We start from the raw sequence: 56,412 nt of genomic DNA, 5'->3' as shown, positions 1-56,412 counted from the left end.
CGGGATCGTCGAGGACCTCGGCGGGTTCCAGCGGTGGTCCGGGCTCGACCGTGCCCCCGATGCCGTCGACGTCATGGACGTCATCGACGTCGTCGAAGGCATCGATCTCCTCGATGCCGTCGTCCGCGTCGTCGTCGAAGACCGCGCTGACGTCGAAGCGGCACACCACCGGGTGGGCGTCCGCCCGGTCGAACGGTGCCTCCAGCCACTCCCCCGCCTCGGCCGGTTCGTCCGAGGCGATCACCCACAGCGTCGAGTCGCCCTCCTCCAGACCGAACTCCTTGTGCCGGGAGGCGATCTCGTCGGGCTCGAACTCGCCGAAGAGGACGCCGAGCGCCCCGTGCACGGTCCCGGACACGCCGTCGAAGCCCTCCGTGACGACCCCGGCCTCCTCGACGGCCTCGACCCGCTGGGCCTGCGCCAGCAGCCGCTGCGGCTCCACCACCGAGTAGTCCCGGCGGATCAGCACGCTCAGCGCGTGGGGCTCCTCCGGTCCGGTGTACGGCGGAGGCGCCTCGTCGGAGCCGGGGATCTCGAAGGGGGTGACCTCGTCGTAGCGGTCGTAGAGGAGCTCGTCGTACTCCTCGGCGGCCGCCGCCAGCTCGTTGAACGCCTCGTAGACGGCCGGGTCGTCCTCACCCGACCTGCGCTCGACCGCCGCCAGGTGGCGGTCGAGCGCGGTCTTGACCGCCTCGGCGGCGGCGCGTACCTCGGCAGCGGTGGGCTGCGCAGCATCAGACATAGTGCAGACGCTATCCGTACACGGCCTCCGCACGCACAATAGATGCGATGCCGGAATACGAATTTGTCGACGTGTATGTGCCGCGCGGGGTCTCCCGCAAGGAAGCGACACGCCTGCTGACGGACCATGCGGAGTACGGACACTGGGAGTTGGACCGCCTCAGCCTGCACACCGACGGCAGCCGCAGGGTGCGGTTGCGCCGACGGATCATCCGTCAGGTGCGTGCCACGTGGTGATGCGGGACGGCTGAAACGGAGCGGGCCCCGCGCGTGCGGGGCCCGTCCGTGCGACCTGCCCGGAATGTGAGTCTCCTCACCCGGACGGGGCTTTTTCCGTGCAGGGACCTCTTCGTCCCGGGGACGTCCGCTCAGGCCGAGGCGCGCGCCCTGCGGTAGAGCACGGTGCCCGCGAGCAGCGCGCCCGCGCTCACCGGCAGCGCGAGGCCGAGCGGCACATCGCCGCCGGTCTGCGCGAGGTGGCCGGAACCGTCCGGCCGGTCGGCGGTCCGCGTGCCGGGGTGGTTCGCGTACGAGCCGTCCGTGGCGCCGCCCCCGCCTCCGTCGCCCCCGCTGCCGCCGCCGTCGTTCCCGCCCGGCTTGCCCGGGTCGCCCGGGGCGCCCGGCCGGTCCTGGTCACCGGGCCCGCCCGGGGTGTCCGGTCGGCCGGGGGAGTCCGGGGTGCCCGGGGTGTCCGGGTTCCCGTGGCCGGGCGGCGTCACCCCGTCCGCGCCGCCGGAGTGCCCGCAGGCGTTGTCCGCGGCCGTGTTGCCGACACCACCGGCGGAGACACTGTTGCCGCAGACGTCGACCGGGACGTCCACCGGGATCTGCACGTGGTTGCCGGAGCCCACGCCGGGCGAGCCCTCGGTGTGCCCCCCGGCCTGCGCTCCGTCGTCCGGGCCGTACTGCCCGGAGTCACCGCCCTCGTCGGCGCACTCGTTGCCGGCCGCCGGGTTGAGCGCCCCGACCACGTTCACCGTGTTGCCGCAGACGTTGACCGGCGCGTGCACCGGAGCCTGCACCGAGTTCCCGGAGAGTACGCCCGGGGAGCCCGAAGTGGTGCCGTGCGCCCCCGAATCGGCGTGTGCGTAACCGCCGGTGACGGCGAGGACCCCGGTCGCCGCCGCCACCGTCATCAGGCCTTTGCGGGTGACCTGTCGCATAGCTTTTCCCTGCCTCGTGAACCGTGTCGCTTCAGGAATGCGCACGCGCGGGACGCGGGTGCGCGGAATTCGGAACGTCCGCGGCCCCGGAGCGCATGGCACGCGCTCCGGGGCCGCGGACACAGACCCTCATGGCTCCGGGCCTTCGTGGGGTACCGGCCCTCATGAGCTCTCACGAGGTGGACAAGGTGTCAGGCGTTGACGCAGGCGTTGCCGAAGGCGGGGTTCAGCACGCCGATCACGTCCACCGTGTTGCCGCAGACGTTCACCGGCACGTGGACGGGCACCTGGATGACGTTGCCCGAGACCACACCGGGAGAGGCCGCGGCAGCACCCTGCGCACCGGCGTCGGCAGCCGCGACACCCGCACCGGCGAGAACGAGGCCACCCGTGGCGGCGACAGTGGCGACGATCTTCTTGATCATAATTTCCTCCTAGTTGGAAAAGGTGATCCAATCCGCGGATCACATCACCAGTAACGAGGAGGGAGTAATAGGGCTACGAGCTTATGAGCGCATTCACTCTTCTCAGTCAGCCCCGTACACGCTGGCGATTATCACGCAAGCCCATCACGCACGCCGTGCGCTCAGGAGGCGTCGATGAAGCGGTCCAGCACCCGCACGCCGAACTTCAGGGCGTCCACCGGGACCCGCTCGTCGACGCCGTGGAACATCCCGGCGAAGTCCAGCTCCGGCGGCAGCTTCAGCGGGGCGAAGCCGAAGCAGCGGATGCCGAGGTCGTCGAAGGACTTGGCGTCGGTGCCGGCGGAGAGCATGTACGGGACGGCCCGCGCGATCGGGTCCTCGGCGGCCAGGGCGGTCTGCATGGCGTCCACGAGGGCCCCGTCGAAGGTGGTCTCCAGGGCCTTGTCCGCGTGCACGTCCTCGCGCCGCACGTTCGGGCCGAGGATCCGGTCCAGGTCGGCGAGGAACTCCTCCTCGTACCCCGGCAGGTACCGGCCGTCGACGTGCGCGGTGGCCTGTCCCGGGATCACGTTCACCTTGTAGCCCGCGCCCAGCTGGGTCGGGTTGGCGGTGTTCTGGAGCGAGGCGCCGATGAGCTTGGCGATGCCGCCGAGCTTGGCCAGCGTCGCGTCCATGTCCTCCGGGTCCAGCTCGGTGCCGAGGGCGTCGCCGAGCTCGTCCAGGAAGTGCCGCAGCGTCTTCGTCACCCGCACGGGGAACTTGTGCCGCCCGAGCCGCCCGACCGCCTCGGACAGTTCGGTGATCGCGTTGTCCCGGTGGATCATCGAACCGTGCCCGGCGGTGCCGTCCACGGTCAGCTTCATCCAGTGCATGCCCTTCTGGGCGGTCTCCACCAGGTACAGCCGCAGGTTCTCGTTGACCGTGAAGGAGAATCCGCCGACCTCGCCGATCGCCTCCGTCACCCCTTCGAAGAGGCCGGGGTGCTTGTCGACGAGGTGCCTGGCGCCGAACGTGCCGCCCGCCTCCTCGTCGGCCAGGAAGGCCAGCACGAGGTCCCGGGGGGGCTTGCGGCCGCTGCGCACCCGGTCGCGGACGACCGCGAGGGTCATCGCGTCCATGTCCTTCATGTCGACCGCGCCGCGGCCCCACACGCAGCCGTCGGCGATCTCGCCGGAGAACGGGTGGTGCGTCCAGTCCCCGGCGTTCGCCGGCACGACGTCCGTGTGGCCGTGGATGAGCAGGCCGGGCCGCGAGCGGTCCTCGCCCTCGATCCTGACCACCGTGGAGGCGCGGCCCCGGTGCGACTCGAAGACCTGCGGCTCCAGCCCCACCTCGGCGAGCTTCTCCGCGACGTACTCGGCGGCCTGGCGCTCGCCCGGACCCGAGTGGTCGCCGTAGTTGCTCGTGTCGATCCGGATCAGCTCGCGGCAGAGGTCGACGACCTCGTCCTCACCCTTGATGCTCCTGGTCGTGTCCTGCTCGCTCACGCTGCTTCCTCCCACGGTCACTGCTGGTGGTCCCTTCCATCCTCCCTCCCCGGCCCCCGCGGCCCAAGGCCGGACCGCGCCCGTCACACGTCGTTCACGCCTCGTGTCCGGCACCCGGCCCGTGATCGGGTGACCTGGAAAGCCTGGTAATGTTTCCTTCGTCGCCGCGAGGGGAACCCCGCGCGACAGACACCTTGTCCGGGTGGCGGAATGGCAGACGCGCTAGCTTGAGGTGCTAGTGCCCTTTATCGGGCGTGGGGGTTCAAGTCCCCCCTCGGACACAAGGAACGGGTGAGGGCCGCGACCACTGGTCGCGGCCCTCATTCATGTATCCGCGATGCCTGCCGAATCCACCCGCCGAATGGTGCCGCGGGCGGATCCGGGGTAGATGTGGGGTAGATCTCGTCAGGGTGACGTATCCCGATGTCAGCGCGCCGCGGACCGCTGTTCCAGCGTCTCCGTACGCACTGCCCGCCCGGCCGGGACGCGGGTCCACGGCCGGTGTCGTACTAAAATTCCATGCTTGTTCGGAGCTGACCGGAACATCCCCAGGCACACCTGCGGGCCCGCAGGCTCCCCCGGCCCGGCCGGGAACGACACGTGAGGACCCGATGGCAGCCCTCCAGCAAGGCCCCTCGCTCGAATTGTCCGACGACGACGTACGGGCCGGGTTCGGCGACCGGGCACGTTTCTCCGCCTCCTCCGCACCTTCGCCGCGCACGCTCGTCGACATCCTCGACGCCTCCGTGCGGGCGTATCCCGACGAGCCCGCGCTGGACGACGGCCGCCGGGCCCTGACCTACCGTGACCTCGCCGTCGAGGTCGAGGCGTTGCGGCAGCGGCTCGGTGACGCCGGGGTCGGACTCGGCGACCGCGTCGGCGTACGCGTGCCGTCGGGCACCAACGAGCTGTACGTCGCCGTGCTCGCCGTGCTGGCCGCGGGGGCCGCCTACGTGCCGGTGGACGCCGAGGACCCGGACGAGCGGGCCGAGCTGGTCTTCGGCGAGGCGGACGTGCGCGCCGTCGTCGGGGCCGGGCACGAGCTGACCGTGGAAGGGCGGAGCGAGGTGCCCGCCTCGCGGCCCGGGACCGGGCACGACGCGTGGGTCATCTTCACCTCCGGTTCGACGGGCAGGCCCAAGGGCGTGGCCGTCACGCACCGCAGCGCCGCCGCCTTCGTGGACGCCGAGGCCAGGCTGTTCCTCACCGAGGACCCCATCGGGCCGGGCGACCGGGTCATGGCCGGCCTGTCCGTGGCGTTCGACGCCTCCTGCGAGGAGATGTGGCTGGCCTGGCGGTACGGGGCCTGCCTGGTACCGGTGCCGCGCTCCCAGGTGCGCAGCGGCGCCGACCTGGGGCCCTGGCTGGTCGAGCAGGAGATCACCGTCGTCTCCACCGTGCCGACGCTGGCCGCCCTGTGGGAGCCGGAGGCCCTCAACGAGGTACGGCTGCTGATCTTCGGCGGCGAGGCATGCCCGCCCGAGCTGGCGCAGCGCCTGGTCACCGAGGGGCGCGAGGTGTGGAACACCTACGGGCCCACCGAGGCCACCGTCGTGGCCTGCGCCTCGCTGCTGACCGGCGAGGAGCCGGTCCGGATCGGGCTGCCGCTCGACGGCTGGGAACTGGCCGTCGTCGACGAGGCCGGCCGGCCCGTGGCGATGGGCGGCAGCGGGCAGCTCGTCATCGGCGGGGTCGGGCTCGCCCGCTACCTCGACGCGGAGAAGGACGCCGAGAAGTACGCCCCGCTGGAGTCGCTCGGCTGGGAGCGCGCCTACCGCAGCGGCGACCTGGTCAGGGCCGAGCCGGAAGGGCTGGTCTTCCTGGGGCGGGCCGACGAGCAGATCAAGCTCGGCGGCCGCCGGATCGAGCTGGGCGAGGTGGACACCGCGCTCCAGGGCCTGCCCGGGGTGGCGGGCGCCGCGGCCGCCGTACGCACCGCGCGCGGCGGGAACCAGCTGCTCGTCGGCTATGTGGTGCTCCAGGACGGCTGGGACCAGGCGGCGGCCGTCGAGAAGCTGCGGGCGGAACTGCCCGCGGCCCTCGTGCCGCTGCTCGCGCCCGTGTCCGACCTGCCGACCCGCACGTCCGGCAAGGTCGACCGCGACGCGCTGCCCTGGCCGCTGGAGAACCTGGACACCGGCGGCCCGGCCGAGCGGCTCTACGGGACCGAGGCGTGGCTCGCCGAGCAGTGGGGCGAGGTGCTCGGCATCCCGGTGAGCTCCGCCCGGGACGACTTCTTCGCGATCGGCGGCGGCAGCCTCGCCGCCGCCCTGCTCACCACCAGGCTGCGCACCCGCTATCCGAGCGCCGCCGTGCTCGACATCTACCAGCAGCCGGTCCTGCGCAAGCTGGCCCGGCACCTGGAGGGGTCGGCGCAGGGCGACGGCGCCCGGCGGGTGATCGCGCCGGTGCCGCGCCGGGCCCGGCTGATCCAGCTGCTCGTGCTCGTCCCGCTGTTCACGCTGCTCGGGCTGCGCTGGACGGTGGCCCTGGCCGCGCTCGGCAACGCACTGCACCGGTTCGGGGCGTACCCGTGGGCGCCGGCCACCTCCTGGTGGCTGGTCGGCCCGGCGGCCGTCCTGCTCTTCAGCCCGCCCGGAAAGCTGGCGATCGGCGCCGGCGGCGCGCGGCTGCTCCTGCGGAACGTGGCGCCCGGCCGGTATCCGCGGGGCGGGAGCGTGCACCTGCGGCTGTGGACGGCCGAGCGGCTCGCCGAGTTCAGCGGGGCGACCTCGCTGACCGGGACCTGGCTGGAGCGGTACGCGCGGGCGCTGGGCGCCAAGGTCGGGCCGGACGTCGACCTGCACTCGCTGCCGCCGGTGACCGGCCTGCTCAAGCTGGGCCGCGGCGCCGCCGTGGAGTCCGAGGTGGACCTGTCGGGGCACTGGCTGGACGGCGACCGGCTGGAGATCGGCCCGGTCAAGGTCGGCGCGCACGCCGTCGTCGGCACCCGGAGCATCCTCTTCCCCGGCGCCCGCGTGGGCAAGCGGGCCGAGGTGGCCCCCGGTTCGGCCGTGTCCGGGCACGTCCCGACGGGTCAGCGGTGGGCGGGCGCGCCCGCGGTCAAGCTGGGCAGGGCCAAGCGGGACTGGCCCAAGGAGCGCCCGCGGAAGGGCACGTACTGGGGTGTGATGTACGGGGCGAGCGGATTGGCGCTGACGCTGCTGCCGCTGGTCGCGGCGCTGACGGCGCTGCTCGTGGCGAGCGTCTTCGTCTCCCCGGACGCCGGGCTCGCCGACGCCCTGCGGGGCGCGGCCGTGGCGCTGGTGCCGGCGACGCTCGCCTTCGGTCTGGCGTACGCGCTGCTCCTGCTGGTCGCCGTGCGGCTGCTCAGCCTCGGGCTGCGCCCCGGTACGCACCCGACGCACAGCAGGACCGGCTGGCAGGCATGGACGGTCACCCAGCTGATGGACCGCTCCCGCGAGACGCTGTTCCCGCTGTACGCGGGGCTGGTCACCCCGGTGTGGCTGCGGCTGCTCGGGATGCGGATCGGGCGGGGCGCCGAGGTGTCGACGGTGCTGGCGCTGCCGAGCCTGACCACGGTCGGCGAGGGCGCGTTCCTGGCCGACGACACGCTGACCGCGCCGTACGAGCTGGGGGGCGGCTGGATGCGGATCGGCCGGGCGGAGATCGGGCGCCGGGCCTTCCTGGGGAACTCCGGGATGACCGCGCCGGGCCGCTCGGTGCCGGACGGCGGTCTGGTCGGGGTGCTCTCCGCGACGCCGAAGAAGGCCAAGAAGGGCAGTTCCTACCTGGGGCTGCCGCCGGTCAGGCTGCCGCGCCCGGCGCAGGGCGGCGACCAGAGCCGTACCTACGAGCCTCCCGCGCGGATGCTGTGGGCGCGCGGGCTCGTCGAGCTGTGCCGGATCGTGCCCGTCTTCTGCTCGGCGGCGCTCGCCGTGCTGACGGTGGCGGCGCTGAGCGCGCTCGGGATGTGGGCGTGGACGCTCGCCGGGGTGGTGCTGCTGGCCGCGGGGGCGGCCGCGGGGCTGCTGTCGGTGGCCGCGAAGTGGCTGCTCGTGGGACGCCACCGGACCGGTGAGCACCCGCTGTGGAGCGGTTTCGTGTGGCGCAACGAGCTGGCGGACACCTTCATCGAGGTGGTCGCCGTGCCGTGGCTGGCCGGGTCCGTGCCGGGCACGGCCGTGCTGAACCTGTGGCTGCGCGGCCTCGGCGCCCGGATCGGCCGGGGCGTGTGGGTGGAGAGCTACTGGCTGCCCGAGTCGGACCTGGTGACGCTGGAGGACGCGGCGACGGTCAACCGCGGCTGCGTGCTCCAGACCCACCTCTTCCACGACCGGATCTTGCGGACGGATACTGTGGTCCTCCGTGAGGGCGCCACCCTGGGCCCGGGCGGAATCGTTCTTCCCGGCAGCACCGTCGGGGCGCGCAGCACACTGGGACCCGCCTCCCTCGTCATGGCGGCGGAGTCCGTTCCCGACGACACCCGCTGGCTGGGCAACCCGATCGAGGCGTGGCGTTCCTAGGCGCGGCCCCGTACGGCGTCCGGGGAAGGGAACAGTCGGTACGCCGTACGGGCACAGCGCAGGGGAGCGGACATTTCAGTGGTTCAGCAGACAGCGGGAGCGGATCCGTACTTCCCGGCGAACGGGGATCCCCGTTACCGGGTCCACCGGTACGAGATCGCCCTGGACTACCGCCCGGGTCCCAACCGGCTGTCCGGCACCGCGCGTCTGAACGCCATAGCGGGCCGGTCGCCGCTCGCCGAGTTCCAGCTGAACCTCGCCGACTTCCGGATCGCCCGGGTACGGGTCGACGGGCGGGCGGCGCACTACACGCACCGGGGCGGCAGGCTGCGGATCCGCCCCGCGAAGCCGGTCCGGGCCGGGGCCGCGTTCACCGCGGAGGTCCACTGGTCGGGCAACCCGGCGCCGGTACGGAGTCCGTGGGGCGGGCTCGGCTGGGAGGAGCTGGAGGACGGGGCGCTGGTGGCGAGCCAGCCGGTGGGCGCGCCCTCCTGGTACCCGTGCAACGACCGGCCCGCCGACAAGGCCTCGTACCAGCTCTCCGTCACCACGCCGTCGGCGTACTCGGTGGTCGCGGGCGGGCGCCTGCTGGCGCGCACGCCGAAGGCGTCCACGACGACGTGGGTGTACGAGCAGGCGGCGCCCACGTCGAGTTATCTGGTCGGGCTGGCCATCGGCAAGTACCAGACCGTGCTGCTCGGCGACCCGGGGCCGGGCGGTGTGCCGCAGACGGGGCACATCCCGGCGCGGCTGCTGGCGGACTTCTCGCGGGACTTCGCGCGGCAGCCCGCGATGATGGCGCTGTTCGAGGAGCTGTTCGGCCCGTATCCGTTCGGTGAGTACGCGGTGGTCGTCACCGAGGAGGACCTCGACGTCCCCGTGGAGGCGCAGGGGCTCTCGCTGTTCGGCGCCAACCACGTGGACGGGGCGCGGGGGTGGGAGCGGCTGGTGGCGCACGAGCTGGCGCACCAGTGGTTCGGCAACAGCGTGAGCATCGCCGACTGGCGGCACATCTGGCTGAACGAGGGCTTCGCCAAGTACGCGGAGTGGCTGTGGTCGGAGCGCTCCGGCGGACCCACGGCGCAGACCCTCGCGGGCGTCGCCCACCGGGGGCTGGCCGGGCAGCCGCAGGATCTGCGGCTGGCCGACCCGGGCCGCAAGCTGATGTTCGACGACCGGCTGTACGAGCGGGGCGGGCTGGTGCTGCACGCGGTGCGGTGCGCCCTGGGGGACGAGGCGTTCTTCCGGATGCTGCGGGGGTGGGTCTCGGTGCACCGGGGCGGGGTGGTGACGACGGCGGCGTTCGCCGCGCACGCGGCGCGGTTCGCGGCGGAGCCGCTGGACGAGCTGTTCTCGGCGTGGGTGCACGAGGGGGCGCTGCCGCCGCTGCCGTCGCCGGGGGTGGCGATACCGGCGCGGCCGCCGTATCCGCCCCGCGGGGCGTAGGGCTCCGTCCGGGGGGGTGCGGGAGGGGCCCGGGAGTGCGGGAGGATGGGGGCATGTCCCGACGTGGTTCGCGCTCCCGCGGGGAGCGTTCTTCCGTGGCCTCCGGTTCCCGTACCGCTCCCTGCCCCTGCGGGAGCGGGGAGGCGTACGAGGGGTGCTGCGGGCGGCTGCACCGGGGGGAGCATCCGGCGGCCACCGCCGAGGCGCTGATGCGGTCGCGCTACTGCGCCTTCGTGAAGGGTGACGAGGGGTACCTGCTGCGGACCTGGCATCCGCGCACGCGGCCGACCCGGCTGGAGCTCGATCCGGCCGTGCGGTGGACGGGGCTGGAGATCCTCGCCACGACCGGGGGGACGGCCTTCCACACCACGGGCACGGTGACCTTCCGCGCGTCCTACGCCGGAGGCGCGCTACGGGAACACAGCCGCTTCGAACGAGCCGACGGGGCATGGCTGTACGTCGACGGGGACATCACCCCTTGACGCCTTCCGGGGACGCGGACTTTCAGGGGCGCGGGGAACGGCGCAGTCTTTTGTCTTTCAGGGGCGCGGGGAACGGCGCGATCAGCCACGACGCACCCGCAGCCGAACGACAGCCGCGCAGCGCAACGCGGCGCGCAGCGCCAGGACTTCTCAGCCCTCCGGGCTGAGGATGTCCAACTCCTCCAGCGCACCGAGCACGATCTCCCGCGTCAGCCCCTCCGCCCGCGCCGCGTCCCCGCCCCGTACCGCCTCCGCGACCTGCACATGCAGGGTGACCGCGGCCGGATCGGGGTCCTCGAACATGACCTGATGGTGCGTACGCCCCGCCAGCACCTCCGCGACCACGTCCCCGAGCCGCGCGAACATCTCGTTGCCGGACGCGTTCAGGACGATCCGGTGGAAGGCGACGTCGTGGACGAGGTACCCCTCCAGCTGCCGCCCGCGCGAGTTGGCCACCATGCCGAGCGCGCACTCCGTGAGCCGGGCGCACTGCTCGGCGGTGGCGTTCCTGGCGGCCAGCCCCGCGGCGACGGGCTCGACGGCGCAGCGCAGCACGGTCAGCGAGCGCAGCTGGCGCGGCCGGTCGGCGCCCGCCAGCCGCCACCGGATGACCTGCGGATCGTAGACGTTCCACTCGTTCGCGGGGCGCACGGTCACGCCGACCCGGCGGCGGGACTCGACGAGGTGCATCGACTCCAGGACCCGGACGGCCTCGCGCATCACCGAGCGTGACACCTCGAAACGCTGCGCCAGCTCGTCGGTGCGCAGGACGCTGCCCGGGGGGTACTCGCCCGCGGTGATCGAAGGACCGAGGCGCTCCAGTACATGGCCGTGCAGCCCCCGGCCCGGTGTGCTCATGGGGTTCAGGGTACGAGGAGGAGAGACGGATCAAAAAGTCAGACTTATACGTCACAGACTCTTGAATTCGTCTGACCTATAGGTTTCAGTGTCGTGACGGATGCGGCACCGGAACCGCTCATCCGATGTCGAAGAAGACAGCGAGGCAGCAATGACTACTCCCGACGTCATCGTGGTCATGGGCGTGGCAGGCACGGGCAAGACCACCATCGGTCCCCTGCTGGCGGACCGGCTCGGCGTTCCCTACGCCGAGGCCGACGACTTCCATCCGGAGGCCAACATCGCCAAGATGGCGGCCGGCACCCCGCTCACCGACGAGGACCGCCGCCCCTGGCTGGACGCCATCGGCGCCTGGGCGCACGGCCGGGCCGGCCTCGGCGGCGTGGTCAGCTGCTCCGCGCTGAAGCGCGCCTACCGCGACCGGATCAGGTCGGCCGCTCCCGACGTGGTCTTCGTCCACCTCACCGGTGACCGGGAACTCATCGCGGACCGGATGGCACAGCGCAAGGGCCACTTCATGCCCACGGCGCTCCTCGACTCCCAGTTCGCCACCCTCCAGCCGCTCCAGGCGGACGAGACGGGTGTCGCCGTGGACGTCACCGGCAGCCCCGAGGAGATCACCGAACGGGCCGTGACCACGCTGCGCGACCTGTCCCGGTAGCCCTCTCCCCCTCCCCTCTCCCCTTCCTTCCTTCAAGCCCCCCTCCCCTCCCGCAAGGAAAAGCACCGTGACCGGACTCAGCGTCGAGATACTGGCAGCGGACCCCGTCGAACCGATCACCTCGGCGGGCCACGCCCAGCTGGGCATCGCCGTTCTGGCGGGCATCGCCGTCATCGTCCTGCTCATCACCAAGTTCAAGCTCCACGCCTTCCTCGCGCTGACCATCGGCTCGCTGGCGCTCGGCGCCTTCGCCGGGGCCCCGCTCGACAAGGCGATCGCCAGTTTCTCGGCCGGTCTCGGTTCGACCGTCGCCGGAGTGGGCGTACTGATCGCCCTCGGCGCGATCCTCGGCAAGCTGCTGGCGGACTCCGGGGGCGCCGACCAGATCGTCGACACGATCCTGGAGAAGGCCGGCGGCCGCTCGATGCCCTGGGCCATGGTGCTGATCGCCTCGGTGATCGGGCTGCCGCTCTTCTTCGAGGTCGGCATCGTGCTGCTCATCCCGGTCGTCCTGATGGTGGCCAAGCGCGGCAACTACTCGCTGATGCGCATCGGCGTCCCGGCGCTCGCGGGCCTGTCCGTGATGCACGGGCTGATCCCGCCGCACCCCGGCCCGCTGGTCGCGATCGACGCGGTCAAGGCGAACCTCGGCGTCACCCTCGCCCTCGGCATCCTCGTCGCCATCCCGACGGTGATCATCGCGGGGCCGCTCTTCTCGAAGTACGCGGCCCGCTGGGTGGACGTCCCGGCCCCGGAGAAGATGATCCCGCAGCGTGCCTCCGAGGACCTGGAGAAGCGTCCCGGCTTCGGCGTCACCATCGCCACCGTGCTGCTGCCGGTGGTGCTGATGCTGGCCAAGGCGCTGGTCGACATCGTCGTCGACGATCCCGGGAACACGGTGCAGCGCGTCTTCGACGTGATCGGCTCGCCCCTGATCGCGCTGCTCGCGGCCGTGCTCGTGGCCCTCTTCACCCTCGGCCGGGCGGCCGGTTTCACCAAGGACCGCCTCTCCTCGACCGTGGAGAAGTCCCTCGCCCCGATCGCCGGCATCCTGCTGATCGTCGGCGCGGGCGGCGGTTTCAAGCAGACGCTGATCGACTCCGGCGTGGGCGCGATGATCCTGGACATCTCCGAGGACTGGTCGATCCCGGCCCTGCTGCTCGCCTGGCTGATCGCGGTGGCGATCCGGCTCGCAACCGGTTCCGCGACCGTCGCCACCATCTCGGCGGCCGGTCTCGTGGCCCCGCTCGCGGCCGACATGTCGACCGCGCACGCCTCACTGCTCGTGCTGGCGATCGGCGCCGGTTCGCTGTTCTTCAGCCATGTGAACGACGCCGGGTTCTGGCTGGTCAAGGAGTACTTCGGCCTGAGCGTCGGCCAGACCCTCAAGACCTGGTCGGTCATGGAGACCATCATCTCGGTGGTCGCGGGCGGCCTGGTCCTGCTGCTGTCGCTGATCATCTAGCGGGCCGCGGACCGCGGACCTCCCAGGAACCGCACGAACTTCCCATGAGTCTCTCTCCACGCACACTGATCACCGCACACCGATCATCGTTCGAAGCGGAAGAGAGAGCAATCTTGGAAAGCTCAGCATCCCCCCGCGGCCGCCGGGCCGTACTCGCCCTCGGCACCGGGGCCGTGGCGGCGCTGACCACAGCCGCCGCGGCCCCGTCGGCGGCGACGACCCCGCCGAAGACGCGGGCACACGCGCCCGCGGCCAAGGCCGAGTCCGGTGTGGTCGGGGCCCTCGCCGCACTGGAGCGCGCCCACTCCGCCCGCCTCGGTGTCTACGCCCGCAACACGGTCACCGGCGAGACCGTGCGCTACCGCGCCGGCGAGGCGTTCCCGATGTGCTCGGTGTTCAAGACCCTCGCCGCCGCCGCGGTCCTGCGGGACCTCGACCGGCGCGGCGAGTTCCTGGGGCTGCGGATCCGGTACACCGAGGAGGACGTGGCGGAGGCGGGCGGCGCCCCCGTCACGGGCCTTGAGGAGAACCTCGCCCACGGCATGACCGTCGCCGGGCTGTGCCACGCAGCCATCGCCCACAGCGACAACACCGCGGCGAACCTCCTGCTCCGCGAGCTGGGCGGCCCGGCCGCCGTCACGCGCTTCTGCCGTTCCCTGGGGGACACCACGACCCGTCTCGACCGGTGGGAGCCCGATCTGAACTCCGCCGAGCCCTGGCGTACGACGGACCTCACCACCCCGGCCGCGATCGGGCGGACGTACGCGAAGCTCGTCCTCGGCGGCGCGCTCGTGCCGCGGGACAGGCGGCAGCTGACCGAGTGGCTGCTGGCCAACACCACGAGCACGAACCGTTTCCGCGCGGGTCTGCCCGCGGACTGGGCGCTCGGTGACAAGACGGGCACGGGCGCGTACGGCACCACCAACGACGTGGGCATCGCCTGGACGCCGGACGGGTCACCCGTCGTCCTGGCCGTCCTGTCCACCACGTCCGACCCCGGGGCCCCGAAGGACGACGCGCTGGTCGCCGGGTCCGCCGAACTGCTGGCGGCGGCGCTGGGCCGGTAGCGTGCCACGGCCGGCCGGGCCCGGTCGCGGTCCCCGCGGCGCGGGCCGGCCTCCTGCCGTCGGTGCACGGCCTCCCGCCCTCAGTGCACGGCCTTCGCCGCGGCGCGGCCCGCGGTGCGCCCGGAGAACAGGCAGCCGCCGAGGAACGTGCCCTCCAGCGACCGGTACCCGTGCACCCCGCCACCGCCGAACCCGGCCGCCTCACCCGCCGCGTACACCCCGGAGAGCGGGTCGCCGCCCTCGGTCAGCACCCGCGAGGAGAGGTCGGTCTCCAGACCCCCGAGCGTCTTGCGGGTGAGGATGTTGAGGCGGACGGCGATGAGCGGCCCGGCCTTGGGGTCGAGGACGCGGTGCGGGGCGGCCGTGCGGATCAGCTTGTCGCCGAGGTAGGCGCGGGTGCCGCGGACCGCCATGACCTGGAGGTCCTTGGTGAAGGGGTTGGCGATCTCCCGGTCGCGCGCGACGATCTCGCGGCGCAGACCGGCCTCGTCGACGAGCGGTTCCCCGGTGAGCTCGTTCATACCGCGGACGAGCGCGCCCAGCTCCTTCTCGACGACGAAGTCGACGCCGTTGTCCATGAACGCCCGTACCGGCCCCGGCACGTCGGCGCGGGCCCGCTGGAGGACGCCCTTGACGGACTTGCCGGTGAGGTCGGGGTTCTGCTCGGATCCCGAGAGCGCGAACTCCTTGCCGATGATCCGCCGGTTGAGCACGAACCACGTGTGGTCGTACCCGGTCCGCATGATGTGCTCCAGGGTGCCGAGCGTGTCGAAGCCGGGGAACAGCGGTACGGGCAGCCGGTTGCCGCGGGCGTCCAGCCAGAGCGAGGACGGGCCGGGCAGGATGCGGATGCCGTGCTTGTCCCAGATGGGGTTCCAGTTCTGGATGCCCTCGGTGTAGTGCCACATGCGGTCGCGGTTGATCAGGTGCCCGCCGGCGGCCCCGGCGATGCCGAGCATCTCGCCGTCCACGTGCGCGGGCACGCCGGAGATCATCCGCTCGGGCGGGGTGCCGAGGCGCTCGGGCCAGTGGGCGCGCACGAGGTCGTGGTTGCCGCCGATGCCGCCCGAGGTGACGACCACCGCCTGCGCCCGCAGCTCGAAGGCGCCGGTGACCGTGCGGCTGCTGGCCTGCCCGCGTTCGATGCCCGACGGTTCCAGCACCTCGCCGCTCACCGTGTCGACGGTGCCCGCGCTGCGCGAGAGTCCCGTGACGCGGTGCCGGAACCTCAGCTGCACGAGGCCCCGCGCGACACCCTCGCGGACCCGCCGCTCGAAGGGGGCGACGAGGCCCGGACCCGTACCCCACGTGATGTGGAAGCGCGGTACGGAGTTGCCGTGGCCGCCCGCGTCGTAGCCGCCGCGCTCGGCCCAGCCGACCACGGGGAACCAGCGGACGCCCTGCCGGTGCAGCCAGCTCCGCTTCTCGCCGGCCGCGAAGTCCACGTACGCCTCCGCCCACTTGCGGGGCCAGTGGTCCTCCGGGCGGTCGAAGGCCGCGGTGCCCATCCAGTCCTGGAGGGCCAGCGCGTGGCTGTCCTTGACACGCATCCGGCGCTGCTCGGGCGAGTCCACGAAGAAGAGGCCGCCGAACGACCAGTGCGCCTGGCCGCCGATCGACTGCTCCGGCTCCTGGTCGAGGAGGATCACCTTGCGCCCCGCGTCGACGAGTTCCGCGGTCGCCGCGAGTCCGGCCAGACCCGCTCCGATCACGATCACGTCCGCGTCGTACGCCATGCGCAGCTCCTCCTCGGCCTTGTTACTGATCGGTCAGATCCTTGGGCACCGGAGTACCCCAGTCAACCGCTCCGCTCCGGTTGCCGAAGTCGCCGGGGTCCTGCGGGGCGTGGTCCTGTGAGGCGCGGCCCTGCGGGGCGTGCTGCTTTGATGGGCGGATGAGTTCCGCTGACGAGATTCTCGATGTCGTCGACGAGCACGACCAGGTGGTGGGCCGGGCCCGGCGCGGTGACGTGTACGCACGCGGACTGCGGCACCGGTGCGTGTTCGTCCAGGTCAGGGATGCGGCCGGACGCCTGTTCGTGCACCGGCGCACCTCGGTCAAGCTGGTGTTCCCCTCCCTGTACGACATGTTCGTCGGCGGGGTGGTGGGCGCGGGCGAGAGCTACGACGACGCCGCGCTGCGGGAGGCCGAGGAGGAGCTGGGGGTCCGCGGGCTGCCCCGGCCGGAGTTCCTCCTCAAGTTCCTGTACGACGACGGGGCCGGGAAGAGCTGGTGGTCGGCGGTGTACGAGGTGCGGTGCGAGCTGCCGGTCTCCCCCCAGGCGGAGGAGGTCGACCGGTACGCCTTCCTGCCGGAGGACGAGGTGCGGGAACGGCTCACGGAGTGGGAGTGGGTGCCGGACGGCCTGGCGGCGTACACACGGCTGCGGGCCTTCCGGGAGGCGGGCTGAGGGTGGTGGTGCCGGGTGGTGCCGCGGTGCCGGTGCGGGCGAAGGGCTGGTCACGCGGTTTCCCGCACCCTTGACGGGGCTGCGGCCCCGGTAGGGTCGCCTGCGTGATCGAATTTGCGCGGAACGTCCGGCTGTGGTTCGTGCCCGAGCGGATCAGGGAGGACGGGGGCACCCCCGACTACCGCTTCTCGCTGGCGAACGAGCGGACGTTCCTGGCGTGGCTGCGGACCTCGCTCGCACTGATCGGCGGCGGCTTCGCCGTGGACCAGTTCCTGCCCGATCTTCGGTGGGCGTGGCGGGTCGGTCTCGCGCTGGGGCTGCTGGCCGCCGGAGTGCTGTGCGCGCTGCGGTCGGTGAACCACTGGATCCGCTGCGAGCGCGCGATGCGCAGGGGCGAGGACCTGCCGGTGTCCCGCTTCCCGGCGCTGCTGGGCATCGGGGTGGCCCTGGTGGCCGTCGCGATGGTCGTGGCCGTGCTGGTGGGGTGGGAGGCGTGACGGGGGTGTCCGCGCCGGAGCGGGGGGCCCGGGACCCCGGGCTGCAGCCGGAGCGCACGCGGCTGGCGTGGCGGCGTACGACCCTGACGGCGACCGTGGTCGCCGTGCTCGCGGGGAAGTCGGCGCTGCGCGACGGGCCCGGCGCGGCGGCGTTCGCGGGGTGTGTGCTGTGCTGTGGGCTGTGGCTGGGCTTCCTCGGCGTGGCGCACCGCCGGATCCGCGCGCTGTCCGGGGGCGTACCCCCGGAGACGTTCACCCCGCGGCATGCGGGCACGGCCGCGCTCTGCACGATCGCGCTGGCGGTGTGCGCGACGGCGCTCGTCCTCTGAGCACCTCCGTCCGGTCCGTCCGGCGGCCGCCGGACGGACCCGGCGGCCGGTCCCATCGGACGATCCTGCCGGGCGGTCCCGCCGGGCCGCTTCCGGCGGGCGGTTTCCCGTGGGCGGCCGAGACGCCAGTCACGTTTCGTTCGTCCACTGGACGGCATACCGACCGGTCGGCATCATATGGTGAGTCCTGATTCCCGCCTACGGAGGCAACACGATGAGTCCAGACCACCCGCCGGGTCTCGACCTCGGCCGGCTGCGCGGCCTGCTCGACAGCGAGCGGCCCGGGCTGGTCGACGGCCCGCTGACCGGCCGGCTGATCGAGGGCGGACGGTCGAACCTCACGTACGCGGTGACGGACGGCACCTCCCGGTGGGTCGTACGCAGGCCGCCGCTCGGGCACGTGCTCGCCACCGCGCACGACATGAAGCGCGAGCACCGGGTGATCAGCGCACTGCACCCGACCGCCGTGCCCGTACCGCGCACGCTGCTGCTCTGCGAGGACGCGGAGGTGCTGGGCGCGCCCTTCTACGTCATGGACTTCGTGGAGGGCACCCCCTACCGGACCGCCGAGCAGCTGGCCCCCCTCGGTCCCGAGCGCACGCGCGGCGCGGTCCTCGGCCTGGTCGACACCCTGGTGGAGCTGCACGCGGTGGACCCCGCCGAGGTGGGTCTCGCCGACTTCGGCCGGCCCGACGGCTTCCTCGACCGGCAGCTGCGGCGCTGGGGCAAGCAGCTGGACGCCTCCCGCAACCGCGAGCTGGCCGGTATCGACGAACTGCACGCCGCGCTGGGGCGCGAGCTGCCGCGCTCCCCCGCCGCCACCGTCGTGCACGGCGACTACCGTCTCGACAACGTGCTGATCGGCGCGGACGACCGCATCACGGCCGTCCTCGACTGGGAGATGTCCACGCTCGGCGACCCGCTCACCGACCTGGGCCTGCTGGTGATGTACAGCATGCCGCTGGGACTGCCCGACTCCCCCGTCTCGACGACCGCGACGGCCGCCGGACATCCGGAACCGGCCGAGCTGATCGAGCGGTACGCCGCGCGCTCGGGGCGCGACGTGTCGGCCGTCGCCTGGTACACGGCGTTCGCGTGGTTCAAGCTCGCCGTGATCCTGGAGGGCATCCACTACCGCTACACGCTCGGCCAGACCGTCGGCGCGGGCTTCGACCGCATCGGCGACCTGGTCCCCGTGTTCATCGAGCACGGCCTGACCACCCTCCAGGAAGGCTGACGGACCATGGACTTCGCATTCGACGCGCGCACCGAGGAACTGCGGGCCAGGCTGCTCGCGTTCATGGACGAGTACGTCCATCCGGCGGAGGCGGTCGCCCACGAGCAGCGCGAGCGGCTGGCCTCGCCCTGGGACACCCCGGCCGTGGTCGAGGAGCTGAAGGCCGAGGCGCGCCGCCAGGGGCTGTGGAACCTCTTCCTGCCGGACTCCGAGTACGGGGCCGGGCTGACGAACCTCCAGTACGCGCCCCTCGCCGAGATCACCGGCCGCTCCCCGCAGCTGGCGCCCACCGCGCTGAACTGCGCGGCGCCCGACACCGGCAACATGGAGGTGCTGAGCCAGTTCGGCGACGAGCAGCAGCGCAAGCAGTGGCTGGAGCCGCTGCTCGCCGGTGAGATCCGCTCGGCGTTCGCGATGACGGAGCCCGAGGTGGCCTCGTCGGACGCGACCAACATCACCACGCTGATCGAGCGGTCACCCGGCGGCGCGGGCGGCACCGGCGGTACGGACGAGTACGTCATCACCGGCCGCAAGTGGTACATCTCCGGGGCGATGAACCCCGACTGCAAGATCTTCATCGTGATGGGCAAGACGGACCCCGACGGGGCCGACATCCGCCGCCAGCAGTCCATGGTGCTGGTGCCGCGCGACACCCCGGGCGTCGAGGTCAGGCGCGCGATGCAGGTGTACGGCTACGAGGACCACTACCACGGGGGCCACGCGGAGGTCGTCTTCCACGGCGCGCGCGTCCCGGTCACGAACCTCGTCGGCGAGGAGGGCGGCGGCTTCGCCATCGCGCAGGCCCGGCTCGGTCCCGGCCGCATCCACCACTGCATGCGGCTGATCGGCATGGCCGAGCGGGCCATCGAGCTGATGTGCCGGCGGGCGGTCTCGCGCGAGGCGTTCGGGAAGCCGCTGGCCCAGCAGGGGGTCGTCCACAACTGGATCGCCGACGCGCGGGTCGCCGTCGAGCAGCTGCGCCTGCTGGTCCTGAAGACGGCCTGGATGATGGACACCGTCGGCAACAAGGGCGCGCACACGGAGATCCAGGCGATCAAGATCGCGACGCCCCGTGCGGTGGTCGACATCATCGACAAGGCGGTCCAGCTGCACGGCGCGGGGGGCGTCAGCCAGGACTTCCCGCTGGCCGAGCTGTGGGCAGGGGCCCGCACACTGAAACTGGCCGACGGACCGGACGAGGTGCACCAGCGGTCACTGGCACGGGCGGAGCTGAAGAGGTACGTCTGACCCGCCTACCGGTTTGCGCCGGTTCACCGGTGGTGCGCCGCCGGCGGGGACACCGGCGACCCGGCCCCCGGCTCTCCCGCCGCCGACGGACGGGCCGACGGGCCGACGGGCCGACGGGATCAGCCTCTCCGGGAGAGGCCGGGCACCGGGAGGCCCGGGGGCGACCCCGGCCACGGCCTACGGCCGGAGCGCCCGCAGCAGCAGGTCCGCCAGGTGGTCGGCGACCTCCTGCTGGGTGAGCGGGCCGTCCGGCCGGTACCACGTCGACAGGTGGTGCACCGAGCCGAAGTGGTAGTCGACGACGAGGTCCGCGGGCGTCTCCCTGGAGAAGACACCGGCTTCCTGGCCCTCCTCGATCAGCGCCCGGAACCGCTCGTGGTACCGCCGCCGCTCGGCCCGTACCTGCTTGTTCTTCTCGGGGCTCAGATGGTGCATCGAGCGGAAGAAGATCGACGCGTCGTCCAGATTGTCGATCGTCGTCACGACGACGTCGGCGGCGGCCCCCCGCAGCCGCTCCTCCACCGGCGCCTCGGCGTCGGCGAAGGCGTCGAGGCGCTCCTGCTGCACCCGCAGCACGCGCGCGTACACCTCGTGGAGCAGATCGTCCTTGGACCCGAAGTAGTGGTACAGCGCGCCCTTGGTGACACCGGCCGCCTCGACGATCTCCTGGACCGAGGTGCGGTCGTAGCCGCGCTCGGCGAAGAGCCGGGTGGCGGCGGCCAGCAGCCGCTGCGGAACGGGCGTGCCGTCCCCGTCCGTCGTCCTGGGCACTGCCGCCACCCGCCTTCCGGTGTTCTCGGTGTTCTCGGTTTTTTCGGTGGTCTCGGTTTTTTCGGTGGTCTCGGTGCTGTTCATGTCGTTCGTGATGCGTGCTGTGCGGTTCCGGTTGCTCTCCGCCCGTCCCGGTCCTGATACGGCCCGGGCCGCGGCTCCCGACGGAGAATCCTCCCATCCCCGGGAACGACCGGTGCGCGCCGGGCCCCGCCCGGGAGCACGGCCCGCAGCCCGGCCGCGTACGGGGAGGCGGTCACCGGCCGTCCGTCTCCCACTTCTGCTGGATGTGGTTCATGTTCGTCAGCCAGTGATCGGGGTCGGCGGCCCGCGCCCGGTAGTACCCGGCGACCTCGGGGTGCGGGAGGATCAGGAAGCGGTCCTCCTCGATCCCCGCGAAGAGGGCGTCCGCGACGGCCTCGGGCTCGATCGCGGTGGGCCGCAGGACGAGGTCCCCGGCGCTCCCGCTGCCCGTGAGCATGTCGGTGCGGACGCCCTGCGGGCAGATCGCGTGGACCTTCAGACCGCGGTGGCGGTACGTGAGGGAGAGCCATTCGGCGAAGGCGTACGCGCCGTGCTTGGTGACGCTGTACGGGGCCGCGCCGATCATGGTGAGCAGTCCGGCCGCCGAGACGGTGGAGACGAAGCGGCCGCTGCCGCGCTCCAGCCAGGCGGGGAGCAGTTGCCCGGCCGCGCGGACGTGGGCCATCACGTTCACGTCCCAGGCGAGTTCCCAGACCTGTTCGGGAGCCGCTTCGGTGCCGGCGGAGCCCACGCCCGCGTTGGCGCAGTAGACGTCCACGGTGCCGCCGAGTGCGTCCCGGGCCTCGGCCACGATCGCGGAGGCGTCGCCGGGAACCGCGATCCCCCCGATCTCCCCGGCGACGGCCTCGGCCTTCGCCCCGTCCAGGTCGTTGACGACGACCCGGGCCCCCGCGGCGGCGAACCGGCGGGCCAGCGCGGCCCCGATCCCGCCCCCCGCACCCGTGACGACCACTGCGGCATCCTGCATGGCTTCCACCATCGGTCTCCTTCGACACGGCGACATCACTGCTCTGCCCACCGTCAGACTAACCGGTCGGTATGCACCCGGTAAGGGGCGTGGGGCCGTATCGGTGTGCGACTCCGCCGTGTGGGCGCGACGGAGCCACGCCGATCCGGTGGCTTACGTGCGGCCGGTGGAAGCCCTACCGTGCACATGCCAGCCTTCCGCGAACCCGGAGGTCCCCGTGCGCCGCTTCTCCAGACGCAGTCTCCTCGCCGCCACCACCGCCGCGACGGCGCTCCCGGCGGGCGCGGCGGCCGCCGCGCCCGCCGGTCCGCGACCGGCGGCCCGCCGGCTCCGGACCGGCTTCGAACGCCTCGCCGACAGCGGCTACGACCTCCTCGAAGGCGACCGCGTCGGCATCGTCACCAATCCCACGGGCATCACCAGGGACGTGCGTCACATCGTCGACGTGATGCACGCCGACGACCGCGTGGACCTGGTCGCCGTCTTCGGCCCCGAGCACGGCTTCCGCGGCACCGCGCAGGCGGGCGGCTCCGAGGGCCGGTACGACGACCCGGCGACCGGGCTGCCGGTCTACGACACGTACCTGAAGAGCGGACAGCCGCTGGCCGACATCTTCACGGCCTCGGGCGTGGACACGGTCGTCTTCGACATCCAGGACGTGGGCGCCCGCTTCTACACCTACATCTGGACGCTGTACGACTGCATGGAGGCGGCCCGGCTCGCGGGCAGGCGCTTCGTGGTGCTGGACCGCCCCAACCCGGTCACGGGACGCGGCGCGTACGGGCCCGTGCTGCACAAGGAGTTCGCGACCTTCGTGGGCCGGGAGCCGATCGCGCAGGCGCACGGGATGACGGTCGCCGAGCTGGCACGGCTGTTCAACGCGGAGTTCCTGGCGGCGCCGGTGCCGCTGGACACCGTGCGGATGTCGGGCTGGCGGCGGTCCGACTTCCACGACGCCTCGGGGCTCCCCTGGGTACCGCCCAGCCCGAACATGCCGACGCCCGACACCGCCCTGGTGTATCCGGGCACCTGCCTCTTCGAGGGGACGAACCTGTCGGAGGGGCGCGGCACGACCCGGCCGTTCGAGCTGCTCGGCGCGGAGGGCGTCGACCGGCGGTGGGCCGCCGCGGCCGATCGGCTCGGGCTGCCCGGGGTGCGTTTCAGGGAGGCGTACTTCGCGCCCTCCTTCTCCAAGTTCCAGGGCAGGACCGTCGGCGGTGTGCAGGTCCACGTCCACGACCGCGCGGCCTACGACCCGGTGCGCACCGGGATCGCGCTGCTGGTGACCGCCAGGCAGGCGTGGAGCGGTTTCGCCTGGCGTCCGGACAACTGGATCGACAGGCTGACGGGCTCCACCCTGGTGCGCACGATGATCGACGCGGGCGCGACGGCCGACGAGGTCGTGGCGGGCTGGCAGGACGAGCTGGCGGCGTTCCGGCGCGTGCGCGAGGAGTACCTCCTCTACCGCTGACGCACGCCGGTGCGCCGGTCCGCCCCCCGGATCACGGGGCGGACCGGCCGGAGAGGGGCCGCCGGCGGCGGCCCCTCTCCGGCGGACACGTCACCGGTGCGAGGTGAACTCCACGACCTGCTGGTAGGTCGGCCGGTTCTGCCAGCTGATCTTCCCGTGCTTGATGCCGCCCAAGGTGCGCTGGTTGATCGAGTCGGCGCACCACTGGTCGCCCGCCGAGCAGAGCTCGTCGCCGGGGTAGACCTGTGCCGCGGTCCGGCCGGCCGCCTGCTTGAGCGTGCTGATCAGGATGTCCCGGCAGGCGCTGAGGCTGCCGCCGCCGCAGTACGGCTCGGCGAGTCCGCCCCGGACCGGCTCGCCGAGCACTGCCCGGATGTCCTTGTGGACGTAGCTCCACCAGCCGTACTGGAACGAGCTGCCGGCGTGCGACCCGGTGGGCCCGTGGCCCGCCGAGGGCGCCTCGTCGACCGGGAGGTTGTTCGTCATGGCGGTGTAGAGGCCGCTGCCGAGGCCCGGTTCGAACTCGGCCTTCACCAGGAGCGGCCACCAGGCGTCCAGGATGCGGATCGCCTCGGCGTCGGCGTACGTCTTCGAACCGGCCGACGTCTCCTTGCGCTTGGCGCCCGCCGTCACCCAGTCGGAGAGCCTGGTCACCGCCGCCGCTGCCGCCTGGTCGGTCACCGGTGAGGTCCTGATGACCTGCAGCAGCTTCGGCAGCACGTCCTCGGCGCGCAGGTCGGCCAGCCCCGCGTCCGCCATCGCCCTGGTGAGGGACGCCCTGGTCACCCCGCCCTCGGTGACCAGCCTGCGCACCCGGTCGTCCAGGAGGTTGCCGCGGTGGACGGAGCCGTTGCCCCAGGGGGCCGTGGTGTAGTCCTCGGCCTGCTTGTTGTTCCAGGAGATGTAGTAGTCCTGGTCGATCGAGTTCGGGTGCTCGGACGGCGGGGTGTAATCGGCGGTGTTCGTCGCCGGCGTCCAGTTCCGCCACTCGTACGCAGGCTGCGCCCGGACCGGGAACTCGGCGTCGACACCGGCGGCGCGCACCGGGTTGTCGCCGCTGTTGTAGTAGGCGGTGTGCTCCGCGTCGGCGTAGAACCAGTTGAAGGTGTAGTTGATGTGCTGGACCGCCGACTGGAACGTCTCCGGGCTCTTCACGTGGCCGGGGTCGTTCAGCATCTGGAAGCCGATGATCGAGTCGGCCTCGTGCATGAAGGAGGAGCGCAGGGAGGTGTAGGCGACCTTCTTGCCGTCGACGGTGGCCCGGTGGGTGACCGGCCCGTACTTCGTGCGCCAGACCTGCATGCGGTAGGAGCCGGCGGCGGTCCCGTCGGCCGTGGTGGGCTTCCAGGCGTTGGTCTGCTCGACCTTCTCCATGGCCGTGCAGGTGCCGCGGTGGAGGTAGTGGGTGTCGTCCTGGCACAGTTCGACCGCGTACGTGTCGATGATGTCCTGGCCGGAGGTCGTGGCGCTCCACGCGTAGTCCTGGCCGCGGCCGAGTTCGACGTACATGCTCAGGCCCGCGAACGAGGCGCCGCGGGCGCTGAGGCCGGGGCCCTGGATCTCCTGGAGCATGAGCAGCTGTGGCGCGAAGTAGCCGGTCTGCGGTCCGAAGACGGCGATCGGGTGGCCGCTCGCGGTGTGCTCGCCGCTCACCACGAGGGCGTTGGACATGCCGCGCCGGGCCGAGCCGAGCGCGCTCGCCGTCGCCGCGGCGGACGTCCTGGCGGCACCGGCGGTGGCCGCGCTGCCGGTGCGGTCGTACACCAGGGGTTCCTCGGTGACCGTGCCGGCGGCGGGCATCGCCGCGCCCTGCGGGACGGCCGGTTTCGTGGCGTACGGGAAGCTCTCGCCGTCGTGGAGGGTGAGCACGGCCTCGGGGTCGTTGCGCTCGCGGAAGGACTCCCAGACCTGGGTGCCCTTCTCCACGCCGTACCTGGACTGGGCCGCGAGGAGCGAGATCGCGTTGTTCACCTCGCCGCCGCCCCCGGAGCCGAAGAGCGCGCCGATGACGGAGGCGAGGGCGACCAGGTCGGTCTCCTTGAAGTGCTCGATGGTCCCGGCGTTGGTGATCGAGTCCTTGTGGCCGGTCAGGACGTACTCACCGGGGAAGTAGCGGCCGCTGTCGGCGGCGTCGATGTAGGCGTTGATGCCGTCGAGGTAGGCCCGGACGTCGGCGAGGGCCTGCTGTCCGCGGGCGCCGTTCTTCGCCACCACGCTGTCGATCTGGGCCTGCAGATCGGCCTCGGTGTAGGGGGCGTGGCGCCAGAACTCCTGCTCCAGCCCCTGGTTCGAGGGGGCTCCGCCCGCGAAGGGGGTCAGCTTGCCGCGTCCGACGTGCCGGAAGACGTCCATCAGCCACAACCGGTCCTGGGCCGCCGCGTAACCGGCTCCGAACTCGGTTCCGTAGCGGGTGGTACCGGTGATGTGCGGCACGCCGGTCTTCCTGTCGCGGACGATCGTCACGTCGGTGCGTCCGGCGGGCTTCAGGGTGGACTCGACCTGGTCGGCGGGAACCCCGAACGAGGCGTCCCTGAAGAAGTCGTTGATCTTGGCGTCGGTGAGTGCGCGGTGGCCGGACGCCAGGTTGGCATAGGGGCCCAGCTGGTCTTCCGCGTGGGCGGGCTGGGTGCCGAACGCCTGGTTGAGGATGATCTCGGCGAGGGTCGCGTTGCCGTTCTGGCCCGCCGGGAGGATGTCCGAACACTGACCGCCGCAGTAATCGTCCGCGGCCAGGACGGGGGTGTCGGCGGCCATCGCGCGGGAAAGCGGTGACAGAAGACCGGCAATGAGAACGCATATGGAAGCGCCCATGAGGAACTTGGGGAATCTGCGGGGAGTTCTCAGTCTGTCGAGCATGGTGCGTGGGGTACGCCGGGGCATGGCTGACTCCTCACGGACGGGGATGCGCCGGACGCTACTGCCGGTGTCCCCGGGTTTGAAGATGAACACGCGTCACTTTTTGGCGCCGGAGGGGCCGGACGTGCCCCGCCGGAGCCGCCGACCGAAACCGGCCGACGGGCCGGGAAAGGCTCGGCAGAAGGCTGAAACCGCCTCGTGGGCGGCCGAGAACCGGCAGGTCGGCGGCTTTGCGGCGGCAGCCGGAAAACAGATGGAGCCGAATCGCGTGTCGATACGTCTATTCGGCGACGTCCTTGTGATGACGCCGAAGTGACCGAAGTACAGGTGCAGGTGTGACGGAGGTGCAGGGCGATGGCGGGATTCCGTAGTCTGGCGAGACAGGTGCGCGACCCGAGGAACGATCTGGCACTGCGGCGCTATTCACTGCGCAAGTGCCTTGAGCGGTTCGCTCCTTACGGCCACCGGGCGACCTGGGACCACCTGTGCTCCCGGGCCGGGTTCGGCCCCGAGGACCGGTCCCCCGATCCGGCGCGGCTCGTGGCCGCACTGGACGAGCTGGAGGAGGCCCGCTCCGTCTGGCTCGCCTACGAGGCCGGGTTCGCCCGGCGCCGCAAGAAGGAGAAGCACGACGGTCTGCGCAGTCCCGGCAGCGTGGACGACTGGCACCGTCTCACCTGGGGCGGTTTCGGGGTCGCCTGGTGCGACGACCCCGGCGTCCACCCGCACGGGCCGCTGGCCGAGGTGCTGCGCCGGCTGATCGACGCGCTGGAGCGGGAGCCGGGCACCGGCTGCCCGGTCTGTTCGGGCGAGCACCTCGTCTGGATGTACGACCTGGCCCACGAGCCGTCCTCGGGCCCGGTCTGCACCGCCTGCGGAATCGTGGTCCCGCGCCCGGTCCTCACCCCCGAGGCCCTGGTGGACTGCAGGAGGGGCCGCCTGCTGGTGGGGGTCGGAGGATAGGGGAGGCCGGGGGTGCGCCGGCGGAACCGCACCCCCGGACGAGTGCCTACGGGACCTTGACGTCGGTGTGGATGGCGAGCTTGAACTCGGCGAGCATCATCGGCGTGGGGATCTTCTTGTCGCCCGCGCCGCGCACGGAGACCTTCAGGCCGAGCGGTGTGCCGGGGTGGACGAACATCTGCCACATGTAGGACCGGTACTGGCCGCCCCTGGTGGGCGCGCAGTCGGTGGTGGCCGTCGAGTTGTACTTCGTCGTGAGGTCCAGCGGGTCGCGCACGAAGCGCGCCCGGTACTCCAGTCCGGCGGCGTCCGCCTCCCAGAAGACCAGCGCGGACAGGACGCCCCAGCCGTCGTGGCTCGGCCAGATCAGCCCCGAGCGGGGGTCAGGGAACTTCGACGCGGCGGTGCCGCCCTTCGCCGGGTCGTGCATGTTCCAGCGGTCGTACTGCTCGTCACCCGTGACGTAGGGGAAGCGCACCAGGTGGTACCCGTCGCTGTCGTACGTGATCTTCTGGGCCCCCGTACGTGCGGCTTCCCATTTGAGCGAGCAGATGGCCAGGCTCATCGCCTGTTCCCCTTTCGGTCTCCGGTTGTCGGTGCCGCCTGGCACCATCGGGGGCATGGTGCAGGTCTGTGTGAACGGGAGGCGCGGGTCCGGCGACGGTGCGTTCGTGCCGCTGTCGCCGAAAGCGATGGCCGGCTCCGCGGCGGAAGCCGTCGCGGCCGGGGCGTCGGACATCCATGTGCATCCCAAGTCCCCCTGTGGAGAAGACACCCTGTCGCCGAAGGCGGTTGCGGCGACGCTGGACGAAATCCGGTCACGCGTGGCCGTTCCCGTCGGGGTGAGCACCGGCGCCTGGGCCGAGCCCGACCCCGCCGCCCGCGTCGCGCGCGTGCACGAGTGGAGCGTCCTGCCGGACCACGCCTCGGTCAACTGGCACGAGCCGGGCGCCGAGGAGGTCGCCGCCGCGCTGCTGGAGCGGGGCGTGGGCGTGGAGGCGGGCATCTGGTCCGGCACGGACGGGGCCGCGCGGTTCGCGGCGTCGCCGCTGGGGCCGCGGGTGCTGCGCGTACTGGCGGAGGTGACCGACCCGGACCCCCGCTCGGCCGAGGGGACGGCCCGGGAGCTGCTGGCCGCGCTCGGCGCCGCGCACGGCCGTCCGGTCCTGCTGCACGGGGAGGACGGCGGCGCCTGGCCCGTACTGCGCCTCGCCGCACACCTGGGCCTCGCGACCCGTATCGGCCTGGAGGACACGCTGTCCCTGCCGAACGGCGAACGGACCCCGTCGAACGCCCGGTTGGTGAGGGAGGCGCTGGTCCGGTACGGGGTGAGGCCCTCGTAGGGGGTGAGGGCGGGGCCTGGGGGCGGACGGGCGCCCGGTGACGGGGGGGGCGCCCGGAGGTGGCTCAGGTGTGGGGATCGGGTTGCCGTCGTGGGCCCGGGGGCCGGGGGACGCGTCGGCCGCCGCGTTCCACCATGAGGCGGGAGCCGCTCTGCCGCTCGCCGAAGGCGTCGTCGGGGTTGGACAGCACGCAGTTCTCCAGGGAGAGGCAGCCGCAGCCGATGCAGTCCGTGAGGTGGTCCCGCAGCCGGCCCAACTGCTTGATGCGCTCGTCGAGTTCGGAGCGCCACGCCTCCGACAGGCGCGCCCAGTCCTCCCGCGTCGGCGTGCGTTCCTCGGGGAGTTCGGCGAGCGCGTCACGGATCGTGGCCAGCGGGATGCCGACACGCTGCGCGGCCCGCACGAAGGCGACCCGTCGCAGGGTGTCACGGTGGTAGCGGCGCTGGTTGCCAGAGGTGCGGCGGCTGCTGATCAGGCCCTTGGACTCGTAGAAGTGCAGGGCCGAGACGGCGGCACCGCTGCGGGCCGAGAGCTGGCCGACCGTGAGTTCATGGATCTTCTCGGGAATCTGGGGCACCCCTCGAACCCTACCCAGCCCGCCACCCTCCCGGTCCGTTGACAGGCAACCTCCCGACGACCATGCTAAGCAGTCGCTTAGCATGACGCTCCGGAACGCAGCGACGGGAAAGGCCAGGGACATGGCAGAACCGAGGATCTTCACGTCCGCCGACGACCTGAAGGCGGCGGTGGGCGAGCAGTTGGGGTACAGCGACTGGGTGGAGATCGACCAGAAGCGCATCGACCTGTTCGCCGAGGCGACGGGTGACCACCAGTGGATCCACGTGGACGCCCCACGGGCCGCGGCCGGCCCCTTCGGGACCACCATCGCCCACGGCTATCTGACGCTGTCGCTGCTGCCCCTGTTCGGGCCGCAGCTGATCGCGGTCGAGGGCGTCAGGATGGGCGTCAACTACGGGACGAACAAGGTGCGTTTCCCCGCGACGGTTCCGGTGGGGTCGCGGCTGCGCGCCACGGCGAGGATCACCGGGGTCGACGAGGTGGCGGGCGGTGTGCAGGTCTCCGTCGGCTTCACCGTCGAGCGGGAGGGCGGGGACAAGCCGGTGTGCGTGGCCGAGTCGGTGTCCCGGTACTACTTCTGAACCGCTTGCGGCCCGCCGGACGGGTACGTCGTGGCCGGTCGCGTGGTTCCCCGCGCCCCTCCGGGGCACTACGTGCCGGCGCCGACCATCCGCAGGACCAGGTCCGCGTACAGGTCCCCGACCATCTCCGGGGTACGGGGGCCGGTCACGTTGAACCAGCGGGCCACGTCGATGCACAGGGACAGGACGGCGAGCGTGGTGCCCGGCACGTCCGGGACGTCGAAGTCCCCCGCGGCCACGCCGTCCTCGATGATCGTGCGCACCTCGGCGTCCACCCGGCGGCGCAGGGCGATGATCTCCGCACGGGCGTCGGGGCCGAGCGAGTCCAGTTCGTACTGCACGACCCGCGCGGTGGTGCGGCCACCGGCGTGCCAGCGGACGAAGGAGCTCACGGCGTCGGCGAGCCGCTCGGCCGGGCTGCCCTCGCGTCCGGCCGCGGTCCGCAGGATGTCCAGGGCCTTCTCGTGGCCGATCCTGCTGATCCGGTGGAGCAGCTCTTCCTTGGTCTTGTAGTGGATGTAGAGCGCCGCGGGGCTCATGCCCGCCCGGCCCGCGATGTCGCGGGTCGTCGTCGCGTGGTACCCGCGCTCGGCGAAGGCCTCCACCGCGGCGACGAGCAGCCGCCGCGCCGCGTCCGGGGTGACCTCGGCCCACGGCTGCGGTTCGCCGTCGGCCGTCTCCTCCGCCGTACTCATCGCTCGTTCGCCCCTTCCAGTGACAGGACGAACACCATACCCCGATACTGAGCGAGCGCTTAGAGTGCCCGTTCAGGGCAGTGGCCCCACGGCTTCACGGCGTGTCGAAGGGGTCGCGTCCGGTGAGGACGGCCAGAGCGCCTCAGAACGCCGAGACCCCCGTCAGCGCACGGCCGATGACCAGCTTCTGTATCTGGCTGGTGCCCTCGTAGAGGGTCATCACCCGGGCGTCGCGCAGCAGTTTGCCGGCCGGGTACTCGTCGATGTAGCCGTAGCCGCCGAAGACCTGGAGCGCGTTGTTCGCGGCGCGCACCGCGGCCTCCGAGGCGAAGAGCTTGGCCTTCGAGGACTCGGTCGCGAACGGTTCGCCGCGGTCGACGAGATCCGCGACGCGCCAGGTGAGCAGCCGGGCCGCGTCCACGTCCACGGCGATGTCGCTGATCAGCTCCTGTACGAGCTGGTGGTGGGCGATGGTCCTCCCGAACTGCTCGCGCTCGCCCGCGTACGCCACGGCGGCCTCCAGAGCGGCCTGGGCGATCCCCACGCAGCCCGCCGCCACCGACATCCGGCCCTTGGCGAGCGCGGACATGGCGACGGCGAAGCCCCTGCCCTCGGGGCCGAGCATGGCCGAGGCGGGCACGCGGACGTCCTCCAGGACCAGTTCGGCGGTGGCCTGGCCGCGCAGTCCGAGCTTGCCGTGGAGGGTGCGGCGGGTCAGACCCGGGGCGTCGGCGGGCACCAGGAACGCGGAGACGCCCTTGTGACCGGGGGCGTCGGTGGAGCGGGCGAAGAGCAGTACGACGTCGGCCCAGGTCCCGTTGGTGATGAACGTCTTGGTGCCGCTGATCACGTAGTCGCCGCCGTCGCGGACCGCCCTGGTGGACAGGTTGCCCGCGTCGGAGCCGGTGCCCGGTTCGGTGAGGCCGAAGCAGCCGACGTAACCGCCGGAGGTGAGGCCCGGCAGCCACTGCCGCTTCTGCTCCTCGTCCCCCCAGGACGCGATGGTCTTCGCGACGAGGCCGAGCGAGACCGAGACGATACCGCGGACCGAGGAGTCACCCCGGCCGAGCTCCTCCGTCACCAGGCAGTACGCGAGGTGGTCACCGCCGGAGCCGCCGTACTCCTCGTCGACGGTGAGACCGAGGAAGCCGACCTCGCCGAGCTTCCCGACGATCGAGCGGTCGACGTCCTCCGCCCGGTCCCAGGCGATCACGTTCGGGGTGATCTCGCGCGCGACGAAGTCCCTGGCCAGCCGCCGGACGGCGGTCTGCTCCGCGCTCAGCTCCAGGTTCACTGTGATCAACCCCTGCTTTTAATTAGCACTGCTAGTTTGTGATGCGCAGCCCTACTATGTGCGCCATGGCCCGACCGCGCAAGCCCCTCCTCAGCACCGACCGCATCGTCGGGACGGCACGGACCCTCGTGGACGCGGAAGGGCTGGCCGCGGTCTCGACACGGCGGCTGGCGGCGGAGCTGGGGGTGAGCGGGCCGTCCCTCTACAACCACTTCCGCACGAAGGACCAGATCCTGGAGGCCGTGGCGGACTCCGTGAGCGCGCAGGTCGACCTGTCGATGTTCGAGGACGGGCGGGACTGGCGGACCGCGCTGCACGACTGGGCCGTCTCCTACCGGGCGGCCCTGCGGGACCACCCCAACATCGTGCCCGTCCTGGCGCGGGGGCCCGGGCGCCGGCCGGCCGGGCTGCGGCTGGCCGACGCCGTCTTCGGCGCGATGGTGGCGGCCGGGTGGCCGCCGGCCCAGGCCACGTCCATCGGGGCGCTGATGCGGTACTTCGTGATGGGGTCGGCGATCGGGTCGTTCGCGGGGGGCTTCGTGGACGACGAGACGGCCTACGATCCCGCGGACTATCCGCACCTCGGGCAGGCGCACCTGCTCGCCGAGCAGCAGGAGAAGATCGACGAGCGGGCCTTCGAGACGGGGCTGGCCGCGTTGCTGGACGGGTTGGCCCAGCAGTACGAAGGGCTGCGCCGCTGAGGGGCGGGTCCCGCTGCGGGGTCCGACCACGGCTGCGGGGTCCGACCGGCTGCGGGCCGTGGGGGCTTGGCGCGCAGCTCCCCGCGCCCCTTCAGGGGCCCCTCGGGACTGCTGTCGGGAGGTCGGAAAACCGCGGGCCCTTTCACTCCGTCCCGCCTAGCCTCTGGAACGTGATGAACCCTCCTCCTCCCGCCCGGCGTACGGAACTGCTCGCCGCCGCGGCCGCGTCGGTCACCGTACTGCTGTGGGCCTCCGCCTTCGTGTCCATCCGCAGCGCGGGCCAGGCGTACGCGCCCGGTGCGCTGGCCCTCGGCAGGCTGCTCGCCGGTGCGCTGGTCCTCGGAGCGATCTGCCTGATACGCCGGGAAGGACTGCCCGCGCGCGCCGCCTGGCCGGGGATCGTGGTGTCCGGGCTGCTCTGGTTCGGGCTCTACATGGTGGTGCTCAACTGGGGCGAGCAGAAGGTCGACGCGGGCACCGCCGCCCTGGTGGTGAACATCGGGCCGCTGATCATGGCCCTGCTCGCGGGATGGCTGCTCGGGGAGGGGCTGCCGGCGCGGCTGCTCGCCGGGATGGCGGTCTCCTTCGCCGGCGCGGCGGTGGTCGGCCTGTCCATGTCGGGCGAGGGCGGTGCCTCCGTGCTGGGCGTGCTGCTCTGCCTGCTCGCCGCGGTCGCGTACGCGGGCGGCGTGGTCGCCCAGAAGCCGGCCCTGCGGCACGGCTCCGCGCTGCAGGTGACGACGTACGGGTGCGTGATCGGCGCGGTGGCCTGCCTGCCGTTCGCCGGGCAGCTCGTCTCCGACGCGCGGGAGGCCCCGCTGTCCGCGACCCTCAACATGGTGTACCTGGGCGTCTTCCCGACCGCCCTGGCCTTCACCACATGGGCGTTCGCGCTGGCCCGTACGACGGCCGGGCGGATGGGGGCCACCACGTACGCCGTGCCCGCCCTGGTGGTGCTGATGTCCTGGGTGGCGCTCGACGAGGTGCCGGGCTGGATCACGCTCGCCGGCGGTCTCGTGTGCCTGGCGGGGGTGGCCGTGTCACGGTCCGGGCCGCGGACCGGGGCGACCGCGACGGCCACGGCGGCCACGGCGGCCACGGCGGCCACGGCGGCCACGGCCATGACAGTCGCCGCTCCCGCGACCGGGGTCGGTGCGGCCGCGGAGTCCCGCCCGGAGCCGTGTCCGGAGCCGGAGTCCGAGAAGGCATAGCCGGCCGGCGCCCACCGGCCGTGGGGCGGGCGGGGCGGGCGCCCGCCCCGGGACATCGCCGTCTAGAACACCACGAGCGCCCGGCCGCCCTTGCCCGCCAGCATGTTCTCGAACGCCGCCGGGATGCCGTCCAGGCCGATCCGCTCGGTGACCAGGGCGCCCAGGTCCAGCCGGCCCGCCCGGACGTGCTCGGCCAGGACCGGCAGGTCGCGGGCGGGGTCGGAGTTGCCGTAGACGCAGCCGGAGAGCGTGCGGCCCCAGTGGAAGATCTCCAGCGCGTTGAAGGTGACCTGCTGGTCCTTGCCGCCGATGCCGACGACCGTCGTACGGCCGCCGCGGCGGGTGGACTCCCACGCGGTGCGGATGGTCACGGCGCGGCCCACGCACTCCACGGCCACGTCCACCCCCTGCCCGCCCGTCAGCCGCCGGATCTCCCGGGCCGTGGTGTCCGAGGCGACCACGTACTCGGTGGCTCCGGCCCGGCGCGCCAGCGCCTCCTTCCCGGGCGACACGTCGACCGCCACGATCGTCGGAGCGCCCGCGATCCGCGCGGCCTGGAGAGCCGCGAGTCCCACCCCGCCGACGCCGAGGACGGCCACGGTCTCGCCCGCACGGACCCGCGCCGAGTGGTGCACGGCCCCGTAGCCGGTCAGGACGGCGCAGCCGAGCAGCGCGGCGTCCGCCAGGGGGATGCCGGGCGGCGCCGGCAGCACACAGGCCGCCGCCACGACCGTCTCCTCGGCGAACGCGGCGACGTTCAGCCCGGGGTGGAGGTCCGTTCCGTCGGAGGTGCGGTGCGCGTAGACGTCCGCGGCCCCCGCCAGCGCGTTGGCGCACAGCCACACCTCCCCCAGCGAGCAGGCGTGGCACGTCCCGCAGGAGGGGGCCCAGTTGAGCACCACCTCGTCGCCGGGCGCGACATGCCCGACACCGGGTCCGACGGAGACGACGGTCCCCGCTCCCTCGTGGCCGAGCACGGCGGGCACCGGCAGCCGCATGGTGCCGTCGGTCAGGGAGAGGTCGGAGTGGCAGACCCCGGCGGCGGTGAGGCGCACCCGCACCTGTCCGGGGCCGGGTTCCGGCAGGTCGATCTCGGTGATCTCCAGAGGAGAGCCGACGGCGGGCAGGACTGCGGCGCGGGCCATTGCGTACAACGCTCCTGGGGGCTCTGGGGACTTCGACCGGAGGGACCGGAAGAGACTGGAAAGGACCGGAAGGGCTAGAACTGGAGGGACTTGGTCTGGAGGTACTCGGACAGTCCGTGCGCGCCCAGCTCGCGTCCGACGCCCGACTGCTTGTAGCCGCCGAAGGGCGCCCGGGGGTTGAAGCGCCCGCCGTTGATGTCGACCTGCCCGGTGTCCAGGCGCCGCGCGAAGGCCACGGCCTCCGCCTCGTCGCCGGCCCACACGGCGCCCGCGAGCCCGTACACCGTGCCGTTCGCGATCCGCAGGGCGTCCGCCTCGTCCTCGTAGCGGATGACCGACAGGACGGGGCCGAAGATCTCCTCCTGGGCGACGGCCATCTCCGGTGTGACGTCGGCGAAGACGGTCGGGCTGACGTAGTACCCGCGCTCCCGCGGGGACTCGGGGCCGCCCGCGACCAGCCGCGCGCCCTCGGCGACGCCCTTCTCGATGTAGCCCAGCACGCGTTCGCGCTGCTTGGCGTTGACGACGGGGCCGATGCGCTCGCCGTACTTCGCGGCGGCCTCGGCGGCCAGGGCGACCGCCTCGTCGTACTGCGCGTCGTGCACCAGCATGCGGGTCCAGGCGCTGCACGTCTGGCCGGAGTTGGACATCACGTTGGCGACGCCGACGTTCACGGCCTTGGCGAGGTCGGCGCTCGGCAGGATGACGTTGGCGGACTTGCCGCCCAGTTCCAGGGCGACCCGCTTGACGGCCGCCCCCGCCGTCGCGCCGATCTGCCGGCCGACCGCCGTGGAGCCCGTGAAGGAGACCAGGTCCACGCCCTCGTGCTCGACGAGCGCCTGGCCGGCGACCGGGCCGAGGCCGGTGACGAGGTTGAAGACACCGGCCGGCACCCCCGCCTCGTGGACCGCCTCCGCGAAGAGCTGCGCGGTCAGCGGGGTGTCCTCGGCGGGCTTCAGCACCACCGTGCAACCGGCCGCGAGGGCCGGGGCGACCTTGGCGACGATCTGGTGCAGCGGGTAGTTCCAGGGTGTGATCGCGCCGACGACGCCGACCGGTTCCAGGTAGACGGTCGAGTTCCCGACCTTCTCCTCGAAGGCGTACGAGGCGGCGAGGTCGGCGTACGAGCCGGCGACCGCGATCGGCGCCCCCACGTGCACCGCCTGGGAGAACTTCAGCGGCGAGCCGAGTTCGGCGGTGACCGTCGCGGCGATCTCGTCCTTGCGGGCGACGAGGACGTCCCGCAGGGCGCCGATCAGCGCGGCGCGCTCGGCGGGAGGGGTGGCCGCCCAGGCCGGGAAGGCGGTGCGCGCGGCCCGTACGGCGGCGTCGACGTCCTCGATCGTGCCGGCCGGGACGAGGGCGATGACCTGCTCGTCGGCCGGGTTCACGACGGCGATCGTGTCCGCCCCGGCCGCGGGGCGCCACTCGCCGTCGATGTACATGCCGTCGTGTGCCTTCATGCGTTCCTCCCGGGGGCGTCGTGGTCCGACCCCAACCTAGCCGTCCTCGACCACCCAAACTAGCGGTGTTAGTTTTCGGGCGCCAGAGGAGGACCCGGCGCGGGAAAGTGGTCGAACGGGAGGACGGGCGGGCGCGCCCCGCGGAGCTCACTCCTCCAGGTCCGGCAGGTGTGCCGGAGCCGGGCAGATCCGTACGCCGTGGTGGTCGAAGACGAACAGGTGGGCGAGGTCCACCAGGAGCGGGACCTGCATCCCGCGGCGCAGGGCGTGGTCCGGCGTCGTACGGACGATGAGGTCCCCCGGCAGCCGCGCCTCCGCCGGCGCCGGTTCGGCCCGGCCGGGGCCGGCGTCGGCGGGGTGCTCCAGGACGACGACCGGCCCGGCCCGCAGCGCGCCCGCCCGGTCGCGCAGCCGGTCGAGGACACCGCCCTCCCGGCGGCGCCGCCGGGCCGGCCGTGCCACCGGGCGGGGCGCCTCCAGCTCCGGCACGAGGGCCGGCTGCGACCCGGTGTCGAGGTGGACCAGGACCTCGTGCCCCTGGAACTCGACGTGCTCGACGAGCCCGCTGATCGCCACCTCGCCGGGCCGGGCCCGTGAGGGCCGGGCGAGGCGGACGGCCTCGGAGCGCAGCCCGACGATGATCTCGCGGCCCTGCTGGACCCGGAGCAGCCGGTGGTCCTCGGAGAGGGGTTCGGGCAGGACGAGGGCCTGGCGGCCCAGCCCGATCGACATGGCGCCGTCGAGCGGGGCCAGGACGACCCCGCGGAGCAGGTTGATCCTGGGCGTGCCGATGAAGGCGGCGACGAAGACGTTCTCCGGCAGCGCGTAGACCGCGCGCGGGGTGCCGACCTGCTGGAGGACACCGCCCCGCAGCACGGCGACCCGGTCGCCGAGCGACATGGCCTCCGCCTGGTCGTGGGTGACGTACACGGTGGTGACGTCCAGGCTCCGGGTGAGCCGGGCTATCTCGGCCCGCAGGTGGTTGCGGAGCTTGGCGTCGAGGTTGGCCAGCGGTTCGTCCATCAGGAACGCGGAGGGGTGCCGGGCGATGGCCCGGCCCATCGCCACGCGCTGGCGCTCCCCGCCGGAGAGCTGGTGGGGGAAGCGGTCGAGGAGTTCCTCGATGCCGAGCATCCGGGCCGTGGCCTGCACCCGCGGGGTCGGGTCCTGCCCCGGCGCCTCGATGCGCAGGGGGAAGCCGATGTTCGCGCGGCTGCTCATGGTCGGGTAGAGCGCGTAGTTCTGGAAGACCATCGCCATGTCCCGTTCGGAGGGCGGGAGGTGGTTGGCGTACGCCCCGTCGAGCCGCACCTCCCCCTCGGTGGGTTCCTCCAGCCCGGCGATCATCCTCAGCACGGTCGACTTGCCGCAGCCGGACGGGCCGAGCAGCACGAGGAACTCGCCTGGCTCGATGTCGAGCGACAGCCCTTCCACCACGCGAACGCCTGGCGTGTAGGACTTGCTCACCTGGTGCAGAGAGACGGCACGTGACATGAGACGTGACCCCCGGGGCCCCGCGGGGCGCTGTGGCTCCGCGGACGGACGGCTCGTACGGGTTCGCACGAGATCTGTGGGTCACGGAAGCTAACGGACCGCGCACGTACGGGGAAGACCTCGGACAAACCAACTCAGGATCGGCGGCGTGCCGAGCGGCGGTCCCCCTGCCGTTCCCCGAGTTCGGAGGCGGGCGCGGGCTCGTCGCGGCCGTGGGCCGTTTCGGGGGCGGCGGCGGTCCGGCCCTGCCGCAGCCCCAGTCCGGAGGCGATCAGCAGCAGCCCTCCGAGCATCACGAACGGCGCGGCCACGCCCGCGGCTCCGGCGATCAGGCCCGCGGCGGCGGGCGCGGCGACCTGGCCGAGCCGGTTGCCGGTCAGCCGCAGGGCGAGGGCCGTGGAGCGCGCGTCGTCCGGGGCGGCCTGCACGACCGTCGTCATGGACAGCGGCTGGCCCACGCCCAGGCAGAAGCCGAGCACGGCGAGAACGACGGCGAGGGCCCAGACCGGTACGGGCAGCGCGATCCCCGCGCACAGCACGGCCGCCAGCAGGCAGGTCGTGGTGAGCAGCGCGGCCCGGCCGAAGAGCCGCAGCATCGGGGTCATCACCAGACGGCACGCGATGGTCGCCGCCGCGCGCAGGCTGAGCAGCAGGCCGATCACGGAGGGCGCGATGCCCCGGTGCTCGCCGACCACCGGCAGGTAGGCGGTGAGGATGTCCGTCGCGGAGAGCACGGCGAGGCTGATGAAGATACCCGCGGGTACGCCCCGGGTGCGCAGGATGCGGTGCACGGGCACGCGTCCGCCCTGCCCGCCGCGGGACGCCGGCGGCGTACGGTGCTCGATGCGCCACAGGGAGACGAACGAGAAGGCCGCGACGCCGCCCGCGGCCAGCAGGGCGAGGGCGCTGGTGCCCGCCCTGTCGGGGCCGCCGATCAGGGCGCCCGCGGCGATCGGTCCGACGAGCTGGCCGAGCGAGGCGCCGATGGTGAAGTGGCCGAAGTTGCGGTCCTGTTCGTGCGGCGCGGACTGACGGGCCACCAGCGACTGGGCGCCGATCACGAAGGAGAGGTGCCCGAGGCCCATGACACCGCTCCAGGCCGCCATCGCGGCGAGGGAGTCCGCCGTACCGCTGAGGGCACAGCCCCCGGCTATGAGGACCACGCCGGCCGGGAGCAGCGGGGCGCACCGGCCGTGGTCGGTCCTGCGGCCCAGCGGTACGGCGGCGAAGAGCGGCAGCAGCGCGTACACCCCGGCGATCACGCCGATCGCCCGTTCGTCGGCGCTCAGCGCGAGGGCCCGGTAGGAGACGGCGGGCCGCGCCATCGACACCGCCCCCTGCGCGAAGCCGAAGGCGATGACCAGGCGGAGCAGCCAGCCGCGGCTCCGGCCGGGACTCGCGGTGACGTTCTCCATCGGGGGACCGGCTTCCGTCTCGCGCGGACCATGGGTCGGCGAACTGTGGGTCGGCGGACCGCGGGTCAGATGATGCCGAACAGGATTCCGGCCCCGAGCACCACGAGCGAGGTGAGGGCGGCCCACTTGACCACGAACCTCGTGTGGTCGCCGAAGTCGACCCTGGCCATGCCCACCAGCACGTACACGGCCGGCACCAGCGGGCTCGACATGTGCAGCGGCTGGCCGACGAGGGAGGCGCGGGCGATCTCCAGCGGCGAGACGCCGTGCGCGGCGCCGGCCTCGGCGAGGACCGGCAGGACGCCGAAGTAGAAGCCGTCGTTCGACATGAAATAGGTGAGCGGCAGGCTCAGGGCACCGGTGACGAGGGCCATGTGCGGGCCCATGCCGTCGGGGATGCCGTCGACGAGCCACTTCGCCATGGCGTCGACCATGCCGGTGCCCTGCAGGACGCCGGTGAAGACGGCCGCGGCGAAGACCATGCCGGAGACGTTCAGGACGTTGTCGGCGTGCGCGGCGAGACGTTCCCGCTGGTCCGGGATGTGCGGGAAGTTGACGGTCAGGGCGAGCGCGGCGGCGAGCAGGAAGAGGACCGGGATCGGCAGCAGCTCCATGATCATGGCGGCGATGAGGACCGCGGTGAGCAGCGCGTTGAACCAGTACAGCTTGGGACGCAGGGTCGGGCGGTTCGGGTCGAGGCCCTGGAGGCGTACGTCGTCGTCCTCTTCGGCGTCGGTACCGGTACCGGCACCGCTACCGGTACCGGCGTCGGTGCCGCCCGTGGTCTTGGTGAAGCTCACCTTGCCGCCTCCGCCGGAGGCACTCGCGCCGGTGCCCGCGCCCGCACCGACCAGCACCGTCCCGGAGGGTGTCTCCCGGCGCTCCTCCTCCAGTACGTCGTCCAGGCTCAGCACGCCGAGCCGCCTGCGCTCGCGCAGGCCGAGGACGTACGCGAGGGCGATCACGCAGACCAGGCCGACGGCGAGCGCCGGGATCATCGGGACGAAGATGTCGCCTGCGTCGAGCTTGAGCGCGGTGGCGGCCCGGGCCGTCGGGCCGCCCCAGGGCAGGGTGTTCATCACGCCGTTGGCGGTGGCGGCCACCCCGGTCATCACCACGAGGCTCATCCTGAGGCGCTTGTACAGCGGGTACATCGCCGAGACCGTGATCATGAAGGTGGTCGAGCCGTCGCCGTCCAGGGAGACGATCGCGGCGAGCAGGGCCGTGCCGACGACGATGCGCATCGGGTCCGCCCGGCAGAACCTGAGGATGCCCCGCACGACCGGGTCGAAGAGGCCGACGTCGATCATGACGCCGAAGTACACGATGGCGAACATCAGCATCGCGGCGGTGGGCGCGAGGGTGCCCACCCCTTCGATGACGTAGTCACCGAGGTGGGCGCCCTTTCCGACGAGGACACAGAACAGTGCCGGGATCAGTACGAGCGCCGCGATCGGCGACATCTTCTTCATCATGATCAGGACCAGGAAGGTCGCGATCATGGTGAAGCCGAGGATGGTCAGCATGGAGGACACCTAACGTTCGCCCTTGAACTGCCGCCAAGGCCGGCGGTCCGAGTGACGTTAGGGCGGGTCCGCACGTCTTAACAAGATGTTGACGTGCGAGCAATAAGCGCAGAACTCCTGGTCACAGCGTTGCGCTGGTGGGCACCGCGCTGCCGGGCGCCGTGTCGGCGGGTGCGGCGGCGGACGTGACGGCAGGTGTGACGGCGGGTGTGACGGCGACGGGTACGCCGTTGAGGACCGCCGTGCCGGACAGCGGGTCGAGCAGGCTGCCGTCCAGGAGCTGGTTGACGTTGACACCGGGGTCCGCGGCGGCGTGCCGCAGCCGGGTGCCGGGCCGGTCGTGCCCCCAGCCGTGCGGCAGGCTCACCACCCCGCGGCGCACGGTGTCGGTGACCTCGGCGGGAGCGACGACCTCTCCCCCGGCGCCCTTCACCCGCACCGGCGCCCCGTCCGTGACGCCCAGGCGGTCGGCGTCCTCGGGGTGGATGTGCAGGGTGCAGCGGTTGGTGCCGCCGGTGAGGGCGGGGATGTTGTGCATCCAGCTGTTGTTGGAGCGCAGATGACGGCGCCCGACCAGGACGAGGCCCTCCGGGCGTGAGCGGAGGGCGTCCCTGAGGCGCGGCAGGTCGTCGGCGAGGGGCTGCGGGAACAGCTCGACGAGTCCGCTGCGGGTCCTGAGGGGCCCGGGCAGGCACGACCGGAGCGGCCCGAGGTCGATGCCGTGCGGCCGGGCCAGCAGTTTCTCCAGGTTCAGGCCGTCGGGGCGGGCGCCGAAGCCGTCGCCGTACGGGCCGAGGCGCAGCATCATGTCGAGCCGGCGCTCGGGGCCGGTGTCACCGGTGAGCGCGGCGGCGAGTTCCCGGGGGTCGCGGCCGTGCACCGGGGAGTGCGGTTCCGCGACGGCCCTGCCGAGGGTCTGGTCGACCACCAGGGCGTCGACGGCGGAGGGGTCGGCGCCGTGCATGCCGGTCGCGGCGAGGACGAGCCGGGCGAGGATCTCCGTCTCGGCCGTCCTGCCGGGTTCGAGGGGCACGGCGGCCCGGGTGTAGCGGACCTGGTTGCGTACCGCGAGGGTGTTGAAGGCGAAGTCGTGGTGCGGGCTCTGCGAGGGCGGGGGCGGGGGCAGTACGACGTGGGCGTGGCGCGAGGTCTCGTTCAGGTACGGGTCGACGCTGACCATGAAGTCGAGCGAGTCGAGCGCCTTGTCGAGACGGTCGCCGTCGGGGGCCGAGAGGACCGGGTTCGCGGCGATCACGACGAGCGCGCGGACGGGCTCGCCCTCGGCGGTCGCGGTGTCGATCTCCTCGGCGAGCGCGGCGAGCGGCAGTTCGCCCTTGGCCTCCGGGTGGCGGCTCACGCGGCTGTGCCAGCGTCCCAGCGCGAAGCCGCGGCCGGGTCCCGCGGGGCGCGGTGTGCGAGCTGTGGCGGCCTGCGGGAAGAGGGCGCCGCCGGGCCGGTCGAGGTTGCCGGTGAGGATGTTGAGGACGTCGACCAGCCAGCTGGCCAGGGTGCCGTGCGGGACCGTGCAGCTGCCGATGCGGCCGTAGACGGCGGCGGTGGGTGCGGCGGCCAGTTCGCGGGCGAGCGTCCGGATGGTGTCCGCGTCGACGTCGCAGGCCCCGGCGACGGCCTCGGGGGTGAAGTCCCGTATCGCGTCGCGGAGCTCGTCGAGCCCCTGGACCAGCTCGCCGAGGCGGCCGAGGTCGGTGAGCCGCTCGTCGAACAGGACGTACGCCATCGCCGCGAGCAGCAGCGCGTCGGTGCCGGGGCGGACGGCGACGTGCCGGTGGGCGAGCTTGGCCGTGCGGGTGCGGCGGGGGTCGACGACCGTGAGCGTGCCGCCGCGCGCCTTCAGGGCCCGCAGCCTGCCGGGGAAGTCGGGCGCGGTGCACAGGCTTCCGTTCGACTCCATGGGATTGGCGCCGATCAGCAGCAGGTGGTCGGTGCGGTCGAGGTCGGGTACGGGGATCGCGTTCGCGTCGCCGAAGAGCAGGCCGCTGGAGACGTGCTTGGGCATCTGGTCGAGGGTGGACGCGGTGAAGACGCTGTGGGTGCCGAGTCCCGCGAGCAGGACGGGCGGGTAGAGGGCGCCGGCCATGGTGTGCACGTTCGGGTTGCCGAGGACGACCCCGACGGAGTGCGGTCCATGCCGCTCGGCGACCGGGCGCAGTCCGGCGGCGACCGCGTCGAACGCCTCCTCCCAGGTGGCCTCGCGCAGTTCGCCGTCCTTGCGCACGAGAGGGGTGCGCAGCCGGTCCGGGTCGCCGTCGGCGGCCCCGAACGACGCGCCCTTCGGGCAGATGAACCCCTGGCTGAACACGTCGTCGCGGTCCCCGCGCGCGCTGGTCACCCGGGTGCCCTCGACGGTGAGCGTCAGCCCGCAGGTGGCCTCGCAGAGGGGGCAGATCCGCAGGGCGGTGCGGGAGTCGGCGGTGGTGGACACGGGTCCTCCCGGAGGGACGGCGGCAACGGTGACGCACTGACCGGGCCGAGCATACCGACCGGTATGGACGATGGGGAGGGGTCGCGGAGACCGGGTCGGAAAATCGCGGGGCGGGACGGGCGGGAGTGGAGCGGGCGGGACGGGCGGGAGCGGAGGGGGCGGGACGGGCGGGAGTGGAGGGGGCGGGACGGATCAGTCGAGCGCGCGCGACAGGTACGCCCGCAGCAGTTCCCGCGTCTCCTCCACGACCCGCTCGTCGCCCGACGGGTCGAGGCGGAAGGCGAGTTGCACGAGCGTGTCGGCGGCCTCGACGGCGATGAGGAAGATGCGGCGGAGGTCGTCGTCGGGGGCCCGGCCGAGATGGCCGGAGAGCATCTCGGTCAGACGGTCGGCGACGCGGGTGTTCGGTTCGGCGTCGCGGGTGCCGACGGGTATCTGGTTGCCGAAGTCGACGAGGGTGAACCCGGGTGCGGTGCGCTTCATGGCCAGGTACTCGTCGAGGACCGCGTCCATGGCCACCCGCCAGCCCGCCCCGTCGCCGGTCCCCCGCAGCCGGTGGGTGACCCGGTCGGTGTAGACGTCGAGGTTGCGCTGGGCGAGCGCGTCGGCCATGGCCCGCTTGTTGCCGAAGAACCGGTAGACGGACCCGATGGGCACGCCGGCGCGCGAGGCCACCGCGCGGGTGCTCAGCGCGTCGTAGCCGACCTCGTCCAGGAGCTCGGCGCAGGCGTCGAGGATGCGGGTGAGTCTTTCGGCGCTGCGGCGTTGGACGGGCGCGCGGCGCAGCGCGGTCGCAGGGGGCACGGGCTTCATGATGCCTTTCCGCCGGGGTCCGGTGAACTCTGCCCTGGAATACGAAGCCGGTGCCCGCGCCGCTCATCCACCGGTACCGGTACCGGCGTCGGTCGTCGCGGGCCGCGTACCGCCGGCGTCGGCGTCGGATTCGGCGTACGGCCGGCCGCCGGCCGGGGACGGCAGGCCGTCCGCCGGGGAGGCGGGACGTGGGCGGCCGGTCGTCGGCCGTTCTCCGTCCGGGCGCGTGGGGGCCGCGCCGGACACCGTGATGTCCGCCGTGCCGGCGACGGGCCGGCCGTCGACCGCCCACACCGTGTCGTCGTCGGCGTGGAGGCGCACGGTGACCCGGTGGGTGCCGCGCGGGACGGCATCGCCGCGGAGGTGGTGGGCCGGGCCGCGCAGCACCGACAGGGGGCGGTCGTCCAGCCGGAGCAGGGCGTACCCGCGGCCGGGTTCGGCCTTCCTGTCCGTACCGGCAGGCGAGAAGCGGAAGCCGCGGACGGTCAGCCGTACATCCCAGCCGCCGCCCCCGCCCCCGTCGCCGTCCTCGTCGGTGTCCGGCTGCACCTCGATCGCGATCTCGGGGGCGCTGCGCCCGTCGACCTCGCGGTAGTGCCGCCCCTCCTCGTCCGTGTCCTCCAGCACCTTCCCCACCGGTGAGGGCCGCACCCCGCCGCCCCCGCGCGCGTCGCCGGACCCGCCGGACCCCCCGGACCCGCAGCCCGTCGCCCCCACGAGCAGAGCGCCGAGCAGGGCGCAGACCGCGGGCGACATGGCGGGGGCGCGCGTCCAGGACATGCCCGGGAGATTAGAGCACCGCCCCGACAGCCGGATCCCCCTCGGGTCGGGTTCCCGGGTGCCGGAGCACTCTTGGCGCGATCACGCCGTACCCCGACGGCCACGGGCGGCGCCCCCTTGCGCGCCGATTCCCCGAATCCTACGGTGTTGCATAGGAATCGGGATGAGGGAGTCACCATGAGCGGGGACACGCGCGAGGGCGCCGGGACACTGCGGAAGACCGCCGAGGCGCTGACGTACCTCTCCGGGTTCGGCAACGAGCACAGCTCGGAAGCGGTGCCGGGCGCGCTCCCGCGGGGCCGCAACTCCCCACAGCGGGTCCCGTTCGGGCTGTACGCGGAACAGCTGAGCGGATCGGCCTTCACCGAGCCGCGGGCGCACAACCGCCGCTCCTGGCTGTACCGCATCCGCCCCTCGGCCGCGCACCCCCCGTTCGTCCGCACCGACAACGGCACCCTGCGCACGGCACCGTTCACGGAGACGGTGCCGGACCCGAACCGGCTGCGCTGGAACCCCCTGCCGGAGCCCGCGCCCGGCACCGACTTCCTCGCGGGCCTGTGGACCCTCGGCGGCAACGGCGACGCCACACAGCGCACCGGCATGGCCGTGCACCTGTACCACGCCGACTCCTCGATGCGGCGGGTGTTCAGCAACGCCGACGGCGAGCTGCTGATCGTGCCGGAGCGCGGCGGGCTGCTCCTGCGCACCGAGTTCGGGCTGCTGCACGTGGAGCCCGGACACGTGGCGCTGATCCCGCGCGGGGTGCGCTTCCGGGTGGAGCTGCCGGACACCGCGCCCGAAGGCGGGCCGGGCCCGGCCGCCCGGGGGTACGTGTGCGAGAACTACGGCGCCCCCTTCCAGCTCCCCGACCTCGGCCCGATCGGCGCCAACGGCCTCGCCAACCCCCGGGACTTCCGGGCCCCGGTCGCCGCGTACGAGGACCCCGAGGGCGACGGGGGCGACGGGGGCACGGCGGAACCCGTGGAGGTGGTCAACAAGTTCTGCGGCAACCTCTGGACGGCGATGTACGACCACTCGCCGCTGGATGTCGTCGCCTGGCACGGCAACCACGTGCCGTACGTCTACGACCTGCGCCTCTTCAACGTCATCGGCAGCATCAGCTACGACCACCCCGACCCGTCGGTCTTCACCGTGCTGACGTCGCCGTCCGACACCCCGGGCCTGGCCGGGGTCGACTTCGTGGTCTTCGCCCCCCGCTGGCTGGTCGGCGAGGACACCTTCCGGCCGCCGTACTTCCACCGGAACGTGATGAGCGAGTACATGGGCCTCATCGAGGGCGCCTACGACGCCAAGACCGCCGGAGAGGGGGGTTTCGTGCCGGGGGGCGGTTCGCTGCACAACATGATGTCGGCGCACGGTCCGGACCGGGAGACCTTCGAGCGGGCGAGCGCCGCCGAGCTGCGGCCGCAGAAGGTCGACGACGGGCTGGCCTTCATGTTCGAGACGCGCTGGCCGGTCACCACCACCGCGCAGGCCGCCCGCGCGGAGCACCTGCAGACCGCGTACGACGAGGTGTGGCGGGGCCTCGAACGCCACTTCCGCCCGGCCGGCCGGCCGTGACGGCCCACGACCGCCCGCCACACCGGACGGCCGCCCGGCGGACATCGGCCGAGCACCCGGAGAGCGCCTGATGACCGCCCGTTGCACCGAACGCCCGCGACCGGTACGGATACCCTCGTGACCTCCTTCGCGCCGGACTCGATCGTCCTGAACCGCAAGCTGCCGCTCTGGTACCAGGTGTCGCAGTCCCTGCGCGCCTCGATACTGGGCCGGGCACCGCAGGACCCGCTGCGCCTGCCCACCGAGGAACGGCTGGCCGAGCACTACGGGGTGAGCGTGCTGACCATGCGGCAGGCGCTCAAGGAGCTGGAGGACGAGGGGCTCATCTCCCGTCACCGCAGGCGCGGCACCTTCATCGAGCCGGGCGCCGCGCGGGGCGCCCCGGTCCGGCTGCTCGGCTCGGTGGACGCCATCGTGGCCCAGCAGTCGGGCATGACGACGGAGCTGCTGGACCACGGCAGCGAACCGGTGCCGGGCGAACTCTGCGCGTACTTCCCCGACCTGGCGGAGGTGGCGACGTACCACCGGCTGCGCAGCGACGAGAAGACCGGCGAACCGACCAACCACGCGCGCAACTACGTCCGGCCCGAGCTGGCGGCCCTGATCGACCCCGAGGACCTGGTCCGCTGGCCCATGACCAAGGTCCTGCGGGACGTCGCGGGGGCGCGGATCGGCCAGATCACCGACACCGTCGAGGCGCGGCTCGCCGATCCGGAGACCGCGCGGCTGCTCCAGGTGCCGTTGCTGAGCCCGATCCTGCACTACACGGGCGTGGTGCACGGCGAGGACGGGCGGGCGCTGGACGTGGCCCGCATCCACTACCGGGGGGACCGTTTCTCGTTCACGGTCACCCTCGACGCCCACTGAGCGTGCGGGAACCGGCCGGTGCCCGGGGCCCGCGTCGTACGATGCCGGACGTGACGCACGACGACGCTCCGCTGCTCGCGGACCTCATGCCGTGGTCCGTCGCACCTCCCCGGCTGGGCCGGGCGTGGCCGGCGGCGCCCGACGCGGCGTCCCTGAGGGCGCGGTGGGACGCCCTCGTGAAGGCCGAAGGGCCCGACCGCGAGGCGCTGTTCGGCGCCACCCGCGCGCGGACCCTGCACTCGGCGGTGGGGCAGCTGCCCGGCCAGTCCTCCGGGACGGGCCGGCTGGCGCGCGCGTCGGGCCCCTGCGCGGAGCCGGTACGGGTCCTGGCCGGGCCGTTCGACGAGCAGTGGCTGATCCCCGACCACCGGCTGATCGACGCGGCGCGGCCGGAGCTGTGGCGGGTGGCGGACGAGCACCAGGTGTTCGCGGTCGAGCAGGCCCCCGGCGGTCCGGCGCTCCTGGTCACGTCCGTCCTGCCCGTCACCCAGCCCCGGCCGAAGACGGTCCCCGCCGCCCGCCCCGGCCGCGTCCGCCCGCTGTACCGCCGCCCCGGCGGCCTGGAACCGAACCTGGCGCCGGGCCTCCTGGAGCTCCTCGCCGGGCACCTGGGCCACGCCCCCGCCCCGCTCGACGTCCTGGCGTGGACGATCACGCTCGCGCGCCCCGGGCCGGACGGTCCCGCGGTCCCCCTCACGACCGACCCCGCTCTCTGGGAGCGGGGCACCGACCTGGGCCACCGCATGCTGCGCCTGATGCGCCGCGACGGCGAACGCCCGAAGCTCCCCGGCGGCCGCCGCCCCTATGTACGGGCGCCCCTCCCGGCCTTCCCCGTCGCCCTGCGCTACGACCGCGACGAGGAGACCCTCCACCTGGACGAGGGCCGCATCTCCCCGGTACCGCCCGCGGCGTGGGACTTCGAGGTGGGCGGCGTCCGCGTCCTGGACCAGTGGTTCAGCGCCCGGATCACCCGCCCGGCCCCCGGCACGCTGGAGGCCGTCCGCCCCGCGACCTGGCCCCAGCCCTGGACGTCGGAGCTGCTGGAAGTGGTGACGGTGCTGGCCCTCCTGTCCGAACTGCACGTTCAGCAGGACGAGTTGGAGCTGAGTTCCCCGCTCACCACGACGGCCCTGCACCGGGCGGGCATACTCCCGCCCCCCGCCCCGGCCCGCCGCCCGGCCACCGTCCTGACCCACCCGGAGGAGGGCCCGGAGGGCCAGTTCGCCCTGCTCTGACCACACGCCGACCACACGCTTCGCGGATCCTCTTCAGGGGCGCCCTTCGGACACGGGGACACTCGGGGACACTGCGCGGTCTTTTGCTTTCGAGGGGCGCGGGGAACCGCGCGATCCTTCAGGGGGTCGGACCACGGGCGCGACAACCCGCTGGAGCGATCGATGCACGGAGACACTGCCCCGGCGCACACACCACTCCCGCACGCCGTCATCACTCCGTGTCCGGGGTCGCCGGGGGCACCGGGGCCACCGCGAGCCCTGCCGCCGCCGGGTGGGGACAGTCGAGCGGTGGCAGAAGGGCGGGCGGCCCAGGCGAGCCCTGCGCCCCGTACCCGCGTCCGGGGAACACACCGGGGCGCTGCCGCGTGCCGTGGGGATGACGGACGAGGGGATCGCGGCATCGCGCCGGGACGGTGTGTCCGCCTGGGCGCGGGTCGGGGTCCTGTTCGGGTTCGGCCGCCTGTCAGCGACCGGGGCAGCCGGTCAGCGGCTGCCGAACAGGGAACGGCGCAGCCGTCGCAGCGGCGCGAAGAGCGAGACACGCCTCACGCGCGCACCTCTGCCGGTGCGGTCGTGCGCGGTGTCACGTGCGGTGAGTTCGCGCATCAGCGAGGTCGCCTCGGCCGCTTCGCGCTGAGGGATGGCAGGGCCACCCAGCACCGCGAGATGGCGGTCGAGGCGCGAACTGGTCGCGCTGCTCCCACACGTGATCGCAGGGACTCGCGCCCTGCCACGCACCGTTATCTGTTCCATGTCACTCCCCACCCGTACGAGGGCACCCGGCCCGGGCAGGTTAACCCTATCGCTCCCTCATGACACTCGTGTATCCCGGTCGCGGGATTCCACTCCCCGGTACGGGTGTTGACGATCACTCTCCGAATCCGAGCGATTCCAGGGCGAGTTGGACAACCGGTGCGGTGGTGGGCTGCGGAGAGCCGCCCTGCGGCTCGACGGTGACAGCGAGTGAGCTCGCGTCCGGGTCCAGTTCGGTGGCGATCAGGGGCGTGTCGCCGTCGAGGAGCCCCAGGGAACGCGGTCTCCCCTCGGGTCGCATGAGCCACAGCTGGTGGACCCTTTCGCCCTGAGGTGCGGCGAGTCCGGACGAGGTCACCACGGCGGTGCGCCGCGACACCGACGCCACGACGCCGATGCCCTGCCCGTCCGTGTCCCGTCCGGTGCCCGCCCGCGCGTCCGGCGCCGCGAGAACGTGGGCGATCTCACGCGCCTGCGCCCTCTCCTCCTCCAGCCGGTCCTGCGTACGGGACGCCTGCATGCCGAAGAGCGCGGCGACGACGAGGGCGGCGGCCGCCGTCGTGGAGGCGAGCGGGACCAGGAACGGCGAGAAGGGCGGGCGGCGGGCGCGCGACGGCGCGCGTTCCGCACGCGCCGGTTCCTGAGGGGTCGTCCGTACGGCCAGGAGGACCCGTTCGCGCATCGCCGCGGGGGCCGGGGCGGCCGTGGACCACGCGAGGCGGACCGCGTCCTCGCGCAGGGCGCGCACCTCGGCGGCGCAGCCGTCGCAGCGCTTCAGGTGCTTCTCGAATCGTCCGTGCTCACGGGGCTCCAGGGCGTCGAGGGCGTACGGGGCGGCCAGCGAGTGCAGTTCGCCGCGCCGGAAGAGCCGGAGGATGCTGGTCATGCGACACCTCCCAGGCAGTCGCGCAGTCGTGTGAGCCCGTCCCGCATACGCGTCTTCACGGTGCCGAGCGGCAGGGAGAGCCGTTCGGCCACTTCACGGTAGGTGTAGCCGTCGTAGTAGGCGAGGGTGACGGACTGGCGCTGCAGGGTGGTGAGCCGGTCGAGGCAGCGGCGTACCCACTCCCGTTCGAGGCCGGCCTCGACCTCCTCGGCCACGTGGTCGAAGGCGGGGCCGTTCGCCCGCCGGGCCATGCGCAGTTCGCGCTCCCCGGCGGCGCGGGCGCTGCGTACCCGGTCGACCGCCCTGCGGTGCGCGAGCGTCAGGACCCAGGCGAGCGCGCTGCCGCGGCCGGGGTCGTAGCGCGCCGCGGAGCGCCAGAGTTCGAGGAGCACCTCCTGCGCCACCTCCTCGGACTGCGCCGGGTCCCGCACCACCCGGCGCACCAGCCCGAAGACCGGCCCGGACACCAGGGCGTACAGCTCCTCGAAGGCCTTCTGGTCACCCCCGGCGACGCGCACCAGAAGTTCGTCCGCCTCCACCCGTTTCCCCCTTCTGGGACTCCCGCGACTCCCGCGACTTCCGCGGCCTTGCGCTCCGCGGCCTTGAACGGTGCGTCCCGCCCTCACGTATTCGGCGCGGGAACGCCGTCGGATGGGGTTACGGATCAGCTCCGCGAAAACGCGGGTGGATCCCGGACCAATCCTTTCCCCGGCCGGCTCCGAATGGCGTGCATCAGGCACCACCGGCCGACGCGGTACGAGCGCGGCAGCGGACCGCTCGGGCGGTCTCTCCCACCCGGATCACCACCGGCCCACGGTTTTGGAACAGAGGACGGACGGCATGACACCTTTCACCAGCGGGTCCGCGGGACGCAGGAGCCTCGCGACCCTCGTCTGCGGAGCGCTCGCCACCGGCGGGCTCGCGGCCGCCGGTGCGACCGCGCTCGAACCGGGGACGGCGAGCGCCTCCAGCCACCGGGAGGCTCCGCTGATCTCGGGGCAGCCGCAGTACGACAACACGGACGTGTACGCGTTCGCCAGCCCCGACAAGCCGGACACGACGACCATCGTCGCCAACTGGATCCCGTTCGAGGAACCGGCCGGCGGACCGAACTTCTTCCCGTTCGCCGAGGACGCCCAGTACGACCTGCACATCGACAACAACGGTGACGCGCAGGGCGAGCTGGTCTTCCGGTACACGTTCAGGACGCACACGAAGAACGACAGGACCTTCCTGTACAACACCGGCCCGGTCGAGAGCCTCGACGACCCCGACCTCAACATCACGCAGACCTATGACATCGACCTGCTGCGGCTGAAGGACCAGCGCCTGGTCAAGCGGACGAAGGTCGCGGACGACGTGCCGGTGGCACCGTCGAACGTCGGCAGGGCGTCCATGCCGGACTACGCCAAGCTCCGCGACCAGGCCGTCCACGAACTCCCGGGCGGAGCGACGACGTTCGCCGGCCAGGCCGACGACCCGTTCTTCCTGGACCTGCGGGTCTTCGACCTGCTGTACGGCGGGAACCTGTCCGAGGTCGGCAACGACACCCTGAAGGGCTACAACGTCAACACCGTCGCCCTCCAGGTGCCGAACGACATGATCGCGGAGTCGGCCGACCAGCCGGTCGTCGGGATCTGGTCGACGACGCAGCGCAAGAACGCGGGCGGTCACTTCCGGCAGGTCTCGCGCCTCGGCATGCCACTGGTGAACGAGGTCGTCAACCCGATCAAGGACAAGGACAAGTTCAACGCGTCCGCGCCCTGGAACGACGGCGACTTCCTGCAGAACGTCACCAACCCCGAGCTGCCGAAGCTCATCGAGGCCGTCTACAAGATCGAGGCGCCCGACGAGCCCCGCAACGACCTGGTCGACGTGTTCCTGAAGGGCGTGGAGGGTCTCAACCAGCCGCCGAACGTGCGTCCTTCGGAGATGCTGCGCCTCAACACCTCGATCGAGCCGGCCGCCGAGGAGAAGCGCCTCGGCGTGCTGGACGGCGACAACGCGGGCTTCCCGAACGGCCGCCGCCTGGGCGACGACGTTCTGGACATCGCCCTCCAGGTCGTCGAGGGCGAACTGGTCGGCGCCAAGAACGACCTGGGCGACGCGGTCGACAAGAACGACCAGGAGTTCGGGAAGGCGTTCCCGTACGTCGCCCTGCCGACCTCCGGTTCGCGCGGACCGCTGGCCAAGGGCACGACCGGCGGCAACGACGTCCGCAACCAGCTCGGTGACGCCCTGCAACCCGCCTCCGGGACGACCGGCACGGGCGGGATGGACGACACCACGCTGATCGCCGTCTCGGCGGCCTCCGGCGCGGCCGGGTTCCTGCTCGTCGGTACGGGTCTGCTGTGGTGGCGCGGCCGCCGCCGGGCCTACTGACCGCCCCCCTGACCGGCGCGGCCCGCGCGTGTCCGTCCCCCACGGCGCACGGGCCGCGCCGCCCACCGTCCGAACCACTTTTCCCGTCAGGGCGATCGAGGAGAGCGCAATGTCCCCGCGGAGCGACGACGACCCGCAGGAGAGGAAACCTGCCGCAGAAGCCGCCGAGGTCGCCGAGGCCGTCGATACGGCCGGGGCGACTGGGGCGACTGGGGCGACTGGGGCGACTGGGGCGACTGGGGCGACTGGGGCCGGACCGTACGTTCCCGGCCTCGGCACCGGCACCACTTCCGGTCCCGGCCCCGGCACCACTCCCGGTCCCGGGCGCCGGGAGCCGGGGCGGCTCCGGGCGCTTCAGCTCGCGGCCTGCGCCGCCGCCCTCGCCGTCGCGATGACCGCCGGGGCCGTGGCGCTGGGCGACGAGGACGACGGCGGTACGCCCACGGTCCCCTCGGCGCCCGGGCTCGCCCCCGAGCTGCTGGCGAGCGGCAGCCTCGCCTCGGGCGTCTCCGCCCTGCAGACCCATCTGAAGGCGCAGCCCAAGGACTCCGGCGGCTGGGCCACGCTCGGCGTCGCCTACGTCGAGCAGGCCCGCGCCGACGGCGACCCGTCCCGCTATCCGCAGGCCCGGCGCGCACTGGCGCGGTCACTGGAACTGAGCCCCGGCAACGATCCGGCGCTCGCGGGCCGGGCGGCGCTGGCCGCGGCCCGGCACGAGTTCCCCGAGGCACTGCGGTACGCGCGGAAGGCACTGGCCGAGAACGCCTTCAACGAGCGCGCGCTGTCGGTCCGCATCGACGCCCTGGTCGAGCTCGGCCGCTACAAGGAGGCGGCGGAGGCGGCCGACGAGGCCGACTCGCGCCGCCCGGGGGTTCCCGTCTTCACGCGGTACGCGTACGTGCACGAGCTGCGCGGCGACGTCCGTACGGCACGCCGCGTCCTGGAACAGGCCCTGTCCGGCGCGACCGCGCCCGGGGACGTCGCGTACGTGGCGTCGTCGCTGGGCGGGCTCTCCTGGCGCGAGGGCGCGTACGGGCCGGCCCTGAAGTACTACGAGCGGGCGCTGCGGGCCGACAGGGCCTACCTGCCGGCGCTGGAGGGACGGGCCCGGGCGCAGGCGGCGAACGGCGACCGGGCGGCCGCGATCCGCGGGATGGAGGAGGTCGTGGCACGCTTCCCGCTGCCCGGCCCGCTGGTCGTGCTGGGCGAGCTGTACGAGGCACGCGACGGCGAGACGGACCGGGCGAGGGCCCGCGACCAGTACGCCCTGGTCGACGCCTGGACGGCGCTGGCCCGCGCGAACGGCGTCAACGCCGACCTGGACACCGCGCTCGCCGCGGCGGACCACGGCGACCGGGCGGCCGCCCTGCGCGCCGCGCGTGCCGAGTGGGAGCGCCGCAGGACCGTCCACACCGCGGACGCGCTCGCCTGGGCCCTGCACGTCAACGGCCGTGACGAAGAGGCCCTGCCCTACGCCCGCCGCGCCACGGCCACCGGCTACCGCGACGCGACGTTCCTCCACCACCGCGGCATGATCGAACGCGCCACGGGCCACGAGGAGGAGGCCCGCGCCAGTCTGTCGGCGGCGCTGGAGCTCAACCCGGGCTTCTCACCGGTCGGCGCGGAGCTGGCCCGGAAGACACTGGCGGCGCTGGGCGGTGCCGGGTGAGTACCTTTTCCGCTTCCGCACGCGCACGCACACCCATGAGCGGCCCGCGTGACCGCTCCCGGCCCGGCCGTGGGCCCTCCGTGCGGCGGCGGCGTGCGTTCGGGACCTGCGCGGCCGTGCTGCTGGCCGCCTGCGCGCTCGTGCTGCTCCCCTCCGGGACGGCTTCGGCGCATCCGCTCGGGAACTTCACCGTCAACCGGTACGACGGTCTCGTCACGGCACCCGGAGAGCTGCGGGTCCTCCACGTGGAGGACCTGGCGGAGATCCCCGCGACCCAGGCCCGGCCCGCCATCGACAAGGCGGGGATGGGGAACTGGGCCCGTGAGCGGTGCGGTACGGCGGCCGGGAGGAGCCGGTTGACCGTGGACGGGAGGGCCGTCGCCCTGACCGCCGGCGGGAGCCGCGCGCGGGTACGGCCCGGACAGGCCGGCCTCACCACCCTGCGGGTCGAGTGCCGCTGGACCGCTCCGCTGCCCGACGGGAACCTGTCGCTGCGCTTTCGCTCCTCGGTGGACGACGGACCCGGCTGGCGCGAGGTCACGGCGCGCGGCGACCGGACGACCCTCGTCGCCTCGGACGTGCCGGAGAAGTCGGTCTCCGGTGGACTGACCGAGTACCCGGCGGAGTTGCTGTCGTCACCGGCGGACACGGCGGCCGCCTCCCTGCGGGTACGCCCAGGTGGACCCGCGCTCGTCGAGGAGGACTCCGACGCGCCCGCCTCGTCCGTGCTGCCTCGCGGCGCCGACCGCTTCACGCGGGCCCTGGACGACCTGGTGTCCCGTCACGACCTGACCGTGGGCTTCGCCGCGCTCGCCCTCGGCATCGCGGTGCTGCTCGGCGCGCTGCACGCCCTCGCGCCCGGGCACGGCAAGACGATCATGGCTGCCACCGCCGCAGCCCGGGGCGACGCCACGATGCGGGACGTGCTGCCGCTCGCCGTCTCCGTGACCGTCACGCACACGCTCGGTGTGGTCGCCCTCGGCATCCTCGTGACCGCCGGTTCGGCGGCCGCGCCCTCGGTGATCGCCTGGCTGGGTGTGGCGAGCGGCGCCATCGTCACGGTGGCCGGCGCGACCCTCGTACGACGGGCCTGGCGACAGCGCGGACACGGGCACGGGCACGGCCACTCCCACGGCCATGAGCACAGCCACGGTCACGAGCACAGCCACGAACACAGCCACGGACACCCGCACACCCACACCCACGCCCCGGCTCTCAAGCTCAAGGACACCCTGCTCCTCGGTTTCGCCGGAGGTCTCGTCCCCAGCCCTTCCGCCGTCGTCGTGCTCGTCGGTGCCGCGGCGCTCGGCAAGGCATGGTTCGGGCTGCTGCTCGTGCTGGCGTACGGAGCGGGGCTCGCGCTCACCCTCACGGCGGCCGGGTTCGCCGTGGTCAAGGTCGGCGGCGGGGTCGCGAAGGCCATCGAGAACGGCGCCCGGTGGTCGGGGGGCCGGACCGCGGCGCTGCTCCGCCGGGCCACACCTCTCGGATCTGCGTTCGTGGTGGTGGCCCTCGGGGCGGGTCTGGTGTTCAAGGGGGCTGCAACCGCGCTCGGTTGAGCTACTTTTGTTCAGGATCGTGCGGTTGCGAAGGGGGGACGCCCGTGTCCGAGGAACCGGGCAGTGAACGCGTGGTCGCGGGCCGCTACCGCCTCCTCTCCCCCCTGGGCGAGGGCGGGATGGGAACGGTGTGGCGCGCCCGCGACGAGGTCCTGCACCGCGAGGTCGCCGTCAAGGAGGTACGGGCCCCGGGCGGGCTGCCGGGCCCCGGCGCCGAGCGGATGTACGCCCGCCTGGAGCGGGAGGCGTGGGCGGCGGCCCGGGTCTCGCACCGCAACGTGGTGACGGTGTACGACGTGGCGACGGAGGACGGCCGCCCCTGGATCGTGATGGAGCTGGTCCGCGGGATCGCGCTCTCCGACCTGCTGGACACCGAGGGGCCACTGTCCCCGCAGCGGGCCGCCCACATCGGCGCGGAGGTGCTCGCCGCCCTGCGGGCCGCGCACGAGGCGGGGGTCCTGCACCGGGACGTGAAGCCCGGCAACGTCCTGATGTCCAACGACGGCCGCGTCGTACTCACCGACTTCGGTATCGCCACGGTCGAGGGCAGCTCGGCGCTCACCATGACCGGCGAGGTGATCGGCTCGCCCGAGTTCCTCGCCCCGGAGCGGGCCCTGGGCCGTACACCGGGGCCCGGGTCCGACCTGTGGTCGCTCGGCGTGCTCCTCTACGCGGCCGTCGAGGGCAACTCGCCCTTCCGGCAGGACACCCCACTCAGCACCCTGCGGGCCGTCGTCGACGAGGAGCTGCCGGTTCCGCGCCGGGCGGGCCCGCTCGCCCCGGTCGTCGAAGGGCTGCTGCGCAAGGAACCGGCCGAGCGGATGTCGGCCGAGGAGGCCGAGCGCGACCTGCGGCTCGTCTCGGCCGGCGGCACACCCCGTACGGGCACCGCCCCCTACACCCCGACGGCGGTCGCGACGT

Annotated in this window: 50 protein-coding genes and 1 tRNA gene (1 of these 51 only partly in view); 27 read left to right on the top strand and 24 right to left on the bottom strand. The window is 73.0% G+C overall.

Annotated features, from left to right (window positions below; genetic code table 11):
• On the bottom strand, positions 1-742 hold the 5' portion of the coding sequence (locus KM933_RS12560; protein WP_221351343.1) for a hypothetical protein. 29 nt of this gene lie to the left of the window's left edge; the window shows 742 of its 771 coding nt (coding positions 1-742); its start codon is at positions 740-742; the stop codon falls past the left edge of the window.
• 47 nt (positions 743-789) lie between these two features.
• Between KM933_RS12560 and KM933_RS12555 the strand changes: the two genes are divergently transcribed.
• Positions 790-978 (top strand): DUF5703 family protein, encoded by a 189-nt coding sequence (locus tag KM933_RS12555; RefSeq protein ID WP_221351341.1) that lies wholly within the window; start codon positions 790-792, stop codon positions 976-978.
• 131 nt (positions 979-1,109) lie between these two features.
• Here KM933_RS12555 and KM933_RS12550 read toward each other — a convergent pair whose 3' ends face one another.
• The 3 genes from KM933_RS12550 to KM933_RS12540 form a co-directional block, all read right to left on the bottom strand.
• A complete protein-coding gene (locus KM933_RS12550; protein ID WP_221351339.1) occupies positions 1,110-1,904 on the bottom strand; it encodes a chaplin in 795 nt (264 codons plus the stop codon).
• Positions 1,905-2,095: 191 nt separating this feature from the next.
• Positions 2,096-2,329, bottom strand: a complete 234-nt coding sequence (locus KM933_RS12545) for a chaplin (protein WP_221351337.1) — start codon at positions 2,327-2,329, stop codon at positions 2,096-2,098.
• Positions 2,330-2,490: 161 nt separating this feature from the next.
• Positions 2,491-3,816, bottom strand: a complete 1,326-nt coding sequence (locus KM933_RS12540) for a M20/M25/M40 family metallo-hydrolase (RefSeq protein ID WP_221351335.1) — start codon at positions 3,814-3,816, stop codon at positions 2,491-2,493.
• A 196-nt stretch (positions 3,817-4,012) separates the two neighbouring features.
• On the opposite strand from KM933_RS12540, the gene KM933_RS12535 reads away from it, so the two are divergent.
• The 4 genes from KM933_RS12535 to KM933_RS12520 all read left to right on the top strand — a co-directional run bounded on the left by KM933_RS12535 (position 4,013) and on the right by KM933_RS12520 (position 10,231).
• A tRNA-Leu gene (locus KM933_RS12535) sits at positions 4,013-4,097 on the top strand.
• 330 nt (positions 4,098-4,427) lie between these two features.
• Entirely contained in the window at positions 4,428-8,303 is a 3,876-nt protein-coding gene (locus KM933_RS12530) for a Pls/PosA family non-ribosomal peptide synthetase (RefSeq protein ID WP_221351333.1), read from the top strand.
• Between the two features lie 72 nt (positions 8,304-8,375).
• Positions 8,376-9,749 (top strand): M1 family metallopeptidase, encoded by a 1,374-nt coding sequence (locus KM933_RS12525; protein ID WP_430727306.1) that lies wholly within the window; start codon positions 8,376-8,378, stop codon positions 9,747-9,749.
• A 53-nt stretch (positions 9,750-9,802) separates the two neighbouring features.
• Positions 9,803-10,231 carry a YchJ family protein gene (locus KM933_RS12520; RefSeq protein WP_221351329.1) on the top strand — a complete coding sequence of 143 codons (429 nt, stop codon included), beginning with the start codon at positions 9,803-9,805 and terminating at the stop codon, positions 10,229-10,231.
• A gap of 150 nt (positions 10,232-10,381) precedes the next feature.
• On the opposite strand, the gene KM933_RS12515 is transcribed toward KM933_RS12520, so the two are convergent.
• Positions 10,382-11,089 (bottom strand): FadR/GntR family transcriptional regulator, encoded by a 708-nt coding sequence (locus KM933_RS12515; RefSeq protein WP_221351327.1) that lies wholly within the window; start codon positions 11,087-11,089, stop codon positions 10,382-10,384.
• Positions 11,090-11,240: 151 nt separating this feature from the next.
• On the opposite strand from KM933_RS12515, the gene KM933_RS12510 reads away from it, so the two are divergent.
• The 3 genes from KM933_RS12510 (at position 11,241) to bla (ending at position 14,282) form a co-directional block, all read left to right on the top strand.
• A complete protein-coding gene (locus tag KM933_RS12510; protein WP_221351325.1) occupies positions 11,241-11,750 on the top strand; it encodes a gluconokinase in 510 nt (169 codons plus the stop codon).
• A 67-nt stretch (positions 11,751-11,817) separates the two neighbouring features.
• On the top strand, positions 11,818-13,215 hold the full coding sequence (locus KM933_RS12505) for a GntT/GntP/DsdX family permease (protein WP_221351324.1): 1,398 nt from the start codon (positions 11,818-11,820) through the stop codon (positions 13,213-13,215).
• 113 nt (positions 13,216-13,328) lie between these two features.
• Positions 13,329-14,282, top strand: a complete 954-nt coding sequence (gene bla / locus KM933_RS12500; protein ID WP_260333441.1) for a class A beta-lactamase — start codon at positions 13,329-13,331, stop codon at positions 14,280-14,282.
• An 80-nt stretch (positions 14,283-14,362) separates the two neighbouring features.
• Here the strand turns inward: bla and KM933_RS12495 are convergent, their stop codons facing one another.
• Positions 14,363-16,018, bottom strand: coding sequence for an FAD-binding dehydrogenase (locus KM933_RS12495; protein WP_221351320.1), 1,656 nt, complete (start codon positions 16,016-16,018; stop codon positions 14,363-14,365).
• A 158-nt stretch (positions 16,019-16,176) separates the two neighbouring features.
• On the opposite strand from KM933_RS12495, the gene KM933_RS12490 reads away from it, so the two are divergent.
• From KM933_RS12490 to KM933_RS12470, 5 genes are all read left to right on the top strand, one after another.
• Complete coding sequence (locus KM933_RS12490; RefSeq protein ID WP_221351318.1) at positions 16,177-16,692, top strand: NUDIX hydrolase; 516 nt, start codon at positions 16,177-16,179, stop codon at positions 16,690-16,692.
• Positions 16,693-16,796: 104 nt separating this feature from the next.
• Positions 16,797-17,189 carry a YidH family protein gene (locus tag KM933_RS12485; RefSeq protein WP_221351316.1) on the top strand — a complete coding sequence of 131 codons (393 nt, stop codon included), beginning with the start codon at positions 16,797-16,799 and terminating at the stop codon, positions 17,187-17,189.
• 5 nt (positions 17,190-17,194) lie between these two features.
• On the top strand, positions 17,195-17,518 hold the full coding sequence (locus tag KM933_RS12480; protein ID WP_221351558.1) for a DUF202 domain-containing protein: 324 nt from the start codon (positions 17,195-17,197) through the stop codon (positions 17,516-17,518).
• Between the two features lie 214 nt (positions 17,519-17,732).
• Entirely contained in the window at positions 17,733-18,755 is a 1,023-nt protein-coding gene (locus KM933_RS12475; RefSeq protein ID WP_221351314.1) for a phosphotransferase family protein, read from the top strand.
• A 6-nt stretch (positions 18,756-18,761) separates the two neighbouring features.
• Positions 18,762-20,003 carry an acyl-CoA dehydrogenase family protein gene (locus tag KM933_RS12470; RefSeq protein ID WP_221351312.1) on the top strand — a complete coding sequence of 414 codons (1,242 nt, stop codon included), beginning with the start codon at positions 18,762-18,764 and terminating at the stop codon, positions 20,001-20,003.
• A gap of 177 nt (positions 20,004-20,180) precedes the next feature.
• Here KM933_RS12470 and KM933_RS12465 read toward each other — a convergent pair whose 3' ends face one another.
• On the bottom strand, positions 20,181-20,774 hold the full coding sequence (locus KM933_RS12465; RefSeq protein ID WP_221351556.1) for a TetR/AcrR family transcriptional regulator: 594 nt from the start codon (positions 20,772-20,774) through the stop codon (positions 20,181-20,183).
• Positions 20,775-21,030: 256 nt separating this feature from the next.
• Positions 21,031-21,798 (bottom strand): SDR family oxidoreductase, encoded by a 768-nt coding sequence (locus tag KM933_RS12460; protein ID WP_221351310.1) that lies wholly within the window; start codon positions 21,796-21,798, stop codon positions 21,031-21,033.
• 205 nt (positions 21,799-22,003) lie between these two features.
• Here KM933_RS12460 and KM933_RS12455 point away from each other — a divergent pair, with 205 nt between their 5' ends.
• Positions 22,004-23,257, top strand: a complete 1,254-nt coding sequence (locus KM933_RS12455) for an exo-beta-N-acetylmuramidase NamZ family protein (protein ID WP_221351308.1) — start codon at positions 22,004-22,006, stop codon at positions 23,255-23,257.
• 90 nt (positions 23,258-23,347) lie between these two features.
• Here the strand turns inward: KM933_RS12455 and KM933_RS12450 are convergent, their stop codons facing one another.
• Positions 23,348-26,137 carry a penicillin acylase family protein gene (locus KM933_RS12450; RefSeq protein ID WP_221351306.1) on the bottom strand — a complete coding sequence of 930 codons (2,790 nt, stop codon included), beginning with the start codon at positions 26,135-26,137 and terminating at the stop codon, positions 23,348-23,350.
• Between the two features lie 61 nt (positions 26,138-26,198).
• On the opposite strand from KM933_RS12450, the gene KM933_RS12445 reads away from it, so the two are divergent.
• Together KM933_RS12445 and KM933_RS12440 are read left to right on the top strand one after the other, a co-directional pair.
• A complete protein-coding gene (locus tag KM933_RS12445; protein ID WP_221351303.1) occupies positions 26,199-26,429 on the top strand; it encodes a hypothetical protein in 231 nt (76 codons plus the stop codon).
• A 38-nt stretch (positions 26,430-26,467) separates the two neighbouring features.
• Complete coding sequence (locus tag KM933_RS12440; protein ID WP_221351301.1) at positions 26,468-27,076, top strand: hypothetical protein; 609 nt, start codon at positions 26,468-26,470, stop codon at positions 27,074-27,076.
• A gap of 46 nt (positions 27,077-27,122) precedes the next feature.
• Here KM933_RS12440 and KM933_RS12435 read toward each other — a convergent pair whose 3' ends face one another.
• Positions 27,123-27,641, bottom strand: a complete 519-nt coding sequence (locus tag KM933_RS12435; RefSeq protein ID WP_221351299.1) for a hypothetical protein — start codon at positions 27,639-27,641, stop codon at positions 27,123-27,125.
• Positions 27,642-27,696: 55 nt separating this feature from the next.
• Between KM933_RS12435 and KM933_RS12430 the strand changes: the two genes are divergently transcribed.
• Entirely contained in the window at positions 27,697-28,419 is a 723-nt protein-coding gene (locus tag KM933_RS12430; RefSeq protein ID WP_221351298.1) for a 3-keto-5-aminohexanoate cleavage protein, read from the top strand.
• Positions 28,420-28,483: 64 nt separating this feature from the next.
• On the opposite strand, the gene soxR is transcribed toward KM933_RS12430, so the two are convergent.
• Complete coding sequence (soxR, locus tag KM933_RS12425; protein ID WP_221351295.1) at positions 28,484-28,996, bottom strand: redox-sensitive transcriptional activator SoxR; 513 nt, start codon at positions 28,994-28,996, stop codon at positions 28,484-28,486.
• Positions 28,997-29,117: 121 nt separating this feature from the next.
• Here soxR and KM933_RS12420 point away from each other — a divergent pair, with 121 nt between their 5' ends.
• Positions 29,118-29,579: a MaoC family dehydratase gene (locus KM933_RS12420; protein WP_221351294.1), complete on the top strand. Its 462-nt coding sequence runs from the start codon at positions 29,118-29,120 to the stop codon at positions 29,577-29,579.
• A 68-nt stretch (positions 29,580-29,647) separates the two neighbouring features.
• Here the strand turns inward: KM933_RS12420 and KM933_RS12415 are convergent, their stop codons facing one another.
• Positions 29,648-30,274 carry a TetR/AcrR family transcriptional regulator gene (locus KM933_RS12415; RefSeq protein ID WP_221351292.1) on the bottom strand — a complete coding sequence of 209 codons (627 nt, stop codon included), beginning with the start codon at positions 30,272-30,274 and terminating at the stop codon, positions 29,648-29,650.
• A 142-nt stretch (positions 30,275-30,416) separates the two neighbouring features.
• Positions 30,417-31,568: an acyl-CoA dehydrogenase family protein gene (locus KM933_RS12410; protein ID WP_221351554.1), complete on the bottom strand. Its 1,152-nt coding sequence runs from the start codon at positions 31,566-31,568 to the stop codon at positions 30,417-30,419.
• 65 nt (positions 31,569-31,633) lie between these two features.
• Here KM933_RS12410 and KM933_RS12405 point away from each other — a divergent pair, with 65 nt between their 5' ends.
• Positions 31,634-32,269 (top strand): TetR/AcrR family transcriptional regulator, encoded by a 636-nt coding sequence (locus KM933_RS12405; protein ID WP_221351290.1) that lies wholly within the window; start codon positions 31,634-31,636, stop codon positions 32,267-32,269.
• Positions 32,270-32,442: 173 nt separating this feature from the next.
• A complete protein-coding gene (locus KM933_RS12400; protein WP_221351288.1) occupies positions 32,443-33,480 on the top strand; it encodes a DMT family transporter in 1,038 nt (345 codons plus the stop codon).
• A gap of 62 nt (positions 33,481-33,542) precedes the next feature.
• On the opposite strand, the gene KM933_RS12395 is transcribed toward KM933_RS12400, so the two are convergent.
• The 8 genes from KM933_RS12395 to KM933_RS12360 form a co-directional block, all read right to left on the bottom strand.
• Positions 33,543-34,625 carry a Zn-dependent alcohol dehydrogenase gene (locus KM933_RS12395; protein ID WP_221351285.1) on the bottom strand — a complete coding sequence of 361 codons (1,083 nt, stop codon included), beginning with the start codon at positions 34,623-34,625 and terminating at the stop codon, positions 33,543-33,545.
• A 74-nt stretch (positions 34,626-34,699) separates the two neighbouring features.
• Positions 34,700-36,088 carry an aldehyde dehydrogenase family protein gene (locus KM933_RS12390; protein WP_221351283.1) on the bottom strand — a complete coding sequence of 463 codons (1,389 nt, stop codon included), beginning with the start codon at positions 36,086-36,088 and terminating at the stop codon, positions 34,700-34,702.
• 147 nt (positions 36,089-36,235) lie between these two features.
• On the bottom strand, positions 36,236-37,582 hold the full coding sequence (locus KM933_RS12385; RefSeq protein ID WP_221351281.1) for an ABC transporter ATP-binding protein: 1,347 nt from the start codon (positions 37,580-37,582) through the stop codon (positions 36,236-36,238).
• A gap of 134 nt (positions 37,583-37,716) precedes the next feature.
• Positions 37,717-38,997, bottom strand: a complete 1,281-nt coding sequence (locus KM933_RS12380) for an MFS transporter (RefSeq protein ID WP_221351279.1) — start codon at positions 38,995-38,997, stop codon at positions 37,717-37,719.
• Between the two features lie 65 nt (positions 38,998-39,062).
• Complete coding sequence (locus tag KM933_RS12375) at positions 39,063-40,523, bottom strand: CitMHS family transporter (protein WP_221351278.1); 1,461 nt, start codon at positions 40,521-40,523, stop codon at positions 39,063-39,065.
• A 121-nt stretch (positions 40,524-40,644) separates the two neighbouring features.
• A complete protein-coding gene (locus KM933_RS12370) occupies positions 40,645-42,966 on the bottom strand; it encodes a molybdopterin oxidoreductase family protein (protein ID WP_221351276.1) in 2,322 nt (773 codons plus the stop codon).
• Positions 42,967-43,158: 192 nt separating this feature from the next.
• The gene (locus KM933_RS12365) at positions 43,159-43,779 is read right to left on the bottom strand and encodes a TetR/AcrR family transcriptional regulator (RefSeq protein ID WP_221351274.1); all 621 of its coding nucleotides are present in this window, start codon (positions 43,777-43,779) and stop codon (positions 43,159-43,161) included.
• A gap of 63 nt (positions 43,780-43,842) precedes the next feature.
• The gene (locus KM933_RS12360) at positions 43,843-44,559 is read right to left on the bottom strand and encodes a nuclear transport factor 2 family protein (RefSeq protein WP_260333438.1); all 717 of its coding nucleotides are present in this window, start codon (positions 44,557-44,559) and stop codon (positions 43,843-43,845) included.
• Positions 44,560-44,736: 177 nt separating this feature from the next.
• Here KM933_RS12360 and hmgA point away from each other — a divergent pair, with 177 nt between their 5' ends.
• The 3 genes from hmgA (at position 44,737) to KM933_RS12345 (ending at position 48,242) form a co-directional block, all read left to right on the top strand.
• Positions 44,737-46,140, top strand: coding sequence for a homogentisate 1,2-dioxygenase (gene hmgA / locus KM933_RS12355; RefSeq protein WP_221351272.1), 1,404 nt, complete (start codon positions 44,737-44,739; stop codon positions 46,138-46,140).
• Positions 46,141-46,257: 117 nt separating this feature from the next.
• The gene (locus tag KM933_RS12350) at positions 46,258-47,007 is read left to right on the top strand and encodes a GntR family transcriptional regulator (RefSeq protein WP_221351270.1); all 750 of its coding nucleotides are present in this window, start codon (positions 46,258-46,260) and stop codon (positions 47,005-47,007) included.
• Positions 47,008-47,048: 41 nt separating this feature from the next.
• The gene (locus KM933_RS12345) at positions 47,049-48,242 is read left to right on the top strand and encodes a type ISP restriction/modification enzyme (RefSeq protein ID WP_221351268.1); all 1,194 of its coding nucleotides are present in this window, start codon (positions 47,049-47,051) and stop codon (positions 48,240-48,242) included.
• Positions 48,243-48,725: 483 nt separating this feature from the next.
• On the opposite strand, the gene KM933_RS12340 is transcribed toward KM933_RS12345, so the two are convergent.
• The 3 genes from KM933_RS12340 to KM933_RS12330 form a co-directional block, all read right to left on the bottom strand.
• Positions 48,726-48,995 (bottom strand): hypothetical protein, encoded by a 270-nt coding sequence (locus KM933_RS12340; RefSeq protein ID WP_221351266.1) that lies wholly within the window; start codon positions 48,993-48,995, stop codon positions 48,726-48,728.
• 115 nt (positions 48,996-49,110) lie between these two features.
• Positions 49,111-49,881: an anti-sigma factor gene (locus KM933_RS12335; RefSeq protein ID WP_221351264.1), complete on the bottom strand. Its 771-nt coding sequence runs from the start codon at positions 49,879-49,881 to the stop codon at positions 49,111-49,113.
• The gene (locus KM933_RS12330) at positions 49,878-50,420 is read right to left on the bottom strand and encodes a sigma-70 family RNA polymerase sigma factor (RefSeq protein WP_221351262.1); all 543 of its coding nucleotides are present in this window, start codon (positions 50,418-50,420) and stop codon (positions 49,878-49,880) included. Before KM933_RS12330 ends, KM933_RS12335 begins: the two co-directional genes overlap by 4 nt.
• 301 nt (positions 50,421-50,721) lie before the next feature.
• On the opposite strand from KM933_RS12330, the gene KM933_RS12325 reads away from it, so the two are divergent.
• The 4 genes from KM933_RS12325 to KM933_RS12310 all read left to right on the top strand — a co-directional run.
• Positions 50,722-52,263: a DUF4331 domain-containing protein gene (locus KM933_RS12325; RefSeq protein ID WP_221351260.1), complete on the top strand. Its 1,542-nt coding sequence runs from the start codon at positions 50,722-50,724 to the stop codon at positions 52,261-52,263.
• A gap of 109 nt (positions 52,264-52,372) precedes the next feature.
• Positions 52,373-53,932, top strand: a complete 1,560-nt coding sequence (locus KM933_RS12320; protein WP_221351258.1) for a tetratricopeptide repeat protein — start codon at positions 52,373-52,375, stop codon at positions 53,930-53,932.
• Positions 53,933-54,012: 80 nt separating this feature from the next.
• Positions 54,013-55,491: a nickel transporter gene (locus tag KM933_RS12315; protein WP_221351552.1), complete on the top strand. Its 1,479-nt coding sequence runs from the start codon at positions 54,013-54,015 to the stop codon at positions 55,489-55,491.
• A gap of 44 nt (positions 55,492-55,535) precedes the next feature.
• A partial coding sequence (locus tag KM933_RS12310) for a serine/threonine-protein kinase (protein ID WP_221351256.1) occupies positions 55,536-56,412 on the top strand: 877 nt, incomplete at its 3' end.

The sequence above is a fragment of the Streptomyces beigongshangae genome, from assembly GCF_019710745.1.
Taxonomy (GTDB): Bacteria; Actinomycetota; Actinomycetes; order Streptomycetales; family Streptomycetaceae; genus Streptomyces; species Streptomyces beigongshangae.
The sequence above is the reverse complement of the archived record's forward strand: the minus strand, read 5'-3'. Positions and strand labels throughout refer to the sequence as shown.

What these genes read in the sequence shown, in the direction of transcription:
- KM933_RS12365 (WP_221351274.1), bottom strand. Translation starts at nt 43,779, where the DNA reads ATGAAGCCCGTGCCCCCTGCGACCGCGCTGCGCCGCGCGCCCGTCCAA.
- KM933_RS12460 (WP_221351310.1), bottom strand. Translation starts at nt 21,798, where the DNA reads ATGGTGGAAGCCATGCAGGATGCCGCAGTGGTCGTCACGGGTGCGGGG.
- KM933_RS12400 (WP_221351288.1), top strand. Translation starts at nt 32,443, where the DNA reads ATGAACCCTCCTCCTCCCGCCCGGCGTACGGAACTGCTCGCCGCCGCG.
- KM933_RS12555 (WP_221351341.1), top strand. Translation starts at nt 790, where the DNA reads ATGCCGGAATACGAATTTGTCGACGTGTATGTGCCGCGCGGGGTCTCC.
- KM933_RS12335 (WP_221351264.1), bottom strand. Translation starts at nt 49,881, where the DNA reads ATGACCAGCATCCTCCGGCTCTTCCGGCGCGGCGAACTGCACTCGCTG.
- KM933_RS12495 (WP_221351320.1), bottom strand. Translation starts at nt 16,018, where the DNA reads ATGGCGTACGACGCGGACGTGATCGTGATCGGAGCGGGTCTGGCCGGA.
- KM933_RS12530 (WP_221351333.1), top strand. Translation starts at nt 4,428, where the DNA reads ATGGCAGCCCTCCAGCAAGGCCCCTCGCTCGAATTGTCCGACGACGAC.
- KM933_RS12345 (WP_221351268.1), top strand. Translation starts at nt 47,049, where the DNA reads ATGCCGGACGTGACGCACGACGACGCTCCGCTGCTCGCGGACCTCATG.
- KM933_RS12550 (WP_221351339.1), bottom strand. Translation starts at nt 1,904, where the DNA reads ATGCGACAGGTCACCCGCAAAGGCCTGATGACGGTGGCGGCGGCGACC.
- KM933_RS12325 (WP_221351260.1), top strand. Translation starts at nt 50,722, where the DNA reads ATGACACCTTTCACCAGCGGGTCCGCGGGACGCAGGAGCCTCGCGACC.
- KM933_RS12435 (WP_221351299.1), bottom strand. Translation starts at nt 27,641, where the DNA reads ATGAGCCTGGCCATCTGCTCGCTCAAATGGGAAGCCGCACGTACGGGG.
- KM933_RS12440 (WP_221351301.1), top strand. Translation starts at nt 26,468, where the DNA reads ATGGCGGGATTCCGTAGTCTGGCGAGACAGGTGCGCGACCCGAGGAAC.
- KM933_RS12415 (WP_221351292.1), bottom strand. Translation starts at nt 30,274, where the DNA reads ATGAGTACGGCGGAGGAGACGGCCGACGGCGAACCGCAGCCGTGGGCC.
- KM933_RS12395 (WP_221351285.1), bottom strand. Translation starts at nt 34,625, where the DNA reads ATGGCCCGCGCCGCAGTCCTGCCCGCCGTCGGCTCTCCTCTGGAGATC.
- KM933_RS12515 (WP_221351327.1), bottom strand. Translation starts at nt 11,089, where the DNA reads ATGAGCACACCGGGCCGGGGGCTGCACGGCCATGTACTGGAGCGCCTC.
- KM933_RS12385 (WP_221351281.1), bottom strand. Translation starts at nt 37,582, where the DNA reads ATGTCACGTGCCGTCTCTCTGCACCAGGTGAGCAAGTCCTACACGCCA.
- KM933_RS12380 (WP_221351279.1), bottom strand. Translation starts at nt 38,997, where the DNA reads ATGGAGAACGTCACCGCGAGTCCCGGCCGGAGCCGCGGCTGGCTGCTC.
- KM933_RS12490 (WP_221351318.1), top strand. Translation starts at nt 16,177, where the DNA reads ATGAGTTCCGCTGACGAGATTCTCGATGTCGTCGACGAGCACGACCAG.
- KM933_RS12445 (WP_221351303.1), top strand. Translation starts at nt 26,199, where the DNA reads ATGAACACGCGTCACTTTTTGGCGCCGGAGGGGCCGGACGTGCCCCGC.
- KM933_RS12545 (WP_221351337.1), bottom strand. Translation starts at nt 2,329, where the DNA reads ATGATCAAGAAGATCGTCGCCACTGTCGCCGCCACGGGTGGCCTCGTT.
- KM933_RS12430 (WP_221351298.1), top strand. Translation starts at nt 27,697, where the DNA reads ATGGTGCAGGTCTGTGTGAACGGGAGGCGCGGGTCCGGCGACGGTGCG.
- KM933_RS12405 (WP_221351290.1), top strand. Translation starts at nt 31,634, where the DNA reads ATGGCCCGACCGCGCAAGCCCCTCCTCAGCACCGACCGCATCGTCGGG.
- KM933_RS12470 (WP_221351312.1), top strand. Translation starts at nt 18,762, where the DNA reads ATGGACTTCGCATTCGACGCGCGCACCGAGGAACTGCGGGCCAGGCTG.
- KM933_RS12375 (WP_221351278.1), bottom strand. Translation starts at nt 40,523, where the DNA reads ATGCTGACCATCCTCGGCTTCACCATGATCGCGACCTTCCTGGTCCTG.
- KM933_RS12390 (WP_221351283.1), bottom strand. Translation starts at nt 36,088, where the DNA reads ATGAAGGCACACGACGGCATGTACATCGACGGCGAGTGGCGCCCCGCG.
- KM933_RS12450 (WP_221351306.1), bottom strand. Translation starts at nt 26,137, where the DNA reads ATGCCCCGGCGTACCCCACGCACCATGCTCGACAGACTGAGAACTCCC.
- hmgA (WP_221351272.1), top strand. Translation starts at nt 44,737, where the DNA reads ATGAGCGGGGACACGCGCGAGGGCGCCGGGACACTGCGGAAGACCGCC.
- KM933_RS12340 (WP_221351266.1), bottom strand. Translation starts at nt 48,995, where the DNA reads ATGGAACAGATAACGGTGCGTGGCAGGGCGCGAGTCCCTGCGATCACG.
- KM933_RS12360 (WP_260333438.1), bottom strand. Translation starts at nt 44,559, where the DNA reads ATGTCCTGGACGCGCGCCCCCGCCATGTCGCCCGCGGTCTGCGCCCTG.
- KM933_RS12420 (WP_221351294.1), top strand. Translation starts at nt 29,118, where the DNA reads ATGGCAGAACCGAGGATCTTCACGTCCGCCGACGACCTGAAGGCGGCG.
- KM933_RS12510 (WP_221351325.1), top strand. Translation starts at nt 11,241, where the DNA reads ATGACTACTCCCGACGTCATCGTGGTCATGGGCGTGGCAGGCACGGGC.
- KM933_RS12520 (WP_221351329.1), top strand. Translation starts at nt 9,803, where the DNA reads ATGTCCCGACGTGGTTCGCGCTCCCGCGGGGAGCGTTCTTCCGTGGCC.
- KM933_RS12320 (WP_221351258.1), top strand. Translation starts at nt 52,373, where the DNA reads ATGTCCCCGCGGAGCGACGACGACCCGCAGGAGAGGAAACCTGCCGCA.
- KM933_RS12475 (WP_221351314.1), top strand. Translation starts at nt 17,733, where the DNA reads ATGAGTCCAGACCACCCGCCGGGTCTCGACCTCGGCCGGCTGCGCGGC.